Annotated in this window: 55 protein-coding genes (2 of these 55 only partly in view); 30 read left to right on the top strand and 25 right to left on the bottom strand. The window is 60.4% G+C overall.

Going from position 1 to position 57,084, the window contains the following annotated elements:
• From EV281_RS24330 to EV281_RS24305, 6 genes are all read left to right on the top strand, one after another.
• Positions 1-894, top strand: the 3' portion of a protein-coding gene (locus EV281_RS24330) for an extracellular solute-binding protein (protein WP_132656814.1). 540 nt of this gene lie to the left of the window's left edge; 894 of the gene's 1,434 nt are visible here — the last part of the coding sequence; its start codon lies beyond the left edge, outside the window; its stop codon occupies positions 892-894.
• A 96-nt stretch (positions 895-990) separates the two neighbouring features.
• The gene (locus tag EV281_RS24325) at positions 991-1,866 is read left to right on the top strand and encodes a sugar ABC transporter permease (RefSeq protein ID WP_132656813.1); all 876 of its coding nucleotides are present in this window, start codon (positions 991-993) and stop codon (positions 1,864-1,866) included.
• Between the two features lie 4 nt (positions 1,867-1,870).
• Entirely contained in the window at positions 1,871-2,707 is an 837-nt protein-coding gene (locus EV281_RS24320) for a carbohydrate ABC transporter permease (RefSeq protein WP_132656812.1), read from the top strand.
• Positions 2,708-2,711: 4 nt separating this feature from the next.
• Positions 2,712-2,918 carry a DUF2160 family membrane protein gene (locus EV281_RS24315; RefSeq protein WP_132656811.1) on the top strand — a complete coding sequence of 69 codons (207 nt, stop codon included), beginning with the start codon at positions 2,712-2,714 and terminating at the stop codon, positions 2,916-2,918.
• A 61-nt stretch (positions 2,919-2,979) separates the two neighbouring features.
• Positions 2,980-4,041: a sn-glycerol-3-phosphate ABC transporter ATP-binding protein UgpC gene (gene ugpC / locus EV281_RS24310; RefSeq protein WP_132656810.1), complete on the top strand. Its 1,062-nt coding sequence runs from the start codon at positions 2,980-2,982 to the stop codon at positions 4,039-4,041.
• Positions 4,042-4,053: 12 nt separating this feature from the next.
• Complete coding sequence (locus EV281_RS24305; protein WP_132656809.1) at positions 4,054-4,779, top strand: SDR family oxidoreductase; 726 nt, start codon at positions 4,054-4,056, stop codon at positions 4,777-4,779.
• 34 nt (positions 4,780-4,813) lie between these two features.
• Here EV281_RS24305 and EV281_RS24300 read toward each other — a convergent pair whose 3' ends face one another.
• From EV281_RS24300 to EV281_RS24290, 3 genes are read right to left on the bottom strand one after another with little or no spacing between them, the layout of a single operon-like run.
• Positions 4,814-5,608 (bottom strand): aldolase/citrate lyase family protein, encoded by a 795-nt coding sequence (locus EV281_RS24300; protein WP_132656808.1) that lies wholly within the window; start codon positions 5,606-5,608, stop codon positions 4,814-4,816.
• 9 nt (positions 5,609-5,617) lie between these two features.
• Positions 5,618-7,096: an NAD-dependent succinate-semialdehyde dehydrogenase gene (locus tag EV281_RS24295; RefSeq protein ID WP_132656807.1), complete on the bottom strand. Its 1,479-nt coding sequence runs from the start codon at positions 7,094-7,096 to the stop codon at positions 5,618-5,620.
• 34 nt (positions 7,097-7,130) lie between these two features.
• A complete protein-coding gene (locus EV281_RS24290) occupies positions 7,131-8,255 on the bottom strand; it encodes a tartrate dehydrogenase (protein WP_132656806.1) in 1,125 nt (374 codons plus the stop codon).
• 267 nt (positions 8,256-8,522) lie between these two features.
• On the opposite strand from EV281_RS24290, the gene EV281_RS24285 reads away from it, so the two are divergent.
• On the top strand, positions 8,523-8,750 hold the full coding sequence (locus EV281_RS24285; protein ID WP_132656805.1) for a hypothetical protein: 228 nt from the start codon (positions 8,523-8,525) through the stop codon (positions 8,748-8,750).
• Positions 8,751-8,820: 70 nt separating this feature from the next.
• On the opposite strand, the gene EV281_RS24280 is transcribed toward EV281_RS24285, so the two are convergent.
• The 6 genes from EV281_RS24280 to pobA all read right to left on the bottom strand — a co-directional run bounded on the left by EV281_RS24280 (position 8,821) and on the right by pobA (position 14,647).
• Complete coding sequence (locus tag EV281_RS24280; RefSeq protein WP_132656804.1) at positions 8,821-9,537, bottom strand: ABC transporter ATP-binding protein; 717 nt, start codon at positions 9,535-9,537, stop codon at positions 8,821-8,823.
• Entirely contained in the window at positions 9,518-10,282 is a 765-nt protein-coding gene (locus tag EV281_RS24275; protein ID WP_132656803.1) for an ABC transporter ATP-binding protein, read from the bottom strand. Before EV281_RS24275 ends, EV281_RS24280 begins: the two co-directional genes overlap by 20 nt.
• Complete coding sequence (locus EV281_RS24270) at positions 10,279-11,283, bottom strand: branched-chain amino acid ABC transporter permease (RefSeq protein WP_132656802.1); 1,005 nt, start codon at positions 11,281-11,283, stop codon at positions 10,279-10,281. The genes EV281_RS24275 and EV281_RS24270 overlap by 4 nt, the downstream gene beginning before the upstream one ends.
• On the bottom strand, positions 11,280-12,143 hold the full coding sequence (locus EV281_RS24265) for a branched-chain amino acid ABC transporter permease (protein ID WP_132656801.1): 864 nt from the start codon (positions 12,141-12,143) through the stop codon (positions 11,280-11,282). The genes EV281_RS24270 and EV281_RS24265 overlap by 4 nt, the downstream gene beginning before the upstream one ends.
• A gap of 93 nt (positions 12,144-12,236) precedes the next feature.
• Positions 12,237-13,409, bottom strand: a complete 1,173-nt coding sequence (locus EV281_RS24260) for an ABC transporter substrate-binding protein (RefSeq protein ID WP_165911947.1) — start codon at positions 13,407-13,409, stop codon at positions 12,237-12,239.
• 68 nt (positions 13,410-13,477) lie between these two features.
• Positions 13,478-14,647 carry a 4-hydroxybenzoate 3-monooxygenase gene (pobA, locus tag EV281_RS24255; RefSeq protein ID WP_132656800.1) on the bottom strand — a complete coding sequence of 390 codons (1,170 nt, stop codon included), beginning with the start codon at positions 14,645-14,647 and terminating at the stop codon, positions 13,478-13,480.
• Positions 14,648-14,763: 116 nt separating this feature from the next.
• Here pobA and EV281_RS24250 point away from each other — a divergent pair, with 116 nt between their 5' ends.
• Positions 14,764-15,654 (top strand): helix-turn-helix domain-containing protein, encoded by an 891-nt coding sequence (locus tag EV281_RS24250; protein ID WP_132656799.1) that lies wholly within the window; start codon positions 14,764-14,766, stop codon positions 15,652-15,654.
• Here EV281_RS24250 and EV281_RS24245 read toward each other — a convergent pair.
• Together EV281_RS24245 and EV281_RS24240 are read right to left on the bottom strand one after the other, a co-directional pair.
• Complete coding sequence (locus EV281_RS24245; RefSeq protein ID WP_132656798.1) at positions 15,651-16,511, bottom strand: TIM barrel protein; 861 nt, start codon at positions 16,509-16,511, stop codon at positions 15,651-15,653. The two genes, EV281_RS24250 and EV281_RS24245, sit on opposite strands and share 4 nt — an antisense overlap.
• Positions 16,512-16,580: 69 nt before the next feature.
• Positions 16,581-17,951: an amidase gene (locus tag EV281_RS24240; protein ID WP_132656797.1), complete on the bottom strand. Its 1,371-nt coding sequence runs from the start codon at positions 17,949-17,951 to the stop codon at positions 16,581-16,583.
• Between the two features lie 271 nt (positions 17,952-18,222).
• Between EV281_RS24240 and EV281_RS24235 the strand changes: the two genes are divergently transcribed.
• Both EV281_RS24235 and EV281_RS24230 read left to right on the top strand, forming a co-directional pair.
• Complete coding sequence (locus EV281_RS24235) at positions 18,223-18,516, top strand: hypothetical protein (protein WP_132656856.1); 294 nt, start codon at positions 18,223-18,225, stop codon at positions 18,514-18,516.
• A gap of 73 nt (positions 18,517-18,589) precedes the next feature.
• Positions 18,590-19,030: a DUF1810 domain-containing protein gene (locus EV281_RS24230; protein WP_132656796.1), complete on the top strand. Its 441-nt coding sequence runs from the start codon at positions 18,590-18,592 to the stop codon at positions 19,028-19,030.
• On the opposite strand, the gene EV281_RS24225 is transcribed toward EV281_RS24230, so the two are convergent.
• The gene (locus EV281_RS24225; RefSeq protein WP_132656795.1) at positions 19,027-19,212 is read right to left on the bottom strand and encodes a hypothetical protein; all 186 of its coding nucleotides are present in this window, start codon (positions 19,210-19,212) and stop codon (positions 19,027-19,029) included. The genes EV281_RS24230 and EV281_RS24225 overlap by 4 nt on opposite strands.
• A 69-nt stretch (positions 19,213-19,281) precedes the next feature.
• Positions 19,282-19,905 carry a TetR/AcrR family transcriptional regulator gene (locus tag EV281_RS24220; RefSeq protein WP_132656794.1) on the bottom strand — a complete coding sequence of 208 codons (624 nt, stop codon included), beginning with the start codon at positions 19,903-19,905 and terminating at the stop codon, positions 19,282-19,284.
• Between the two features lie 130 nt (positions 19,906-20,035).
• On the opposite strand from EV281_RS24220, the gene EV281_RS24215 reads away from it, so the two are divergent.
• The 3 genes from EV281_RS24215 (at position 20,036) to EV281_RS24205 (ending at position 21,844) form a co-directional block, all read left to right on the top strand.
• Entirely contained in the window at positions 20,036-20,251 is a 216-nt protein-coding gene (locus tag EV281_RS24215; protein WP_132656793.1) for a hypothetical protein, read from the top strand.
• A 495-nt stretch (positions 20,252-20,746) separates the two neighbouring features.
• Positions 20,747-21,580 carry an IclR family transcriptional regulator gene (locus EV281_RS24210; protein WP_132656792.1) on the top strand — a complete coding sequence of 278 codons (834 nt, stop codon included), beginning with the start codon at positions 20,747-20,749 and terminating at the stop codon, positions 21,578-21,580.
• A gap of 51 nt (positions 21,581-21,631) precedes the next feature.
• Complete coding sequence (locus EV281_RS24205; protein WP_132656791.1) at positions 21,632-21,844, top strand: hypothetical protein; 213 nt, start codon at positions 21,632-21,634, stop codon at positions 21,842-21,844.
• Here EV281_RS24205 and EV281_RS24200 read toward each other — a convergent pair.
• The 3 genes from EV281_RS24200 to EV281_RS24190 all read right to left on the bottom strand — a co-directional run bounded on the left by EV281_RS24200 (position 21,834) and on the right by EV281_RS24190 (position 28,369).
• Entirely contained in the window at positions 21,834-22,373 is a 540-nt protein-coding gene (locus tag EV281_RS24200) for an invasion associated locus B family protein (protein WP_132656790.1), read from the bottom strand. The genes EV281_RS24205 and EV281_RS24200 overlap by 11 nt on opposite strands.
• Before the next feature lie 117 nt (positions 22,374-22,490).
• Positions 22,491-27,284, bottom strand: coding sequence for an autotransporter outer membrane beta-barrel domain-containing protein (locus EV281_RS24195; RefSeq protein ID WP_132656789.1), 4,794 nt, complete (start codon positions 27,282-27,284; stop codon positions 22,491-22,493).
• Positions 27,285-27,499: 215 nt separating this feature from the next.
• Positions 27,500-28,369, bottom strand: coding sequence for a sigma-70 family RNA polymerase sigma factor (locus EV281_RS24190; RefSeq protein ID WP_132656788.1), 870 nt, complete (start codon positions 28,367-28,369; stop codon positions 27,500-27,502).
• Positions 28,370-28,534: 165 nt separating this feature from the next.
• Here EV281_RS24190 and EV281_RS24185 point away from each other — a divergent pair, with 165 nt between their 5' ends.
• The 3 genes from EV281_RS24185 to EV281_RS24175 all read left to right on the top strand — a co-directional run bounded on the left by EV281_RS24185 (position 28,535) and on the right by EV281_RS24175 (position 30,666).
• Entirely contained in the window at positions 28,535-29,197 is a 663-nt protein-coding gene (locus EV281_RS24185) for an HAD-IA family hydrolase (RefSeq protein WP_132656787.1), read from the top strand.
• Positions 29,198-29,230: 33 nt separating this feature from the next.
• The gene (locus EV281_RS24180; protein ID WP_132656786.1) at positions 29,231-29,920 is read left to right on the top strand and encodes a RibD family protein; all 690 of its coding nucleotides are present in this window, start codon (positions 29,231-29,233) and stop codon (positions 29,918-29,920) included.
• Between the two features lie 287 nt (positions 29,921-30,207).
• Positions 30,208-30,666: a carboxymuconolactone decarboxylase family protein gene (locus EV281_RS24175; RefSeq protein WP_132656785.1), complete on the top strand. Its 459-nt coding sequence runs from the start codon at positions 30,208-30,210 to the stop codon at positions 30,664-30,666.
• 18 nt (positions 30,667-30,684) lie between these two features.
• On the opposite strand, the gene rhaI is transcribed toward EV281_RS24175, so the two are convergent.
• Both rhaI and EV281_RS24165 read right to left on the bottom strand, forming a co-directional pair.
• Positions 30,685-31,977: an L-rhamnose catabolism isomerase gene (rhaI, locus tag EV281_RS24170; RefSeq protein ID WP_132656784.1), complete on the bottom strand. Its 1,293-nt coding sequence runs from the start codon at positions 31,975-31,977 to the stop codon at positions 30,685-30,687.
• Between the two features lie 50 nt (positions 31,978-32,027).
• Positions 32,028-34,124 carry a bifunctional rhamnulose-1-phosphate aldolase/short-chain dehydrogenase gene (locus EV281_RS24165; RefSeq protein WP_132656783.1) on the bottom strand — a complete coding sequence of 699 codons (2,097 nt, stop codon included), beginning with the start codon at positions 34,122-34,124 and terminating at the stop codon, positions 32,028-32,030.
• A gap of 209 nt (positions 34,125-34,333) precedes the next feature.
• Here EV281_RS24165 and EV281_RS24160 point away from each other — a divergent pair, with 209 nt between their 5' ends.
• The 14 genes from EV281_RS24160 (at position 34,334) to EV281_RS24095 (ending at position 50,426) form a co-directional block, all read left to right on the top strand.
• On the top strand, positions 34,334-35,146 hold the full coding sequence (locus EV281_RS24160; RefSeq protein ID WP_132656782.1) for a DeoR/GlpR family DNA-binding transcription regulator: 813 nt from the start codon (positions 34,334-34,336) through the stop codon (positions 35,144-35,146).
• A gap of 46 nt (positions 35,147-35,192) precedes the next feature.
• Positions 35,193-36,188, top strand: coding sequence for a rhamnose ABC transporter substrate-binding protein (gene rhaS, locus EV281_RS24155; protein ID WP_132656781.1), 996 nt, complete (start codon positions 35,193-35,195; stop codon positions 36,186-36,188).
• A gap of 72 nt (positions 36,189-36,260) precedes the next feature.
• On the top strand, positions 36,261-37,796 hold the full coding sequence (locus EV281_RS24150) for a sugar ABC transporter ATP-binding protein (RefSeq protein WP_184327645.1): 1,536 nt from the start codon (positions 36,261-36,263) through the stop codon (positions 37,794-37,796).
• Positions 37,797-37,806: 10 nt separating this feature from the next.
• Positions 37,807-38,796, top strand: a complete 990-nt coding sequence (locus EV281_RS24145; RefSeq protein ID WP_132656779.1) for an ABC transporter permease — start codon at positions 37,807-37,809, stop codon at positions 38,794-38,796.
• Positions 38,793-39,803: an ABC transporter permease gene (locus EV281_RS24140; protein WP_132656778.1), complete on the top strand. Its 1,011-nt coding sequence runs from the start codon at positions 38,793-38,795 to the stop codon at positions 39,801-39,803. The genes EV281_RS24145 and EV281_RS24140 overlap by 4 nt, the downstream gene beginning before the upstream one ends.
• Complete coding sequence (gene rhaM / locus EV281_RS24135; protein WP_132656777.1) at positions 39,800-40,120, top strand: L-rhamnose mutarotase; 321 nt, start codon at positions 39,800-39,802, stop codon at positions 40,118-40,120. The genes EV281_RS24140 and rhaM overlap by 4 nt, the downstream gene beginning before the upstream one ends.
• On the top strand, positions 40,117-41,484 hold the full coding sequence (locus EV281_RS24130) for an FGGY-family carbohydrate kinase (RefSeq protein ID WP_132656776.1): 1,368 nt from the start codon (positions 40,117-40,119) through the stop codon (positions 41,482-41,484). Before rhaM ends, EV281_RS24130 begins: the two co-directional genes overlap by 4 nt.
• 80 nt (positions 41,485-41,564) lie before the next feature.
• A complete protein-coding gene (locus EV281_RS24125; RefSeq protein WP_132656775.1) occupies positions 41,565-42,320 on the top strand; it encodes a fumarylacetoacetate hydrolase family protein in 756 nt (251 codons plus the stop codon).
• A 116-nt stretch (positions 42,321-42,436) separates the two neighbouring features.
• Positions 42,437-43,321, top strand: a complete 885-nt coding sequence (locus tag EV281_RS24120) for an AraC family transcriptional regulator (protein WP_132656774.1) — start codon at positions 42,437-42,439, stop codon at positions 43,319-43,321.
• A gap of 160 nt (positions 43,322-43,481) precedes the next feature.
• Positions 43,482-45,644 carry a TonB-dependent siderophore receptor gene (locus EV281_RS24115; protein ID WP_132656773.1) on the top strand — a complete coding sequence of 721 codons (2,163 nt, stop codon included), beginning with the start codon at positions 43,482-43,484 and terminating at the stop codon, positions 45,642-45,644.
• 90 nt (positions 45,645-45,734) lie between these two features.
• The gene (locus EV281_RS24110; protein ID WP_132656772.1) at positions 45,735-46,514 is read left to right on the top strand and encodes an ATP-binding cassette domain-containing protein; all 780 of its coding nucleotides are present in this window, start codon (positions 45,735-45,737) and stop codon (positions 46,512-46,514) included.
• 3 nt (positions 46,515-46,517) lie between these two features.
• The gene (locus tag EV281_RS24105; protein ID WP_132656771.1) at positions 46,518-47,393 is read left to right on the top strand and encodes an ABC transporter substrate-binding protein; all 876 of its coding nucleotides are present in this window, start codon (positions 46,518-46,520) and stop codon (positions 47,391-47,393) included.
• Complete coding sequence (gene fhuB, locus EV281_RS24100; RefSeq protein ID WP_132656770.1) at positions 47,377-49,374, top strand: Fe(3+)-hydroxamate ABC transporter permease FhuB; 1,998 nt, start codon at positions 47,377-47,379, stop codon at positions 49,372-49,374. The genes EV281_RS24105 and fhuB overlap by 17 nt, the downstream gene beginning before the upstream one ends.
• Complete coding sequence (locus EV281_RS24095; protein WP_132656769.1) at positions 49,371-50,426, top strand: DUF2218 domain-containing protein; 1,056 nt, start codon at positions 49,371-49,373, stop codon at positions 50,424-50,426. The genes fhuB and EV281_RS24095 overlap by 4 nt, the downstream gene beginning before the upstream one ends.
• 3 nt (positions 50,427-50,429) lie before the next feature.
• Here the strand turns inward: EV281_RS24095 and mmsB are convergent, their stop codons facing one another.
• The 7 genes from mmsB to EV281_RS24060 all read right to left on the bottom strand — a co-directional run.
• Positions 50,430-51,311 (bottom strand): 3-hydroxyisobutyrate dehydrogenase, encoded by an 882-nt coding sequence (mmsB, locus tag EV281_RS24090; RefSeq protein WP_132656768.1) that lies wholly within the window; start codon positions 51,309-51,311, stop codon positions 50,430-50,432.
• Between the two features lie 9 nt (positions 51,312-51,320).
• Positions 51,321-52,916, bottom strand: a complete 1,596-nt coding sequence (locus EV281_RS24085; RefSeq protein WP_132656767.1) for a GMC family oxidoreductase — start codon at positions 52,914-52,916, stop codon at positions 51,321-51,323.
• Between the two features lie 112 nt (positions 52,917-53,028).
• Positions 53,029-54,018: a branched-chain amino acid ABC transporter permease gene (locus EV281_RS24080; RefSeq protein ID WP_132656766.1), complete on the bottom strand. Its 990-nt coding sequence runs from the start codon at positions 54,016-54,018 to the stop codon at positions 53,029-53,031.
• A 1-nt stretch (position 54,019) separates the two neighbouring features.
• Positions 54,020-54,907, bottom strand: coding sequence for a branched-chain amino acid ABC transporter permease (locus EV281_RS24075; RefSeq protein ID WP_132656765.1), 888 nt, complete (start codon positions 54,905-54,907; stop codon positions 54,020-54,022).
• 4 nt (positions 54,908-54,911) lie between these two features.
• Positions 54,912-55,613: an ABC transporter ATP-binding protein gene (locus EV281_RS24070; RefSeq protein ID WP_132656764.1), complete on the bottom strand. Its 702-nt coding sequence runs from the start codon at positions 55,611-55,613 to the stop codon at positions 54,912-54,914.
• Positions 55,613-56,398: an ABC transporter ATP-binding protein gene (locus EV281_RS24065; RefSeq protein WP_132656763.1), complete on the bottom strand. Its 786-nt coding sequence runs from the start codon at positions 56,396-56,398 to the stop codon at positions 55,613-55,615. Before EV281_RS24065 ends, EV281_RS24070 begins: the two co-directional genes overlap by 1 nt.
• A 3-nt stretch (positions 56,399-56,401) precedes the next feature.
• Positions 56,402-57,084 carry the 3' portion of an ABC transporter substrate-binding protein gene (locus EV281_RS24060; RefSeq protein ID WP_132656762.1) on the bottom strand. It continues 529 nt past the right edge of the window, so 683 of the gene's 1,212 nt are visible here — the last part of the coding sequence; its start codon lies beyond the right edge, outside the window; it ends in the stop codon at positions 56,402-56,404.

The raw sequence follows: 57,084 nt of genomic DNA, 5'->3' as shown, positions 1-57,084 counted from the left end.
GAAACCGGCAAAGACCTGAAGCCGGCGACCACGCATGAGGATTACACGCAGATCGCCGAATTCTTCACCAAATACGGCAAGGATAATGGTCTTCAGCTTTGGGGCACCACCGCCCAGGCCCATACAGGCCATGCCGCATCCTGGTACGAATATTTCGAATCCATCGCGCCGACCTTCGGCGTCTACAACTGGGGCATCGACGCCAGCAACAACTACGCAGCAACCGTCGAGCACGGTGGCTCGATGAACAGCGACAAGGCAAAAGCCGCATTGAAATACTGGCTGCACCTGCGCGACATCGCTCCACCGGAATCGACCCAATCGACCTGGACGGAAACCGCAACGACCTTCGCTGCCGGCCGCGTCGCCCAAGGCTTGATCTACGGCGAGAACGCGGCATGGATCGCCAGCGACCCCGCTCAGTCGAAAGTGGTCGACAAGGTCGGTTTTGCATTGCCGCCGCTTGAACCGGGCGTGCTGGAAGATGCAAAATCCGGAAAGGGCTATATCGGCTATTATGACGGCGGCGCCTTCGGCCTGCCGGTGACGTCCAAGAACCAGGAAGCAGCCCTGCTCTTTCTTCAGTTCATGGGCCAGAACGACGTCCAGCCGGACTGGGCGATTGCCGCTCCGCGCATCACCAACAAGGCGACCTTCGACGATCCGAAAGTCAAGGCTATGGACGTCAAACTCGGCGGTTTCTACACAATGTTGAAGGATGAAGGCAAACTCTTCGCCGGCGCTCCTCCGTATCCGTTCCACGCCCAGTTGCGTGAGGCAACCCTGCCGATCTTCTTCGACATTCTCACCGGCAAGATCGCGCCAGACGCGGGTCTCGACCAGATGGCTGCCAAGACGGAAGAGGAACTCACGTCGCTCGGCTATCGCAAATAAGTCATCCTCCCCACCTTGGCGGGTCGTCTTAGCTGGCGGCCCGCTCCTTTCCCTGCCCGATAGGCGGCCCTAACAGGTGCCAAAGAGGATGAGGCAATGCATTCACAAAAGTTCGGATGGCTACTGCTGTCACCGACGATCCTGATCCTCGGGCTCTTCGGCATCTTTCCTTTCATCTACGTCGTCTGGGTTTCGTTCCATCAATGGAATCCATTCGCCGCAAATCCGCTGATGGTCTTCAATTGGGCGTCGAACTACCGCAGCCTCGTCTTTGACCAGCAATTCCTGGCCTCGCTCGGCGTCACCATCGCCTTCGTCTTCTTCGCCGTCGTTTCCGAACTTGTTCTCGGGTATATGCTCGCGCAGGCGCTGATGAAGGATTTTCCCGGAAAGGCCTTCTTCCGCACTATCCACACCCTTCCTCTGATCATGGCGCCCATCATCGTCGGATCAGTGTGGAAGCTGATGACGACGCCGTCGATCGGCATCATCCCATATCTGCTGCGAACTTGGTTCGGCTACGACCTGAACATCGGCCAAAGCGCTGTCGCGGCGTTTGTCATCACCATCATTATGGACGTCTGGCACTGGACACCGCTGGTCACCCTATCGCTGATCGCCGCGTTGGTTTCGCTTCCGCCGGATCCTTTCGAGCAGGCGCAGATCGATGGCGCCGGCAAGAGCCAGATCTTCTGGCACATCACGCTTCCGCTGATCCGCCCTGCCCTGCTTGCCACAGTGTTCATCCGGCTCATGGATGCGCTGCGCACGGTCGACGAAGTCCTGATGCTGACGGGAGGGGGGCCCGGATCAGCGACACGTTACATCGGCGTCCACATCTTCAGGGAAGTCTTCCCAAAAACGAACTATGGTTACGGTTCGGCAATCTCCGTCATCGTGCTCTACCTCACCATCGTCGTCTGCTGGCTGCTCTATGTCGGCCTGATTGCGCCACGCACAAAGAGGGGCTGATGCGATGAAGAGACAAAATCCCTGGCTTCCCGTTCTTCTGTGGACGTTGATCAGCTTTGCAACCCTGTTCCCGATCTACTGGCTCTTCGTCATCTCTGTGAAGCAGCCCTTCGATCTGTTCTCGACGCCTGACGTCGTACTGCGGAGCTTCTTCTGGAAGAATTATCAGGACGTGCTGACGAACGAGACCTTGCGGCGATATATGATCAATTCGCTGGTCATCTCGTCTGGAAACGCGGTCCTGGTGACGACCCTTGGTTTTCTCGCTTGTTACGCGCTCACGCGCTTCGATCTCGCGGGCAAGGAAAGCATCTTCTTCTGGACGATTACCAACCGTATGGCGCCGCCGGCCGTCTTCCTGCTGCCCCTCTTCCTGCTTTTGACGCAGGTCTACAGGATCGGCGACTTTTCGCTGGCGGATTCGAGGCTCGGCATGATCCTGGTCTATTGCTCCTTCAATCTTCCCTTCGCCATCTGGACACTCCGGCCGACTGTCGAAGGGATTCCGAAGGAACTTGACGAGGCCGCCTATGTGGATGGCGCAAGCCCCTGGATGGTCCTCTATGACATCGTTTTCCCACTGGCACGGCCGGGGCTTGCGGTGACGCTGATCCTCACGTGGGTCTTTGCGTGGAACGAATATCTGCTTGCCGCCACCCTCACCAATTTCAACGCCCGCACGCTCACGACCGGCCTTTCGGAATACGTCACGACAACAGGTACCGCCTGGGGCATCATGGCGGCGATCTCCATGCTGACATTGATCCCGGCGCTCATCGTCTTCTCGGTGGTGCAGCGTCACATCGTTGCCGGCCTGACCTTCGGCGCAGTGAAAGGATAGCGAGATGGCTGCGGATTCTGGAAATAATGAAGAACAACCAGGCTTCCTGCCGATCGAAATGAACTGGTTCGACCGACTGTTCATCTCGGTGGTGATCTGGGTTGCCCTCTCCCTGTTCTGGATGCGGTTCGTCGAACCGTTCGGGCTTTCGGTCTGGTTTGCAGCGGCGATCTCCGCCGTGCTCGGCGCCTATATCATCTGGAAGGGGTGAGCCGGTGAGATTCATCGACATTATCAAGACGCAAGCCGTGCTGCATTAGGGAGAAACGACATTGGCAAACGTACAGGTCAGCGACGTCACCAAGAGATATGGCGCTCTTCAGGTCATGCACGGCGTCAGCGTCGATATCGAGGATGGCGAATTCGTCGTGCTGGTCGGCCCCTCCGGCTGCGGAAAGTCTACGCTGCTGCGCATGATCGCCGGTCTCGAGACCGTCAGCAGCGGCGATATCAGGATCGGCGGGCGCGTGGTCACCAACGCTCCGCCCAAGGAACGTGACATCGCCATGGTCTTCCAAAGCTACGCGCTTTACCCCCACAAGACGGTCGCCGAAAACATGGGCTTTCCGCTGAAGATGGCAAAACGGCCAAAGTCGGAAATTGACGAGAAGGTCGGCAGGGCGGCCGAAATCCTCGACCTGACGCGCTATCTCGACCGCTATCCGAAACAGCTGTCGGGCGGCCAACGGCAACGCGTCGCCATGGGCCGAGCGATCGTGCGCGACCCGCAGGTCTTCCTGTTCGACGAGCCGCTATCGAATCTCGATGCCAAGCTTCGCGTCACTATGCGCGTCGAGATCAAGGAACTGCACCAGCGACTGAAGACCACCACCGTCTATGTCACGCATGACCAGATCGAGGCCATGACGATGGCAAACAAAATCGTCGTCATGCGTGACGGACGGGTGGAGCAGGTGGGAAAACCGCTCGAGCTCTACGACTTCCCCGCCAATCTCTTCGTCGCCGGCTTCATCGGCAGCCCGTCGATGAACTTCCTCCAGGGCCGGATCGCAACACGGGACGGAAAACAGGTCGTTGTCACGGATCAAGGCATTGTCCTGCCCGTAGATCGCGTGAATGCCGAAGACGGCAAGGCCGTCACTTATGGCATTCGTCCGGAGCACATCACCATCGGTGACGACGGCATTCCTGTCGACGTGTCGGTCTATGAGCCAACAGGTTCCGAAACGCTGATCTTTGGCCGTGTAGGCGGCGCGCCGATCGACGCCCTCATTCGCGAGCGCATCGAAGTCACACCCGGCAAGGTGCTGCGTTTTCATATTGATCCACGCCGCGTTCACATCTTTGATCAGACAACGGGACAGCGATTGTAAGGCGAGGAGCATATGAATTTCGAAGGCAAAAAAGTAATCGTCACCGGCGCCGGCAAAGGCATCGGTCGCGTTGTTGCAGAGATATTGGTCAAGCGCGGCGCTAAGGTCGCGGCACTGACTAGAAGTTCTGACGACGTCGTCTCGCTCCGCGAGGACCTAGGCTGTCAGGCCATTCAGGTCGATCTTGCCGATGCGAAGGCGACGCGGGAGGCCGCGTGTGCCGCACTTCCAGCGGACTTCCTCATCAACTGCGCGGGAACGACTGAGTTGCAGTCCTTCCTCGAAACCACGATCGAAGCCTTCGATCATCTGATCGCAGTCAATACACGCGCTCCGATGATCGTGGCACAGGAGTATGCTCGCTCCTTGATAAAGGAAGGTCGCCACGGCGCCATCGTCAATGTCTCCTCCGTCGCCGCCTTCGTCGGCATTCCGGATCATGCAGCCTATTGCGCTTCGAAAGGCGGCCTCGATGGCCTGACGCGCGTCATGGCCAAGGAGCTGGCGCCGCAGGGCATCCGCGTGAATGGCGTGCATCCGACCGTGACGCTGACGCCGATGGCGATCAAAGCCTGGAGCGACCCCGAAAAGGCCGCCGGCATGCTGAACCGCATCCCGGTCGGACGGTTCGCAGAGTCTGAGGACGTGGCGGAGGTGATCCTCTTCCTGCTCTCGGACGAAGCGGCGATGGTCAACGGCATCTCCATGCCGGTTGATGGCGGCTATATGATCGCGTGACGTTTGGCGCTGCTCTGTAAAGGGCTGGGACAGATCAGCCGCCGGAAGCAATCTTCCGGGCTGCGTTGATCGCCCTGCGGGCACCGGAGCGCAACTGCGCGGTCTCGGCACCGGCGATGACAAAGGCGAAACCGAATTTCAAAAGCTCGCCGGCGCGCTCGCCGTCACCAGCAAAAGCGCAGGCGAATTTTCTATGTGCGCGGCAACGGGCAACGGCATGCTGCATGGCGCTGTCGATCTCGGCGGCGTTCGGGGCCACCTGATCGCCGTTTGACAGCGCAATGGAGAGGTCAGAAGGGCCGATGAAGATGCCATCGATGCCGGGCACGCCAAGGATGTCGTCAATCGCTTCGAGTGCCGCGCGCGTCTCAACCATGGCCATGGCAACCGTCACATCATTGGCCTTCTTCAGATAGTCGTCGGCCGAGAGGCCGGTATGGTTGAGCGCCAGCGAAGGACCCCAGCTGCGCTCTCCAACAGGCGGATACTTGGTGGTTTTGATGAAGGCTTTCGCATCCTCGGCCGAATTGATCATCGGGGCGATGATGCCCGAGGCGCCAGCGTCCAGCAGGCGAGAGGCGGAGGCGAAATCGCCAACCGGAATGCGGGCAACCGCGGGCTTCCCTGCCACGCGCACATGGCTCACAGCGGCTGCAGCCGACGGGAGGTCCCACATCCCATGCTGCATGTCGAGCACGACGGCATCGAAGGCTTCTTGGGCCAGATGATTGACCAGCAGTGGATCGGGAATACCCACCCAGGCGGAAATCATCTGGCTTTCAGCGGTTCTGATCCGGGCTGCGAAGCCGTCGATGTCAGCTGCACTCATGGATTCTCCTCAGTTCGAAAGGCCACCAATGGCCATGTATTTGACCTCGAGGAACTCTTTAATGCCGTATTTCGAACCTTCCCGGCCGATGCCGGACTGCTTCATGCCGCCGAAAGGAGCGACCGCCGTCGAGATGAGTCCCTCGTTGATACCGACAATGCCGAATTCCAGGGCCTCGGCAACCCGGAAGATGCGGCCGACGTCGCGAGCGTAGAAATAGGCGGCGAGACCGAAGGGCGTATCATTCGCCATATCGATCGCCTCTTCTTCCGTCTTGAAGCGAAAAAGCGGGGCGACCGGACCGAAAGTTTCGTCGTAGAAGATTTCCGCGTCGCGGGAGACATCGGAGAGGATGGTGGGCAGATAGAAATTGCCGCCGCGCCGATCGCGCTTACCACCGGACACGATTTTCGCGCCGTGTTTGACGGCATCCTCGACATGCGTTTCGACCTTCTTGACCGCAGCTTCATCGATCAGCGGACCGAGGGTGACACCCTCCTCCATGCCATCGCCGAGCTTCAGTTCGGCAACAGCTGCTGCGAGCTTGTGGGCGAAGGCGTCATACACTTTGTCCTGTACAAGAATGCGGTTGGCGCAGACGCAGGTCTGCCCGGTATTGCGGAACTTGGAGCCTATGGCGCCCTTGACCGCCTCGTCGAGATCAGCGTCGTCGAAGACGATGAAGGGTGCGTTGCCACCGAGCTCCATGCTGGTCTTCTTGATGGTGGGTGCGCATTCGGCGAGCAGCTTTGCGCCGACGGCCGTGCTGCCGGTGAAGGTCAGTTTGCGCACCTTGGGGCTGCCGGTGATTGCAGGCCCCGTTTCTGACGAAGGGCCGGTGATAACATTGCATACACCGGCCGGAAAGCCTGCTTCTTCCGCCATCACAGCGAGCGCCAGCGCCGAATAGGGCGTCTGGCTCGCCGGACGGAGGATGCCAGTGCAGCCTGCCGCCCAGCCGGGACCGGCCTTGCGTGTGATCATCGCCGAGGGGAAATTCCAAGGCGTGATCGCCGCGAAAACGCCGATCGGCTGTTTCTGAACAATGAGACGGCGGCCCGGAACGGGCGAGGGAATCGTATCGCCGTAGACGCGCCTTGCCTCTTCGGCAAACCACTCGATGAAGCTTGCGGAATAGACGATTTCGCCGCGGCTTTCCGAGAGCGGCTTGCCCTGCTCGATCGTCATGATTGCCGCAAGGTCCTCAAGGTTCTCGTGCATTAACTCGGCGAGCTTCCAGAGGTGGTTGGCGCGCTGTTCGGCCGTCAGCGCTGCCCACGCCTTCTGCGCCTTGTAGGCGGCATCGATCGCACGGTTCGTCTCGACCGCGCTCATGGCCGGCACGGTGCCGATCACCTCGCCGGTGGCGGGATTGGTGACGTTGTAGGTGCGACCGCTATCGGCCTGCACCCACTGGCCGCCGATATAATTTGCTTCGCGGAAAAGCGCCGGGCGGCGGAGCTTGTAGCCCGAAAGTCTGTTGATCATGACTGGATACCTTCCATGAAACGAGCCGCCGGAATCAGACGGCCGGAATATTCTCGTCATTGGGGGCGAAGTTCGATCCTCGCAGCGCTTCGCATACGGCGCGGGTGACATCCGCTGTGGTTGCCTTGCCACCAAGATCTGGAGTGAGAATGCCGGCGGCACAGACCTGTTCCACCGCCGATATCAATATCTTTGCCGCGGCCGCCTCGCCGAGATGTTCCAGCATCAACGATGCCGTCCAGAAGCTTGCGACAGGGTTGGCGATACCCTTGCCGGTAATATCGAAGGCCGAACCATGGATCGGCTCGAACATCGAAGGGAAGCGCCGCTCGGGATCAATATTGCCCGTCGGTGCGATACCGAGCGAGCCGGCAAGTGCGGCAGCGAGATCGGAGAGAATGTCGGCATGGAGATTGGTCGCGACGATCGTATCGATGCTTTTCGGCTTTGCTACCATGCGGAAGGTCATGGCATCGACCAGTTCCTTGTCCCAGGTGACGTCAGGGAAATCCTTTGCGACCTCGGCTGCGATCTCGTCCCATAGGACAAGGCCGTGGCGTTGGGCGTTGGACTTGGTCACGACGGTCAGCAGTTTGCGCGGTCGCTTCTGCGCCTCGCGGAAGGCAAAGCGCATGATGCGCTCGATGCCACGGCGCGTGAAGATTGAGGTCTCGGTCGCCACTTCCTCCGGCAAGCCGATATGGGCGCGGCCGCCGTGACCGGAATATTCGCCTTCGGAATTTTCGCGCACGATCAGCCAGTCGAGATCGCCTTCCTCGACATCCCTCAGCGGGCTTTTGACGCCGGGGAAGATGCGGGTCGGGCGAATATTGGCGTATTGATCGAGGCGCTGGCAGATCGGCAGGCGCAGGCCCCAGAGCGTTACATGATCGGGCACGTCAGGCGCGCCGACCGCGCCGAAATAAATGGCATCGGCCTCCTTCAGCAGAGACAAGGCGTTGTCCGGCATGAAGGCTCCGGTCTTGCGATAGCGCTCGCTGCCCCAGTCATAGCGATCGATATAGAGCGCGAAGGCGCCACTGCGGGCAGCCAACACCTCAAGCACTTCGAGGCCGGAGGCGATGACTTCGGGGCCAATGCCATCGCCCGGAACGGAGGCGATGCGGTAGCGGCGAAGCGGATTGGCATTGGCGTTCATGGAGACCTCAAGTAATCGTCAGATGAGGCCGCCATCGATCAGCATCATCTACCTGGTAATCATCCGGCTCGTCGGGGGCGACGAACTAACACGCACTAGCCGCATCTCCGATCTTGATTTCCTCGTGATACATTGCGACTTCTGCCTGTCGGCGATCTTGCTTTCATCCTGGTACCAGAGCTGTTTTCCCGCAACTACTATTCCAGCCTCCGGTCGAATTCTTCACGGCGACGCGCATCGATGGCGCGGGCTTCTGCGGATCCTCCAGTGGCTGATGATCCCGATATCGACGCCAATCATCATCGTCGCCGTCGTCCTGCTCATCTGGCCGAGCAGATCGACGCGCTTGCCCCACGCGCCCATGCGATCCGCTTCCACGCGATCGCCGATGAAAGGCTCGTCAACCGCGCCCGCGAGGAGCACGGGCTGATGATCGAATATATGGAAAAGGGCGATCGTGAAAAACTCGTCGAGATTGTCGGTCGCCATACCTAGCCGTCGAAGGAAGCCTATCTGCGGCTGGCCGGCACGCTGGGCGCGCCCGTTCCGCCAAAGCCCCTGGTGATCAGTGCAATCCGCCAACCCCGAGCAGGCGTTCTACGGTGTCGTGATCGGCTGACAGTTCCGCCGGCGTGCCGCTCCAGGCAAGCCGCCCGCGCTCGAGGATGATGACGCGATCGGCAAAATCGAGAGCACTCTGGATGCGCTGCTCGACGAGCAGAATCGACATGTCGCCGGCCTTGGCGAGCTCCGCAAAGGCGGCCATCAGTTCCTCGCAGATGACAGGCGCCAGCCCTTCGAGCGGTTCGTCAAGCAACAGCACGGATGGTTGACCGAGAATGGTGCGCGCTGTCGAAAGCATCTGTTGTTCGCCACCGGAGAGCTGGTTGCCCAGGTTCTTGCGCCGCTCCTTCAGCCGCGGAAACATCGCATAGGCCTCCTCCAGCGCCGACTTCGGGCGCCTCTTGAGGCCGACGAACAGATTTTCCTCAACCGTCAGCGTTGGAAAGATGCAGCGCGCCTGCGGCACATAACCGAGGCCGTGATGCGCACGCGTAGCGCTCGGTGCATCGGTAAGATCCGCCTCGCCAAGCCGTATGCGCCCCCCATAGCGTTTCGTCTGGCCAGCCAGTGTTGCGAGCAGCGTCGTCTTGCCCATGCCGTTTCGTCCGAGCACGGCGAGACGACAGCCCGAAGGCGCCGAGAAGGACACATCTTCCAGCACCTTTGTCGGGCCATAGCCCGACGTGAGATTTTCGACCTCAAGCGACATGGCTGGCATCGGCATAGCTCCCCAGATAGGCCTCCCGGACACGCGCGTCCTTCGTCACTTCGGCAGGCGCACCGTCAAAAATGATCGCGCCGGCGGCCAGCACGATGACGCGCTTGGCGAAACGGAAGACGAGATCCATGTCATGCTCGATCATCAATACGGCGAGATCGGCCGGAAGACCGTCCAGCGCCTGTTCGATCCGACCCGTATCGCTTTGCGGTACGCCGGCCGCCGGTTCGTCGAGCAGCAGCACCTTGGGCTTGAGCGCAAGCGCCAGCGCAATTTCCAGAAGCCGCTGTTGACCATAGGCGATTTCCGCGACTTTGCGATGCATGAGCGGTCCAAGACCAAGCGTGTCGAGCAATTCGTCAACCTCGGCCATGACGTCAGGCATGGCCAGAAAATTACCGATAAGGCGGCCAATGCGCCCTTTCCGGCGCAAGACAGCAAGCGCGACATGCTCGGCAGGCGTCATGTCCTGGAACAGGCGTGTAACCTGGAACGAACGTACGAGCCCTCGCCTCACCCGACCGATCGCATCCACTTTCGTCACCGTTTCGCCCGCGAGGCGCACCTCGCCGGAATCAGGCGCCAGATTGCCGGTAACGAGATTGACGAAAGTCGTCTTGCCGGCACCGTTCGGGCCGATCAACGCGATGCGATCGCCTGGCGACATGGAAAGCGAGACATCATTGGTGACGGTCAGGCCGCCGAACGCCTTCTTCAGATGGGCGACTTCGAAAACGGCGCTCACGGAAGGGCCTCCTTGCGGCGGCCGATGAAGTCTACGGCGGTACCGTAGAGCCCCCTGGGTGCAAAGAGTACGACCGCGATCAGCAAGGCACCGATCATCGTCAGCCAGTGGAACGGATTGGCGGCCGAGACATAATCCTCGAAGAGCATGAAGATGACAGTGCCCGACAGCGCACCGAAGAGCGAACCCGTTCCGCCGAGCACCAACATGACCAGCGCCTCGGCCGACTGGGTGAACGACAGGCTATCGAGGCCGACGACCTGTGTGGAGATCGCGTTCAGAGCGCCGCCGACACCCGCCACTGCGCCCGAAATCACATACATCTTCGCAAGCGCCGCCTTCGGCGAAGCACCCATGGCGCGAATACGCAAAGGATCTTCCTTGATGCCTCGGCAGAGCATGCCGAAGGGCGAGCGCACGAGCAAGCGCAACAGCACGAAGACGATCAAGAGCAACGCGACGCCGAACACATAGGCCGTGTGGCCGTATAGATCGAACTCGAATATACCGAAGATCGGATCGGGCGAAATCCCCGAGAGACCGTCGCTGCCGCCGGTCCAGGAAGAGGCCTTGTTGGCGAATTCATGGAACAGGTTGATGAGTGCGATGGACAGCACGAGTTGCGGCAGACCATGGGCGCGAAGAATAACGGCGCCACAGAGAAGGCCGGCGAGCGCCCCGCCGATCAATCCTGCCACCGTCATCAGCAACGGATCATTGATCCCGTAATGGGCCGACAGAATACCGGCAACATAGGCGCCAGAGCCGAACAGTGCCGCATGGCCGAGCGTGGCGATGCCGGCATAACCGGTGACGAGATCAAGCGACAGAACCAGAAGCGCAATGGCGATAATGCGGGTCAGCAGGGCCAGATTGTCGGGAAAGACAAAATAGCCGATGAGGGCGGCAACGATGATGACGGCAATGCCCGAGAGATCGCGGCTCAACGCACTGCGGCGGCGCTGGACAAGAATTTCCTTGTCATGCATGGCGAGTGTCATTTCGCCCTCCCGGCAAGGCCACGCGGAAAGATGCAGATGATGGCAATAACCGCGAGATAGAAGAAGAATTCGCCGAATTCCGGCATGAGATAACGTCCTGTTGTATCGATCGCGCCGAGCAGCAGGCAGGCGATCAGAGCGCCGGGGATCGAGCCTGCACCGCCGACCGAGACGACGACGAGGAAAGTCACCATGTAGCGCAGCGCATAATAGGGCTCGACCGGCAGCAGTTCTGCGCCGACGACGCCGCCGAACGCGGCAAGGCCGACTGCAACGCTAAAGCTCACGGCGTAGATGATCTCGGTGCGCACCCCGAGTGCGGCGGCCATGGCCGCATTATCGACCGAGGCGCGCAGCTTCACGCCAAAACCCGTCCTGTCGATCACGAACCAGAGCCCGAGCGCGACGGCAAGGCCGCAGACGATAGCAAAGAGCCGGTGGATAGGAATGGTGCGGAAACCCAGATCGGCCGATCCCTGCAACGCGGCAGCAAGCGGAATGGTCTTCAGCGTCGGCCCCATGAGATAGTTGGCAATACCGATGACGCAGAAGGTGATACCGATCGTCATCAGGACCTGCGTCAGTTCCGGGGCGCCATAGATCCGCCGATAGAGGAAACGCTCGATCGGAATGGCGATGATGATGGTCGCTGCAACCGCCGCAACGATCGCGACCGCGTAACCGAGCCCCAGGTCGCGGGCGACGTAGGAGGCCACATAACCGCCGATCATCGCGAAGGCGCCATGTGCCAGGTTGACGACGCGCATCAACCCCATCGTCACCGACAGACCAATCGAAATGACGAAGAGCACCATGCCATAGGCAAGCGCATCCACGGCTATGCTGAAAACTGTCTGCATGGAATTACCCTGCTTTGATGCGGTGGACCCCGTCGGAAGCCGGCGGCAGATGCCGCCGGGTCCGTCGTATGTCCCTTTCGAAGTCGATGGTCCTTACTTTGCAGCGGCAAGGCCCGGGTCGCCCTGCTTTTCAAAGGTCTGGACCTCCTTGTTGATGTAGGTCCCGTCATCGGCTTTGGCGACTTCGCGCAGGTAGATGTTCTGCGTGATATGACGGCTCTCCGGATCGATGGAAACCGGGCCGCGCGGGCTCGTCCAGGAGAGACCCTTCACCGCATCGACGGCCTTCTGCGCATCCTGTTTGCCACCGGTCGCCTCAATCATCTTGTAGATGACGTACATGCCGTCGTAGGCGCTCACGGCCGGGAACGACAGTTCTGCCTTGTTGCCGATCGCCTTGGTGGCCGCATCGACGAATGCCTTGTTTTCCGGAGAGTCATGCGAAACGGCATAGTGGAAGGTCGTCTGAATACCCAGCGCTGCATCGCCGAGCGCCGGCAGGTCGGATTCCTGCGTCAGGTCGCCAGGCGCAAAGAACTTGATGCCGGCAGCCTTCAGGCCGTTTTCATTGTACGCCTTGACGAAGCCGAGTGTCGTCGGACCCGAGGGCAGGAAGGCGAATACGCCCTGTGCGCCAGAATCCTTGATGCGCTGCATGATCGGGCTGAAGTCGTTGGTCGCAAGCGGCATACGGATCGCCTCGACCACCTGGCCCCCGGCCTTTTCGAAGCCGGCCTTGAAGGCGTTTTCGGCATCGATACCCGGGCCGTAATCGCTGACGACGGAGATTACCTTCCTGACGCCGGAATCGAATGCGACCTTGGCGATCGGCGTCGAGGTCTGCCAGGTGGTGAAGGAGGTGCGCACGACGAGCGGGCTCTTGGTGACGATCGCCGAGGTCGCGGCGTTCATGATCACCATCGGCACATTGCCCTGCTTGAGGATCGGCGTCACTGCCATGGCGTCGGGCGTGAAATAGAAGCCGGCGAGATACTGAACCTTTTCCTTGACGATCAGTTCCTGCGCCAGCGCCTTGGATTGGGCTGGATCGGCTTGCGGCACGTCGCGATAAACGATTTCGACCGTGTCATTGCCGACCTTGTTGCCGTTCAGCGCCATATAGGCATCGATACCGGCCTTGAAGTTCTTGCCCTGCAAAGCAAACGGACCGGAGAACGGCCCGATTACGCCGACCTTGATCGTATCGGCATAGGCAGTTCCGCCGAGGAATAGCGCCGCGACTGCGGCCATAACGAGTTTTTTCACGATTTAAGTTCCTCCCTGTATCAAAGGTGCCGCCCTCCATGGCGTTGCACCGGTCTTAAATCATTCCGTCAGAACGGCAATCCGACGTAGTTTTCCGCAAGCGCCGTCGAGGCGGCGCGGGAATGGGTGAGATAGTCGAGTTCCGCCTCCTGGATCTTCTGATCGAAATCACCGGTATCCGGAAAACGATGCATCATCGTCGTCATCCACCAGGAGAAGCGCACGGCCTTCCAGACGCGGGCAAGCGCCTTCTGCGAATAGGCATCGATGCTGGCGCTCGAACGATCGCAGTAGAACTCGCTCAAGCCTTCGAAAAGATAATGAACGTCGCTTGCGGCAAGGTTCAGACCCTTGGCGCCGGTTGGCGGCACGATATGGGCGGCATCGCCGACAAGGAAAAGCCGGCCGAAACGCATTGGCTCGGCCACGAAGGAGCGGAGCGGCGCGATCGACTTTTCGAAAGAGGGCGCAGTCTTCAGCGCTTCAGCGTGATGGGCCGGCAAGCGGCGGCGCAATTCGTCCCAGAAACGATCGTCGCTCCAGTCCTCAACCTTTTCATCGAGCGAACACTGGATGTAGTAGCGGCTGCGGGTCGCGGAGCGCATGGAACAGAGTGCAAACCCACGCGGATGGTTGGCATAGATGAGCTCGTGATTGACAGGCGCGACATCGGCAAGCAGGCCAAGCCAGCCGAAAGGATAGACCTTTTCAAAGGTTCTGATTGCCTTTTCCGGAACCGCCCTGCGGCTTGCGCCGTGGAAGCCGTCGCAACCGGCGATGAAATCGCAGTCGATGCGGTGGGCGACGCCGTCCCTCTCATAGGTCACATAGGGCGCACCATTGAAGTCGTGTGGCGTCACATTGGCGGCGTCATAGATCGTGAGCCGGCCGCTTGCCTCCCGCGCGACCATAAGATCACGCGTCACCTCAGTCTGGCCATAGACGGTCACGCGTTTGCCGCCGGTCAGGCCGTGGAGATCGATGCGATGATCGCGCCCGTCGAAAGCCAGCGAAAAGCCATCATGCGGCAAGCCTTCGGCGTGCAGGCGCCCAGCCGACTTCGCCTCTTCCAGCAGGCGGACCGTACCTTCTTCCAGAACGCCGGCGCGAACGCGTCCGAGGATATAATCCTTGCCGACACGATCGAGGATGACATTGTCGATGCCCGCACCCGTCAGCAGCTGACCGAGCAGCAGACCTGATGGCCCCGAGCCGATGATGGCGATTTGGGTGCGCAATTGCTTCCTCCCCGCAATTTGTCTTTTGCTAAACTCTGACCTGCCACCTCCTATGCGGCAATGGACTTTCCCACCGAAAAATTGCACAAAGCGAACATGGGAACGGGAGGAAACCCATGACGAGACATGTGCCGACTTATGAGCTCTACGGCGAGACATCGGGCAAAGGACCCGATTTCTGGCTGCACTGCGAAACCATCCCCTCACGGAGCAGCCTGCACCATTGGGAAATAAAGCTGCATCGGCACACGAGTTTCTTTCAGATATTATACATCGATGCCGGCACGGGCGATGCAATTTTCGGAGATCGAACCTACGCCATCCAGCCGCCGGCGGTTGTGACTGTCCCTCCCGGGCTCGACCACGGCTTCCGCTTTTCGAAAGATATCGATGGCTTGGTCATCACGATGCTGAGTGCAAATCTCAGCCATCTTCCCGGAGACCGCAGCAGACTCGGCGAATGGCTTGCCATGCCGCATCTCACAGCGCTCGATCCCGAAGATCCCGACGCGGCCTATCTCGTGCAGAGCCTGAAGCGGCTTGGAGAGGAATACTGCAACAGCAGGAGTGGTCGCAGCGAGCTTCTCGCCTCCTATGTCGCTCTAGCACTGCGGCTGACAGCGAGAATCTCCTACCAGGAAGATGTCAGCCAGTTCCCTGCCGATGAAAACGAACGACGAATGGAGCGATTGACCGGTCTTATCCAGCAGCATTTCCGCTCGCACAGGCCGGCTTCATTCTACGCCAAGGAAATCGGCATTTCACCGACCCATCTCAACCGTATAGTCCGCTCGATGACCGGAAAGACCGCGCACGACCTGATTGCTGGCAAACTGGTTGACGAAGCCAGGCGCGAACTCGTCTTCACGCTAGCAAGCGTCCAGGAGATCAGCTATCGGCTGGGCTTTGCCGACCCGGCCTATTTCTCCCGTTTTTTTCTCAAGCATGCGGGCGAGACGCCGAAGGACTGGCGCAAGCGGGAGAAGAGCAGGCTGGAGCGGGCTTAGGCAGTCCGGCGCGCCGGTGCACCCTCAAGGAATTCCTCGATGAAGCGTTTCTGCAACAGGATCCCATCCCACTCATCCGTAAAGAACGGTGAGTCGTAGATCAGTGTGTAGGGTCCGGCGTAGCCTGCCTTTTCGCACATTTCCAGGCAATGGCGGTAGTCTGCGGCATCAAGCCCGGAGGCGTTGTATTCGGCCTTGGCATGGCAGATTTCGGCGCGGCGCATGATATTCGCCAGCCCCTCATATTTCGCAGGTGCCGCCCAATTTCCGAGGTCGCCATTGAGGCCGATCTTGCCGTCGAGTTCGTCGAGCAACCAGTTCATTTCCTTTGGCGAAGGCAGAAGAGCGAACCAGTTTTCGGTCACAACGCGCACGCCGCTTCCCTCTGCCTGCCCGGCAAGCCATTTCAGATGCCGTGCGGAACGCGCAAGGTTCTCCTCATTCGGCTGCTGCTTGCCAGCAATAACGCGAATGCGCTCGGCGCCGAGTGCCTTTGCGATATCGATCCAGCCGGCAATCCAGCCGATGTCACGCTCCGCCGTCTCCGGATTGCTGGGATCGCCATCTTCGACGAGCAGGGTCTGGAAGAGGATATTGGAGGCCTTCAGCGCATCGCGAAATTCGGCGAGATAGGAAGCGTCGAGGCTCGGCAGATGGAACGAGCAGACCTCAAGCCGGCCAAGCCCGCGCTCGGCAAGCATGCGCGGCACTTCGAGCAGGCTTACTGTGCCCCGCCCATAAGGCTCCTGTCGTGCAGCGCTTTTTTGCGGATCGGGACTGTGGGGATAGGTCGCACCCAGCATCCGGTGAAGCGACCATGTGGAAACCGCAAACGGCCCGTTCTGCAAAGCCTGCACCTTTCATCTCCTCCCGTTTCCTCGGGAGGAGTTTGGCAAGAATAGCGCCCTGCATCAAGCCGCAATCGCCTAGATCCGGTCTCCACGAATGACGGCTTCCGCTGCGAGGCAAACGGCAAGCAGTTCGTCGTCGTGATTTGCCGATGCCGACAGAAGGAATCCGACCGGCATATCCGCTTCGCCCCTGCCGCAGGGAATGGAAACGCCGCACCAGTCCAGGAAATTACCGAACATGGTATTGCGCAACGTCTTGACGTTCGTGGCGAAGAAAAGCTCGTCGTCGCGCTCGAGTGCTGCAATCGGCGGCGCCACATGGGCAACAGAAGGAAAGGCGATGAAGCGGTTGCCGACAAGCTGCTCGACTTCGGCAATCAGTCGCGTGCGCCCGGCAAGGAGGGCTATATAGTCCGACATACTGGTTTTCTCGCCGAGTCGCGTGCGCAAGACCACCCGATGATCCATCCGCATCGCCTCTGGCCCTGCCAGCCGTTCGCGATGGAGAGCAAAGGCCTCGGCAGTGACGAGAGCGCCGTGTTTTGCCAGCAGCGCCAGGATTTCTTCAAAGGCTGGAATATGGATCGGACTGATATGCGCGCCGGCAGCGCGCAGCCGTTCCACGCCGCCTTCAAAGGCTTCGGCTACGCCCGAACCTAGGCCATCAAACACGATATTCCCGGGAATGACGATCTCAACGCCCTTCAGCGACTGCCGGGTGACTGTCGGCGCCGTCAGCCCGCGCATGGCGGCATCGATCCAGACAGCGTCCTGCACGGAACGGCAGAGAGGGCCGAGCGAGTCGAGGCTGGTCGCCAGCGGGTAGACGCCCTCCATGGCATAACGCCCGCGCGTCGCCTTGTAGCCGACAATGCCATTGAGGGCTGCTGGAATGCGTACCGAGCCTCCCGTATCCGTACCCATGGCGACCGGCACCAGGCCGGCGGCGACGGCCACACCGGCGCCGGACGAAGATCCGCCGGGAATACGCGGCTCATCCTTGCTGTGGGGATTTTCCGGCGTGCCATAATGCGGGTTGATGCCGAGGCCGGAGAAAGCGAACTCGCTCATATTGGTGCGGCCGACGCCCACCAAGCCGGCATTCTTCAGCGTGGCGACGATCGCTGCATCCTGACTTGCCGGTGTGTTGTCGGCCAGAACTATCGAGCCGGCGGTGGTTGCCAAGCCCTCGATATCGAAAAGATCTTTCCATGCGATCGGAATACCGTCGAGGGCACCGAGCGAGCGGCCATCACGGATACGTTTCGAGGACGCACGAGCCTCCTGCATCGCCCGCTCGCGCAACAATACCGTGAAAACCGCCTTGTCCGCATATTGCCCGATCCCATCGAAGATCGCTTCTGCAACATCAACCGGATCGGCCTTGCCGCCCTGGATGAGGAGGGAAAGCTGAGCGATCGACATCGCACCGAAAGAAGGGGCCATGGGGAGAGTCCTGTGGAAATCACAGAGGATTTACCGCCTATCATTTCGCCGGACCAGCCCTTGCGCGGCTTTTCACGACGATTAGTACGATTTTGTGAACACTGAGTTTGATTTAGCCCTCTTCAATTTACCGCAATTAAGACACACATGCGGTGCTGCACGCAGGAAGCGAACAGGCGATCCATTAGCTTGCCTTCCCAAGTCGCATCCCGTGCACTGCAGGAGACTCGAAATGACACAATCTGAAACTTGGACCTCTGGCCACCAGGATATGGTGCACCAGCATGTGAAGGAGGACGTGAGCTACGGCGAAGCTGAACGCGACTACGCCGACCACGTCAGCGCACAGAAGCTGTCGGTCCTGGAGCGGATCGTGGTCGTGGGTGCCCTCGTATTGCTGAGCTTTGTAGGCTTCACAGCACCGTCGGCCCAGACATCAGCGACCGATCCGATGACAACCTCGGCCATAGAAGAGCCAGCATCTCCGGGTGATAGCCTGGTGCCGCATCATCAGCGGTACGGCCATTGCCGTGAAACGAGCCCCTACGCAGACAAGGTCTGCTAAGAGCCAGCGATTTTCGCCGGGCATGGAATCTTTCGTCTGACGTGCATTCGAAGCATAAAAAAGGGAAAGAGCCATGGCCGGTGACGTAGATTACGACCTCCATCGCTTCATCGAAGCGCAGAACGGCATATACGAACAGGCTCTTTCAGAGCTGAAAGCCGGCCGCAAGCGGTCACACTGGATGTGGTTCGTCTTCCCCCAAATTGCCGGCCTCGGGACGTCCTCTATGGCAGAGAAGTACGCGATCCGCTCCGCAGAGGAAGCTTCGGCCTATCTCTCCGACCCGATCCTCGGCAGCCGCCTCTTGCGCTGCGTCGAGGCAATCCTCTCGGTCATTGACCGCAGCGCTCACGATATCATGGGCTCCCCTGATGATCTGAAGCTGCGTTCATCGATGACGCTGTTTGCCGCGGTCAGCGACCACGGCTCGCCTTTTCACAAGGTGATCGATCATTTCTACCATGGAAAATTCGACGAACGGACAATTTCGATTTTAAGCGCCGGCAACAACTAGCCGGGTGAACGCTCCAGCGCCGCAATCTCTTTGGAGATTTCCTCGATGCGCTGATTCAAGTCTGTTTTCGTGCCGTCGTCCACTTCCTCTTCGCCAAAGCAGTAACGTGCGTCATGAAGTTCGAGCTTCGCTTCAAGCTCTGCACGTCTGGCATATAGGCGCCGGAGATAAGCGTAATTCATCTCTGCCTCCAGATCGCTCCAGATCAGCAGAAACGGCCACGCAACGCGAAGGTTCCCTACTAGGCGAAGTTAGCCAAAGGCCGAAATCGCCACGCTGCAGGCTTTCTCGAAATGGCAGGAACAGCCCCCATCCGCCATGGCCTGGCGGGTGACACGTGCGCCTTCGAGCAGCAGCGTCAGCGTGTCGGCAAGAAGTTCGGGCTCACGCGCACCGGCGGCCACGCAAAGAGCCGCGAGCCGGTTGCGCTGCATGGTCTTATGGCGCTCGATCAGTTCGTGCGCCGGATGGCCTTCGCCTTTCAGTTCGATGGCGGCATTGGCGAGATCGCAACCTGCGGGCTCGCCGGCCAGACAGTGCGCCCGGTTTTCCACCCAGGCAAGAAGCTGGCCGCGCGCATCGCCAGGATGGGCGAGTTCGAGGTCGCGCCAGATTTTCTCAGCCTTTTCGGAGGCTCGGCGCAAAGTTTCGCACACGAGCTCATCCTTGGAGCCAAAATGACGGTAGAGCGTCATCTTGTTGGTAGCAGCTGCATCCGCGATGGCATCGACGCCGATGCCGCGAATGCCGCGCTCGCGGAAGAGCTCCGAAGCCGTCGAGACAATACGCTCCCGCGGGGGGATTCGATCATCTGAAGCGGCTGCGGAGATTTCAGTCAATGTTTCTGATTTTTTCGCGGACCAAGTCCTTGACATCGATGTGACCGATCGGTAACAAATGTATTGTTACTTACCGGTAACACCACTCTTCGCCGAAGTCAATGCTAGGAGCACTTGGCACGAGGAGTGGAACACGGGCGACCGCCCACGAAAGGAGGACAGTACCATGAGAAAAACCAGAGAAGATTTGACCATTTCCGAAGCCCTTCGCGATCCGCTGATTGCCATGGTGCTGCGCGCCGATGGCGTGAAACTTGACGATTTCAAGCAACTCCTTGAGACGGCCGCCCATAAACGCGAGCCGCGTCCCTCCACGGCGAGCGAGATGATCGGGTCCTTTGCCAGCCGCGCCAATCTGCCGGCGATGCCCTGCTTCGGCTGACTTGACCGCTGGCCTCACAAGGTCCGATCGGCACTGGGGTTAAGCCCTGCCCCAGACGGGCTGCCGCTATCAACAGGCGGCAGCCCTTGCGATATACCTTCCCGAAAAGGCAAGTTCTTAAGACGTCCCTGTCAGCCCCGTGATCATCGAGGCTCGCCGCCAGCGAGGGCCGCCGGCTTGCCACAGCAGATCGTAACGCTGGCCGAAGACATAGCCTGCACCAATCAGCCGGTATCTGCCCCGATGGAACAAAACGCGTGCTGCGGCTTGTTGGTCCGGAGCTGATCTGGTGCCTGTGCCACCTTCGACAATCGGCATCAACTTCTCGAATTTTCCTCAGTCCAGCCCTGGTTATGCTATGAATTTTTCGCGTCGATAAGTGGCCCTGCGGTGACCGGCCAGCGATTTTGGCATCCGAAGATTTTGCGATTTGCTTCTCAAGCATCTATGCCATAGTAATGTAACAGGTTCGCATGATAGCAGAGGTACGTTGATTTGGACGGAAAGACATCACCCGCAATCTACTCCGAAGATGAAGGCGCGGCTGAAGAAACCAGCACCAAAAGCACGCGTCGTGCCCGCGTCAGCGGGATCGACCGCGCGCTGCAGGTGATCGACCATCTTTACGAGACGGGTTCGCCGGCTGGCGTCTATGCCATCGCCAAGGCTGTGAAGGCACCGCTTTCGACCGTCTACGTCATTGTCGACGACCTCGTCGAAAAGAACATGCTCACGCGCCAGTCCGACGGCTCGATCTGGCTCGGATCACGACTCTATCACTACGGCCTTGCCTATGCCCGCTCGCTCGACTTCATGAGCGTCGCCACGCATGAAATGCACGACCTTTGCCGGCAGGCTGGTGAAACCGTTCAGGTCTGCGGTCGCGACGGTGATTATATGCTGGTGCTCGCGATGGCCGATGGGCCCAGCCATTTCCAGGTCGCGTCGCGTGTCGGCACCCGCGTCCCCCTCAACTGGACGGCGTCCGGCCGCCTGCTGGTCGGCCACCTGCAGGAAGACGAACGCGTCGAACTTTTCAAGCGTTGCGCCCGCTCCTCACCGACGGGTCGCGCCGAAATCGATCCCGTCACACTATCTGAATCCGCCGGCAAGGCCTTCGAATCGCGCCTGTCGATCCAGGCCGGCGAATCCGATTATGCCGTCGCCTGCATCGCCTCGCCGATCTGCGATCGTGAGGGCCAGTGCGTCGCCACCATTTCCATCGTTCTGCCGGAGCAGAAGGCCTTCTCGGACGAGAGCCACTACACTGCCCAGGTGCGCAGCTCGGCGGAGCGCATCGAAAAGCTGATGGGCTGGCGCAACCACTAAGCACCTGCCTCGATCTCCGATTGCGACGACCACCTCGATTCCGACGCTGATATGCATGGCAGCGATCAGAAGCCGGCGGCGAAGGGAATGCTTGTCTGCCTATTCGCCAAAGACATCGATGAAGAGAACCGAGCAACCGTCGATGGCGGCGGGATGATCGAAGAATTCGGCACGGCATTGACTGTGCCGGATAGCGCGACGCGTAACGAGCCGGCAATCCGTGGCGCATTTCCTGCGAGCAGCAATGCTACCCCTATGTCTTAAGAAGCTCCACGACACGCTCATAGGAACTGGCGAAGCCAGAAAGAGCTATCGAAAAGGTAATTTCGCGCGCACCGAGCGGAGTTGCTCTTACCTTGAGCGTGGTGCCAGACTTGAGTGACGTTATCATTTTCGCGTCAAACATGACATCGACTAGGCATCCTGCCGGAAGACAGGTTCGAAATTGCAGAGTTGCCCCCGTTGCTCCGTCATCAATCTGCAGGGAAACGCCTTTCTGGAGGTCGAGACCAAACGGAAGGACAAGATTTCCTTTAGCGATTCCGTTATCGGCGGTTAGTTCAATCGCAAGCGCCCTCTGCCCGGTCTTCTGCTCAATCTGTTGCTGCGAGAGGGCACATTGCTTCGCTTTGGAACCGTCCGTTGCTGACGCAATCACGCATTGGACCGTCCAACTGGCGTGGGTTTCGCTTAACGATGACGCATTGCCAGGGAGGCTGACCTCTTGGGCAACAGCGTATGAGCAGACAAAGGTCGATAGGGCGAAAGTGAGGAGTTGGCGAACGGAACCCATTTGAGAGCTTTCAGTTGCAGATGGAAGAAACGTACAGACAAATCGTTCACAAGCCTTGAGGAAGCAATGGACCTGACAAGAGTCGAAAACACAGCCTCGCGCGGATGCCGTTGGTCTTCACCACCGCACCCTAAAACCGACGGTACCGCTCACATTGTTGCTGTTGCCGAAGTTCTGCAGGCTCGTGCTCGCCAGCGCCTCGCCATAAAGCGAGTATTTGTCATCAGACCAGTTGATTGATCCACCGAGGCCGACGCCGCCGCGCCATGGATCGTTTTCGCTTGTGAACGGCGTTCCGGCCACCTCGGCTCGGGAGCCGTCGGCAAAGTCGTGATAGAGATTGGCAATACCATATAGATGCGAGCGGGCCGTCTTGCCGTCCGCTTCCTGCCATTCGACCTCACGCTCAACAGCCAACCCGAGGCGGCCCACAAGGCTCCGGCTCCTGTCGAGCGCGACATCGGCGGCGAAAGGATCGGTGAAGTCGTCGAACCGTACCGAGGAATAGGTGAGCTGGGCCTGTGGCGTCAGCGCCCAGGTGCTGTCGAGCGCGATGCGCTGACCGGCTTCGATGCCAAGGGCATAACCCATGCCGTCATTGTCGTTGACGAGGCTGCGTGTCGCGGTGGTGGAATAAAGATCGCTGCCATACCATGTCACCTGCGCCTGAGCGTCGACATAGAAGCCGGCATTGCCGTACCAGGTCAGCGTTCCGTCAAGTCCGATGCCGGTAGTATCGATATTGCCATTGCCATAGACCGATGTGACGTCAGAGGAAATCCTGCCGTAATGGAAGGACGCACCCGCGATCAAACGTCCAAAGTCGTTCTCGTGCAGTAGGCCATCGGCGCCGGTCTGCAGCCTCCACGTGGTGGCATCATAATCGCTGCCACTGGTCGAGGTTCCAGGTTCGAAGTCGGCATGACCTGCTTCGAAACGCGCCCAGATGCCGCTGGAGTCGTCGTTGCCATCCTCTCGGGCGCGTTCCTCGCCGCCAGCAATCCAAGTTCTGTTGCCGACACGCTGCTGCAGCGTACCGAGTCTGTTGAAGGTCTGCAGCGAACCGGCATAGGCCTCATAGAGCGGCACGCCCGGTTGATAGAGCGGAGTGCTCGGATCCTGAGTGAGGGCGGAACGCAGATACCAGTCACCATCGGCCGGTGTGCTGACGCCGCCCTTGTAGAGCCGGTAGGCGTAGGCGCCGCCGACGACGGCCTGATCGCCCTTATAAACGTAATCGCCCTGAAGGGAGAACGTGCCGTTGGATGCGCCGCCGACGTCGACGACCTTGATGCCGTTCACGGTCTGCGCGCCACCGCCGCCGACATTGGCGACACGCAGGGTGGTGTTGCCCGCGGTGTTGCCGCCGACAACCAGTCGGTCGGTCGCAGAGCCATCTGCGCCCAGGACCGTGTTCAGGATAAGCGTGCCGCCGGCGCCCTCGTAATTGCCGGTGACCGTCAGGGTCGTGCCCGGCCTGCCGGACATCATCGCCGTCCCGGCGTTGGTCAGCGACGCAACCGTCTGATCGAAACCGGCAAGGTTGAGCGTGCCATCGGCCCCGACGGAGAAGGCTGAAGACGGACTGAATGCTCCTGCCGATCCGGCTTGCAGCGTGCCCTCCGTGACGGTGGTGGCGCCGCCATAAGATGAGGTTCCGTTGAGCAGCAGCGTACCGGTGCCGGTCTTGGCGAAGCCGCCTGCGCCATTGAGGTTGCCATTGAGGGTGAGGACCGTGCCGGCGTCGGTGAGGAAGGTGCCCGTGCTCGCCAAGGTTACGCCGCGGTTGCTCTCGAAGGAGCTGGTGCTGTGCAACGTGCCGCCGTCGAGGGTTATGCCACCAGCGGCATCACCGAAGTTCGCATCGGCCGAGACTTGCAGCGTGCCGCCCTGGACACTCGTCCCGCCGGTATAGGTGTTGAGGCCCGACAGCACCAGCGTGCCGAGATCGGCTTTGACCAGCGTGGAGGAGCCGGCAAGCGCCGACACGATGGTCGCCGTCATGTTCGCCCCATCGAGCGTGCCGTCGCCGACACGGACGATGGATGAACCACCGACCAGCGTCAGGGGCTGACCGTCGATGACATAGCCATCGGTCGCAAACTGCATGCCGGAGGCTTGGATCTGACCGTTGCCGTTGTCGACGGACACGGTTCCGGACTGGCCCTCGAACACGGCGAAGGCACCGTTCGAATAAGGCGCATTGATCAGGCCGGTGTCGTTGGTCCAGTGATCGTTGTCGGTCAACCGCCAGACGCCGTCGCCGCCATGAATGCTGCCATCGTTGGAAGTGCCGCCCGGTCCATCCCAGAAATTGAGCGTGATGCCTGTGGCGTTGACCAGGTTGACCTGTTTGTCGACCGAGGTCTGAACAAGGAAGTTGCCGGTCGGCATGGTGCCGAGGGCAAGGCCGTTGTTGGCGAGCGTGCCGTCGTAGCTGATGACGCGGTAAATGCCTGGCATGAAACTGCCGCCGGCGGATTGGGTCACGTTGAGCGTGCCGTCGAGCGTCAGATCGCCACCGACCTTGGTGAGATCGTTGAAGGCACCGCCGACCACGTTCGCCTGCCCGAAATTGTAGTTCAGGTTGGAGCTGTTGCTGAGGGCGAGATTGCCGTTGATCGTGAGCGTTCCGGGAACGGAACCGGGATTGCCAGGATCGATGATGCCGCCGTTCGCCACGCTGACGTCGCCACCGATCGTGCCCGTCCCGCCGAGCGTGGCGCCGTTTGCCACCGTCGTAAGCCCGATCGCGCCGGATTGGTCGCCATTGACGATCAGGCTTCCGGCGGCGACCGACGTCGGTCCCGTATAGGTGTTGCTCCCTGTGAGGATCATTGTGCCTGCGCCGATCTGGTCGACCGAACCGTTGCCCGAGATCAGGCCGCTGAATGTGTAGCTGTCGGCGCGGTCGAAGATCAGTGCACCGCTGTTGATGACATCACCAATGATGGAGCCGGAGGTGCCGCCGTTTCCGAGTTGCAGCGCGCCGTCGGAAATCGTCGTGCCGCCACTATAAGTGCTGGTACCGGTGAGTATCTGCGTACCCGATCCGACCTTGACAAACGCGCCGGCGCCGCTGATGACACCGCCGAAAGCGGTGCTCGTGCCATTGCCGCCCGTGGTCAGGGTGCCCGATCCGAGCGTCACGTTGCCGCCGGTCGTGCCGCCGCCGCTGAGCGAGCCGATAGTCTGATCGAAGCCATCGAGGTTCAGAGTGGTGCCCGCCACGTCGGCAAGCGTCACCGCCGAAAGTGTGCCAAAGGCCCTTCCGCCCGCAGCCGCCCCCGCCTGCAAGGTGCCGCCGTTGATGATCGTTGCGCCGGTGTAGGTGTTCGTCGCCGACAGGATCGCGGTGCCGCTCCCATCCTTGGTCAGCGTGCCGCTGGTAATGCCCAGGACGCCTGTAACACTGACGTTTCCAGCACCACCGAGCGTGAGGTTCTGACCCGGGCCCATGATAGTGCCCAGGGTCAGCACGCCCGCATCGGAATTGATGCGCACGGCGCTGCCCAGGGTGATCGGGCCGCCATAGGAATTGACGCCGGATATGTTGCGCAGCGCACCGTCATTTGCAATCCCGGTGCCATTGAGGGTCAGTGCTTCAGCACCGACGGTTATGCCGCCCTCAATCTGCAATGCGGCTCCTGACGCCACATTGGTCCCGGCGACGGTCGAGCCCAGTGCGGAGCTGTTCCTGATGTTGAGAACCCCGGCATTGACGTTCGTCACACCGGTATAGCTGTTCGCGCCGCTGAAGATCTGGGTGCCGGTGCCCACCTTGGTGACACCGACCACATTGGTCCTGCCGCTGCCGCGGACAATGCTGCCACTGAACAGGCCGCTGTCGTTGGTGTTTCCCAGCACAATGGTCGCACCGAAGTTGCCGATCGGATTGCGATTGGCGACCATGATACCGCTGCCTGACAGCGATCCCATATTGAAGATGGCTGTGCCAAACCCGGAACCCATGCCTTGGTCGGCCAATTCGATGGTGCCGTTGAGCACGACATTGGTATTGATCAGCGCATTGCTCGTGGCTAGTCCCGCGAGGGCCAGACCGCTACCCGCGCCGGCGGTGGCACTGGCGATGCCGTTGACAACCAGCGTGCCGCTGAAAGTGCTGTTGTTGTTGCGCAGGATTACAGCGTTGCCCGCACTGGCGGCGTTGATGGTGACCGTCCCGCTGCCCTTCAAACCACCGTCCAGGTAGAATCCCCGCCCGGTGCCGATGGTGTTGACATTTATCGACGTGTTGCCGGTGCTGGTCACGGCCCCAGTCAACTGTACGTAGCCCGATGGATTGACGTGTTCCAGTGTCGCGCCGTCGTTGAGCGTGATGGGGGCGGCGGTCGTCACGCTCGTGGTGCCGGTGAACGTCAGCGTGGCGCCGGAATTGACCGTGGTTGGGGAAACAAAGCCGGATGGATTCCTCAGAACCAGCTGTCCGGCATCAACGATAGTCGCCCCCGTGTAAGTCTTGGCCCCCGAAAAAGTGAGCGCTCCCGCTCCTGATTTCACCAATGTGGCGGAGCCGGAGATCGCGGAACTGATCGTCGCCGAAACGCCGGCATTCGTCGTGATCGTCGGCGTGGCTCCGGTCAGGGCTAGCGTGCCGCCGGTGATCGTGTAGCCACTGGAATCGAAAGTTACGCCTCCCACTGAAACCGTACCGTTTACGGCCACAGTGCCGGGGGTCCCGCCAAATATGGCGGTCCCTCCGCTAGCCCACGGCACGGCCACAGAGCCGTTGAACCAATTGACGGTGGCACTATCCCAGGTACCAGAACCACCGCCGCCCGTCGGACCGAAACTCAGGCTCTGGGCGCCTGCGGATGTAAAGGTGGTCACCGACAACAGCATCGCCGCAACGACCGCCCATGAGCGACCACCAACTTCTGCGCGAATCATACGCCTCCACTCAATGAATAGCTTGTGCTGCTATCTCGCGAAGTGCTTTAGCCCGGAAGGTAATTTACTGTAGCAAACATGCAGAGACGTGCCTGCGGGAGGCGCTGGAACATCACCCCATCAGCCCCGCGAACTCATATCTGTACGTCTTGTGAAATGCCTGAAAGGCGCCTGATCAGGGTCGCCTTTCAGCGGAAATTTGCTTTTGCAATCGTTCAGCCTTCAAAAATCGAATAGCCGATATCACGCAGTTGATCCGGATCGGCAATCGCGTCGACCGTCGAGATCCTGTCGCCATCGAAACCCAGTGCCAGCACAATACGCAGCTGGCCCTCGATGAAGACCACCACGCCGATTTCACCGTCGACAAGCGCGACCTTTGCTGACCTCGCCTTCCCTTTGAAGCTTTTGGCGACAGCCTCTGCGCCATGAAGCGGGACAACATTGCCAAGCCGGGCGGCGGCGGCATCCGGCCGGAAGACGGCCTCTGGTGCGAGCACAGCGATCAGGCCCTCCAAATCACTGTTGCGAGAGGCACTCAGGAAGGCCTCGGCTATGCTTCGCCTGCGTGCGAGATCGACTTCGGGCGTTTCCGCCTGCCCGCTCACCCGGCGTCTTGCGCGGCTTGCAAGCTGCCGCGCGGCGGCCGCACTGCGGCCGATAACGGCGGCAATGTCTTCGAATGGCAGATCGAACATGTCGTGCAGCACGAAGGCGACGCGCTCAGCGGGCGAAAGAGTTTGCAGCACGACGAGCAGGGCGATTCCCACCGAATCGGCAAAAGCTGCTTCACGCTCCGGATTGCTGCCGATATCGGCGATCGCGCCATGCACCGGCAGCTCCAGCGGCTCTTCGCGCCGCGTCTTGCGCGAGCGCAGCATGTCCAGGCATATGCGCGCCACCACTGTCGTCAGCCAGCCGGACAGGTTATCGACGCCCGTTCTGTCCGACCGCGTGAGACGCAGCCAGGCCTCCTGCACCGCATCATCCGCTTCCGCGCGTGAGCCGAGCATGCGGTAGGCGGCGGCGCGCAGATGCGCCCGGTTCGCTTCGAATTCATCGGCCAGCCAGTTCTTCTCGTTCATTGCCCTATTCCTTGTCGCGTTATGCCCAAGACCATGACGAACAGGAGCCGGACGATGTGACAGGAACGGTGTTGCATCAAGCCTTCCTGAAATTTTGCAGGCGACTTGACCTGCCGCATTTTTCATTGGCTGATGGCGTGCAGATCCCTCCTACGGTGTTTCCGGATGTCCTCCCGATTTGATAGTTCCAAACAATATGCCGCCTTCCTGTTCGATATGGATGGCACGATCTTGAGCTCAACTGCATCAGCAGAGCGCGTCTGGGGACGCTGGGCCGAGCGTCATGGGCTGGATGTCGAACAATTCCTGCCCACGATGCATGGATCACGCGGTATCGACACGATCAGGCGGCTGAACCTCCCGGGTGTCGATGCGGAAGCGGAAGCAGCCGAAATCACCGAAGAGGAAATCCGCGATGTCGAAGGCGTCGTGGCACTTCCGGGTGCTGCCGATTTTCTGGCGTCGCTGCCGCCGAACCGGTGGACGATCGTCACCTCCTCACCGCGTCGCCTCGCCGAGCGCCGGCTCGAGGCGGCCGGACTGCCGATGCCGCCGGCTATCGTCACGGCGGAAGATGTGACGATCGGCAAGCCCGACCCGCAATGCTATATCCTCGGCGCCGAAAAGCTTGGCTTCTCTACGCATGAATGCCTGGTCTTCGAAGACGTCGAAGCCGGCGTGAAGGCCGGAATCGCGGCCGGATCCGATGTCCTGGTCATCACGGCCGCCGGCCACAAACATTCATTGCAGGGCCATCCCGAGCTCGAACATTATGCCGATGCAACCGTTGTCATTGCTGACAATGGCCATCTCTCGATCAAGTTCTGACTTGCCTGCCTCACCAGCCGGAAAGGAATTGCCATGAAACCGGAAATCGTCTGTCTGATGATGTCATCCCTCGACGGCGGCCTGCACCCAAGCAAATGGACGGACAGCCCCGATGGCGGCCGCAAGGAATGGACGGCTCTTTACCAGAAGGCGCACGAAGACCTCCGGGGCGATGCCTGGATCGTCGGTCGCGTGACCATGGCCGAAATGGCAAAGGGAGAAGCGCATCCGCCGAAATCGGTAGGCCCGGTGGATCGGCCAAACCATTTTGCCGATCGAAGGGCAAACAACTACGCGATCGCGCTTGATACCTCGGGCAAGCTGCATTTCACGCGGCCGGATATCGATGGCGACCATATAGTCGTCATCCTCGGCAGCGCAGTGCCGGACTCGCACCTGGCGGAACTCGCAGCCGACGGAATCTCCTACATCGTCTCGCCTTCCGCCGAGATTGATCTGCCCGCAGCACTGGATGTGCTGGAAAGTGAACTCGGCATCCGCAAGCTGCTTCTGGAAGGCGGAGCCGCGATCAACGGTGCCTTCTTTGCCGCTGGGCTGATCGACGAGTTCTATCTTCTCGTCGCTCCGACCCTGGATGGAAGTGGTGGTCAGCCGGTCGTCACATTTGACGGGGGGCTGGCAGGCAAGACACAACTCTCATTGATATCAGCGGAGGCGATAGGCAATGGCGCCGTCGCACTGCGCTATAAGGTCCACGCCTGACGGACAGCGCAGGTTTGCGGGTCAACCGCTTCCCGGCCTCTTCCGGCTCTAAGACACGACAATATCCAAAGCCGCTTGCGGCCTCGAACTGGGCCGCAGCTCCTTCCATTGACGGCGGCTGTCATGTCTGCCATTCCTAACGGAGCAGTTAAGGTCGTTCTGCTTCTCATCTTTTTCTCCCATCTCCGTCACATTGCCTCGTCTTGACCCGTCAAACCTATGACGAGCGAGAGCCGGTGACCCCGCCGGCCCTGCGTCAAACGGAACAGGTTATCAGGAGATCGAACATGCAAGAAAGAATGGGAAATCCAGCCCTCGTCATCCCGGAAGCCATGCAGCTGCTGACCGCCCTCGGCAAATTGCCGGCCACGGTCGGGCTTGCACCGGGTTTTCTGGAAATCATCTATCTGCGCGCCAGCCAGATCAACGGCTGCAGCGTCTGCATCGATGGCCACTGGCGCATCGCCCGCAAGTACGGCGAGACGGATGAGCGGCTATTTGCTGTGGCAGGCTGGCGCGAAGCCCCTTATTACAGCGATGCCGAACGCGCCGCACTAGCCCTCACCGAGGCCGTCACCCGCCTCAGCGATCGCGCCGATCCGGTACCGGATGAGATCTGGGAGGAATGCACGCGCCACTACGATGGCAAAAGCCTCGCCGCCCTCGTCATCGCAATCGCCAATATCAACGTCTGGAACCGGCTGAACGTCGCCACCCGGCAGATTGCTGGTCAGTGGAAGCCGTGATCAACGGCTTCCCTATCCTTAGATGATGCCACCGCCGCCAGAGATGGAAGCGGGACGCTCAGCGGCTACCTTTTTGCGGTAGCCGCTGGCGCGGTAGGTCGCGACCGGATCGATTGCGCCGCCGGCACGCCGACGGGCTTCGGCCAGGATCGGCTCGACATCGGCGCGGTAAGCGCGCTTCAGCGTTTCGGTTGCCATCAGTGCATCATTATCCTGTTGGTAGCCTTCGAGCGCCTTGCGGTCGACGATCAGGGCCTGCGCATAGGCGCGGCGGATTTCATTGGCGCTGTTAATAAGGCTTTCGATCGGATCCGTCACATTATGCGACTGATCGATCATATGGGCAGGATGGAAATCGTTGACGCCGCGCGCTTCGGCATCGACGAGTTCGTTGAAGACCAGGAACAGGCGATAGGGGTCGATCGCGCCGGCGTCGAGGTCATCATCGCCATATTTCGAGTCATTGAAGTGGAAGCCGCCGAGCTTGCCGAACTGAATGAGGCGAGCAACGATCATCTCGATATTTGTATTCGGTGCATGATGGCCGAGGTCGACGAGGCAATAGGCCTTGGGACCGAGCGTCTGGGCGATCAGATAGTTGGTGCCCCAATCCTGCACGACCGTTGAATAGAAGGCTGGCTCATACATCTTGTGCTCGGAGAAGAGTCGCCAGTCATCCGGCAACGCCTTGTAGATATCAGCCATCGAGGCAAGATAACGTTCGAAGGCTTTGGTAAAATTGCTCTGGCCGGGGAAGTTCGAGCCGTCGCCGATCCAGACGGTGAGTGCCTTGGAGCCGAGCGCCTTGCCAATCTCGATACATTCCAGATTGTGCTCGACCGCCTGCTGGCGGGTCGCCGCGTCCGTGTGGCTGAGCGAACCATATTTATAGGTCAGCTTCTGGCCCGGAGCATCCGAGAACGTGTTGGAATTCATCGCATCAAAACCGAGACCCAGCGCATCGCCCTTTGCCTTCAGCTCCTTCACATCCGTCTTGTCCCAAGGAATATGCAATGACACGGTTGGTGTGGCTTGTGTCAGCTGGTTTATGACGGCGCAATCGTCGAGCTTGTCGAAAATGCCGCGCGGCTCGCCGGTACCGGGGAAGCGGGCAAAGCGCGTACCGCCGGTGCCGACGCCCCAGGAGGGCACTGCAACGGTGAACTCCGCCACTTTGCGGGTGATCGCCTCGATATCGACGTCGCGGCGGGCAAGCGTTGCACCCAGTGCCTCATAGTCGGCCTTCAGCGCTGTAGCACGCTTGTCGTTTTCCGCTGCGACCAGATCCGGCGCAATCCTAGATTCTGTCATCTGTTCCTCCCAGAAATTCTATTGCGGCGGGCGCGGCCCGCCGCTCGCCATCAGCGTGTGAAGCTCTGAACGTTGCCGGCGTCGACGTTGATGATGTTGCCGGTCGACTTGGCCGACAGATCAGAGGCCAGGAAGTAGACGGCCTCGGCAATGTCTTCCGGAAAGACGTTGAGCTTCAGCATGGAACGCTTGCGGTAATGTTCCTCGAGTTCGTCGACCTCGATCTTGGAAGAAGCCGCACGCTGTTCGCGCCATTCGCCGCTCCATATCTTCGAGCCGCGCAGCACGGCGTCCGGGTTGACAGTATTGACGCGGATGCCGGCTTCTGCGCCTTCCAGCGCCAGGCAACGGGCAAGATGGATTTCCGCAGCCTTCGCCGTGCAATAGGCGGCCGCATTTGGCGACGCCGCAAGACCGTTCTTCGACGCAATAAAGACGACGTTGCCGCCGAGCGCCTGACGGCGGAACAGCCGGAAGGCTTCGCGCGACACAAGGAAGTAGCCGGTCGCGAGGATGTCGATGTTGCGGTTCCAGGTCGACAGCTCCGTCGTTTCTATCGGTGCCGAGGACGCGATGCCGGCATTCGAGATGAGGATATCGATACCACCGAATTCGACGCAGGATTCGGCGAAGGAGGCGATAACGCCATCTTCCTTGGTAACGTCGAGCTTCAAAGTACGCACCGCATCGGCACCGTACTTTTTCACGAATTCAGCTTCGGTCGTTTCAAGTGCTGCCTGATCGATATCGGCAAGCACGACGCAAGCGCCTTCGGCGACGAGGCGTGCTGCCGTCGCGCGGCCGATGCCGCCGGCGCCGCCGGTGACGAAGGCGACCTTGCCGGCAAGGCTCTTCGGCTTCGGCATACGCTGCAGCTTGGCTTCTTCGAGCAGCCAGTATTCGATATCGAAAGCTTCCTGCTCCGGCAGGCCCTGATATTCCGATACGGTGGACGAGCCACGCATTACGTTGATGGCGTTGACGTAGAATTCGCTGGCAATGCGGGCCGTTGCCTTGTCGCGGGCAAAAGACAGCATACCCACACCCGGCACCAGGAAAATGACCGGATTGGCGTCACGCATGGCCGGTGAGTTGTCGTGTTTGCAGGCGTTGTAATAGCGGGCGTAGTCGACACGGTAATCTTCGAGCGCCTTGTCGAGGCCGGCGATGATCGCATCGACATCGGGCTTGGCCGGATCGAAATCGACGATCAGCGGGCGGATCTTGGTGCGCAGGAAATGGTCGGGGCAGCTGGTCCCGAGTGCGCCGAGCGGGCGCAGGCTCTTCGAATTGACGAATTCCAGAACGGCATCCTGATCATCGAAATGACCAAGCTTGCGCTCCTGCTTGCCGATGCGGCCGCGGATTTCCGGCATCAGGCGCGCCGCAATGGCACGGCGTTCGGCAACCGGTAGGCTTTCCACGGCGGCGCCGCCGAAGATTGTCTTACCCTCGGTTTGGCCGGCGAACCATTCGATCGCCTTGTTGATGATATCGAGCGTCAGCTCGTAGCAGGCCTTGGCATCGTTTGCCCAGGTGAAGAGGCCGTGGCTTTCGAGCACGACGCCCTTTGCGTCAGGGTTCGCCTTGACGAAGGCTTCGAGATCGAGGCCGAGCTGGAAGCCCGGACGGCGCCAGGGCAGCCAGCCGATCGCGTCACCGAAGACCTGCTTCGTCAATTCCCTGGAATTCTTGGAAGCCGCGATTGCGATGATCGCATCCGGATGCATGTGGTCGACATGCGTAAAAGGAACGAAGCCGTGCAGCGGCGTATCGATCGACGCGGCGCGGGCGTTCAGGTTGAAGGTGCAATGCGGCAGGAAGCCGACCATCCGGTCCTCGTCCTCGACGCCTTTGTAGATGCCTTTCAGCGATTCCAGCTTGTCCTGATAAAGCGTCGCGAAACCATCGAGCTTGATCGTTCCAACGTCGCCGCCTGAACCCTTGACCCAAAGCACCTTGACGGTGCTGCCATCGAGCGGATCGGTTTCCATGACCTTGGCCGACGTGTTGCCGCCACCATAATTGGTGATGCGCTTGTCGGCGCCGAGCAGATTCGAGCGGTAAAGAAGCTTGCCGGGCTCATCGAGGCCCGCCGCATAGGCATCATCCCACCGGTTCTCGAGAAGTCGAACCTTTGCCGCCATGTCATCCTCCCATATAGGCCTGTGTATAGGCATGCGGGGCGTCGCGATAATCACGCCCTTTCGCTCACGATATCGCGCATCGAAATGGCGCTTGTCAATCGAAAACGATCAAAATCGATTATGCTGCATCGCAATATGAAAATTTATGATCGTTTCTGATTGACAGCCTTTAATGGATACGAAATAAATATGACAAGAGGAGGAGCCCAATGCACGAACGCGAACGCCATCGCATTATCTTAAGCGCGGTTCAGGAAAAGTCCGTCGTTACGATTCAGGACATTTCAGAGCTGACGGACGCTTCTGAAGCGACGATCAGGCGCGACATTGCGGCTCTTCACGTGCAGGGCAAGATCCGCCGCGTTCGTGGTGGTGCGGAAGCGGTTCACCCGCCGCAGCTTGGCAATCTTGCAGGACGCCCCTTCAGGGTTTCAGAATCAGTCAATATCGATAAAAAACGCTCAATTGCGCGGGCAGCGGTCGATCTCTGTGAAGCCGGCGACGCCATCATCATCAATGGCGGCACCACGACCTTTCAGATGGTCCATTACATGGCCGGCCATCGCATGCAGGTCATGACCAATTCCTTCGCGATCGCCGAACATCTCGTGAAGCATTCCAAGAACACGGTGACGGTGCCGGGCGGTGCGATCTACCGCGAACAGAGCCTGATCCTGTCGCCCTTCGACAATGATGCGATCCGCAATTTCTATGCGCGGCGCATGTTCATCGGCGCGCAGGGCGTTGGCCCCCTCGGCATCATGGAGGCAGACGCTCTGATCATCCAGAGCGAGCAGAAGCTCATGCATCAGGCCGACGAATTGGTCGTCATGGTCGATTCAAGCAAATTCAATCGTCGGTCGAGCCTCATTCTATGCGCGCTCGACCGTGTTTCTGTGGTCATCACCGATGACGGCATCCCGGAAGAGGCAGCTCGCATGATCGAGAATGCCGGCGTCCGGCTCGTCGTCGCAAGCCCGGTGGCCCAGGCAATGAAGGAGGATTCCTCGTCGGTCGCATGAGGCACCGCCGAGGTGTGGAAGTCTAATCTTAGTGGGAGGACATGACATGAAACTTGCAAAGACACTTGCGCTCGGCGTAGCGCTTGCCGTCGCCATGATGGCCGGCAACGCCAGCGCCAAAGACATCAAGATCGGCCTCGTCGTGAAGTCACTCGGCAACGGCTTCTTCGACGCCGCCAACAAGGGCGCTCAGGAAGCGGCCAAGGAACTTGGCGGCGTAGAAGTCATTTACACAGGCCCGACGACCACGACGGCCGAAGGCCAGATCGAAGTCGTCAACTCGCTGATCGCTCAGGGTGTCGATGCCATCGCGATTTCGGCAAACGACCCGGATGCCGTCGTTCCGGCTCTGAAGAAGGCAACCCAGCGCGGCATCAAGGTTATCTCCTGGGATTCCGGCGTTGCTCCGGAAGGCCGCATTCTGCAGCTCAACCCGTCTTCCAACGAGCTGATCGGCAAGATGTGCCTGACGCTCGTCAAGAATCACCTTGATGGCGGCAAGGGTGACTTTGCCATCCTGTCGGCCACGACGACCTCGACGAACCAGAACATCTGGATCGACCAGATGAAGAAACAGCTCAAGGATTTCCCTGGCCTCAACCTCGTCACGACAGTCTATGGCGACGACCTTTCGGACAAGTCTTACCGTGAAGCTGAAGGCCTTCTGAAGTCCAACCCGAACGTCAAGGTCATCGTCGCTCCGACGACGGTCGGCGTTCTGGCTGCTTCCAAGGTCGTGGAAGACAAGGGCCTGGTTGGCAAGGTCTACGTCACCGGTCTCGGCCTGCCGTCCGAAATGGCTGGCGCAATCAAGTCCGGTGCCACGAAGGAATTCGCCATCTGGAACCCGATCGACCTCGGCTATTCCGCAACCCAGATTGCCTATCACCTCGTAAAGGGTGACACTGACGGCAAGCCAGGCAGCGAAATCGAAGCCGGTCGCATGGGCAAGATCAAGGTTGGCGACAACGGCGAAGCCGCTATGGCCGATCCCTTCGTCTACAATGCCTCGAACATCGACCAGTTCTCCAAGGTCTTCTGATTTCAGAGATCATGAATGGACACCCGGCGGCCTTGCCGCCGGGCTTCTCTTTCGATGGTGGTAAGCTTGCTGATGACCCCTGCCCTTCAACATCCCGTCGCGGACACAAAAGCCGATGACGCAACCGCCATTCTGGAAATGCGCGGCATCTCGCAGATCTTTCCGGGCGTGAAAGCGCTCGATAATGTCAGCATCGCGCTCTATCCCGGCAAGGTGACGGCCCTGATCGGCGAAAACGGCGCCGGCAAGTCCACGCTCGTCAAGATCCTCACCGGCATTTATCGCCCGAACGAGGGCGAGATCATCGTCGACGGCAAACCGGTGCATTTTGCGACGGCGCAGGCAGCGATCGACGCAGGCGTGACCGCCATCCATCAGGAAACCGTGCTCTTCGACGAGCTCTCGGTCGCCGAAAACATCTTCCTCGGTCACGCGCCGCGCACCCGCTGGCGCACGATCGACTGGAGCGAGATGAACAATCGCTCCAGAGCGCTGCTGACCTCGCTTGAAAGCAATATCGATCCAACCATCCGCCTGAAGGATCTCTCGATTGCGCAGCGCCATCTCGTGGCGATTGCCCGAGCGCTGTCGATCGAGGCCCGCATCGTCATCATGGACGAACCGACGGCGGCCTTGTCGCGCAAGGAGATCGAGGATCTCTTCCGCATCGTCGAGGGTCTCAAGGCGAGCGGCAAGGCTATCCTCTTCATCAGCCATAAATTCGACGAGCTCTACGAGATCGCCGACAATTACGTCGTCTTCCGCGACGGTCGCGACGTCGGTCACGGGAAGCTCAAGGAAACGCCGCAGGACGAAATCGTCCGCATGATGGTCGGCCGCGACGTCGAAAACGCCTTCCCGAAAATCGACGTGGCGATCGGCGGACCGGTCCTCGAGGTCGACAGATATAGCCACCGCACCGAATTCCGTGATATCTCGCTGACACTGCGCAAGGGCGAGATCCTCGGCATCTACGGCCTGATCGGCGCCGGACGTTCGGAGCTCGCGCAATCGCTCTTCGGCATCACGAAGCCGCTTTCCGGCAAGCTTGTCCTCGAAGGCCGGGAAATCTCGATCAACTCTCCGCATGATGCTATCCGCGCCGGCATCGTCTACGTGCCGGAAGAGCGAGGCCGCCACGGTCTGGCGCTGCCGATGCCGATCTACCAGAACATGACGCTGCCATCGCTGGCGCGCACGTCGCGCAAGGGTTTCCTGCAGGCGGCAGAGGAATTCGCGCTCGCCCGCAAATACGCCGAGCGGCTCGATCTGCGTGCCGCTGCCCTGTCCGTGCCGGTCGGCACACTATCCGGCGGCAATCAGCAGAAGGTCGTCATCGGCAAGTGGCTTGCCACCAAGCCGAAGGTGATCATCCTCGATGAACCGACCAAGGGCATCGACATCGGCTCGAAGGCTGCCGTTCACGGCTTCATCAGCGAGCTCGCGGCTGAAGGCCTTTCCATCATCATGATCTCCTCCGAACTGCCTGAAATCATCGGCATGTCGGACCGGGTACTGGTCATGAAGGAAGGACTGGCGGCCGGGCTCTTCGAACGCGATCAGCTTTCGCCGGAAGCGCTGGTGCGCGCGGCGACCGGAAATGCATGAGGTGACGGGCATGATGAGACTGATCAGAAAACGCGAAACCCTGCTCTTTGCCATCATCGTGGTGATGGTCGCCGTCTTCTCGACGCGTGCTGCCGATTTCGCCACGCCGGACAATCTTGCCGGCATCTTCAATGATACCGCGATTCTTATCATCCTGGCGCTTGCCCAGATGACGGTCATCCTGACGAAATCGATCGACCTCTCCGTTGCCGCCAATCTTGCCTTCACCGGCATGGCAATCGCGATGATGAACGCTGCTTATCCCGGCCTGCCGCTGATCGTGCTCATTCTTGCGGCGATCGTGATCGGCGCGAAACTTGGCACGATCAACGGCTTTCTCGTCTGGCGCCTCGAAATCCCGCCAATCGTCGTTACCCTCGGCACGCTCACCATCTATCGCGGCATGGCCTTCGTGCTTTCGGGCGGCGCCTGGGTGAACGCGCATCAGATGACACCGATCTTCCTCTCCGTTCCGCGCACGCCGATCCTCGGCCTGCCGGTGCTGAGCTGGGTTGCGATCATCATCGTCGCGCTGATGTATATGCTGCTGCGCTACAGCCAGTTCGGCCGCTCCGCCTATGCGACGGGCGGCAACCCGACGGCCGCCGTCTATGCCGGCATCGATACGGGCCGGACGAAATTCCTGGCCTTCGTGCTCTCCGGCGCGCTTGCTGGCCTTTCGAGCTATCTCTGGGTCTCCCGCTATGCAGTCGCCTATGTCGATATTGCCAACGGCTTCGAGCTGGATAGCGTTGCGGCCTGCGTGATCGGCGGCATCTCGATTGCCGGCGGCGTGGGCTCAGTCGCTGGCACAGTGCTCGGCGCACTCTTCCTCGGCGTCATCAAGAACGCCCTGCCCGTCATCGGCATTTCGCCCTTCACCCAGATGGCGATTTCGGGAACCGTCATCATCCTCGCCGTCGTCTTCAATGCGAGGCGCGAGCGCAATCGCGGCCGCATCATCCTGCGTGATCGCGCAGCAGCGGAGGTCGCAGCATGAGCATCGTTTCCTCCAGCCCCGATAAGCGCGTCATTCCCGATCGCCTCGGTACGCCCTTCAAGCGCATCATGTCGAGCTGGGAAGTGCTGCTCTTCGGCGTAGCCGTCCTGATCTTCATCTTCAATTCCGTGGCCTCGCCCTACTTCCTCGACGCCTGGAACCTCTCGGACGCGACCTTCAACTTCACCGAAAAGGCGATGATCGCCTTCGCCATGGCGCTGCTCGTCATCGCCGGTGAGATAGATCTGTCGGTCGCTGCCATCATCGCTCTTGCCTCGACGGCGATGGGGGCTGCCGCACAAGTGGGGATCGGCACGCCGGGTCTCGTACTGATCGGCATCGGCACCGGCCTGCTCTGCGGCATCTTCAACGGCTTCCTCGTCTCGGCGCTCAAACTCCCCTCGATCGTTGTCACCATCGGTACGATGAGCCTCTTCCGCGGCATTTCCTATATCGTGCTCGGTGACCAGGCCTATGGCAAATATCCGGCCGACTTTGCCTATTTTGGCCAGGGATATGTTGTCTGGGTCTTCTCTTTCGAATTCGTGCTGTTCATTGTGCTGGCGATCCTCTTTGCGATCCTGCTGCATGCGACGAATTTCGGCCGGCAGGTCTACACGATCGGCAACAATGATTTCGCCGCCCGCTTCTCCGGTATTCCGGTCGAGCGCGTGAAATTCATCCTCTTCCTGCTGACCGGTGTGATGAGCGGTATTGCCGCTGTCTGCCTGACTTCGCGCCTCGGCTCCACCCGCCCGTCGATCGCGCAAGGCTGGGAACTCGAAGTCGTCACCATGGTCGTGCTCGGCGGCATCTCGATCCTCGGCGGCTCCGGCACCATCGGCGGCGTCGTCATCGCGGCCTTCGTCATGGGTCTGGTCACCTTCGGTCTCGGCCTTTTGAACGTGCCTGGCATCGTCATGTCGATTTTCATCGGTCTATTGCTGATCATCACCATCGCCATCCCGATCATCGCCCGCCGCGTCAAAGCCATGAGCGCCAAATGACCCTGGAAAAACACGCCTTCAAGATGAAGCTCAATCTCGGCATGGAGGCCGAATATCGCAAGCGCCATGACGAGATTTGGCCGGAACTGGTGGATCTCCTGCACAAATCAGGTGCCAGCGATTATTCCATTCATCTCGACCGTGAGACCAACACGCTTTTTGGCGTGTTGACCCGGCCGACGGACCACACGATGGCCAGCCTGCCCGAGCATCCCGTCATGAAGAAGTGGTGGGCGCATATGGCCGATATCATGGAAACCAATCCGGATAACTCGCCTATCCAGAGCGACCTCGTAACCGTCTTTCACATGCCATGAGCGAATACCATCGCATCGCCGTTCTCGATATCGGCAAGACAAACGCCAAGGTCGTCGTGCTTGACAGCGCAACGGGTGCCGAAATCGTCGTTCGCAAGCAGCCGAACACCGTCGTTCGGGACGGCCTCTATCCGCACTATGATATCGAAGCGCTCTGGAGCTTCGCGCTTGCCTCGTTGAAAGCCTTTGCCGGCGCGCCAGGCTTCGACGCGATCTCGATCACGACGCATGGCGCAGCTGCCGCCCTGCTCGATGCTGACGGCGGGCTGGCAATGCCTGTCATCGACTATGAGCACGAATATCCGCAGGATATCCGTGACGCCTATGATGCGCTCCGGCCGCCCTTTGCCGAGACTTTCTCGCCGCGCCTGACGATGGGGCTGAATGTCGGAGCACAACTTCATTATCAGAAGACTGCGTTCCCCGAGGAATTCGCCAAGGCCACGACTATCCTCACCTATGCGCAATATTGGTCGGCTCGGCTGACAGGCGTTGCTGCAAACGAGGCGACCTCGCTCGGCTGTCACACCGATCTCTGGAACCCGAAAACCGGTGCCTATTCCTCACTGGTCGACGCGCTCGCCATTCGTGACCGGATGGCGCCGCTCCGGTCGGCATTCGATGCGCTTGGTCCGCTCCTGCCTGACATTGCCGCAGAAATCGGCCTTTCGGTGCCGGTCTATTGCGGCATTCATGATTCCAATGCCTCGCTCTTGCCGCATCTCGTTGGCCGCGACGCCCCCTTTGCCGTTGTCTCGACCGGCACATGGGTCATCAATTTCGGTGTCGGTGGCGATCTCGACCATCTCGACGCGAAACGCGATGCGCTTGCCAATATCGATGCCTATGGCCGCGCCGTGCCGTCCTCCCGTTTCATGGGCGGCCGCGAGTTCGAAATTCTTTCGGCTGAAATCGGTCAGGTCAGCGATGCCGCAGCAGGTGCCGCCATCGGCGATGTCGTGGGCAAAAACATCATGCTTCTGCCGAACGTGGCGTCGGGTTCTGGACCCTTTCCAGGCAAGGCCAGCCGCTGGGTCGGCGCGGAAGGTGGCAGCCGCGAGGAACGATATGCTGTCGCCTGTCTCTATCTGGCGTTGATGACTGAGGCTTGTCTCGGGCTCATCGGGGCGAAAGGCCCTGTAATCGTCGAGGGTCCGTTCGCATTGAACGAGACCTATCTCTCCCTGCTCGCTGCGCTGACCGGCCGCGACACGATGGCGCTGCCAGGCTCCACCGGCACAAGTCAGGGTGCAGCTCTTCTCACCGGCGTCAAACCCGTTTCCGGCGCGGAAAAGCACTTTGCTCCCTCGGCAATCCCGGGCCTTTCCGATTACCGGGAGCGCTGGTACACCGCTATGGAATAACAGTCTTTCCAAGTCTGCCCTTGTTCGTGCCGGTTGCGCCGTTACTGTGACGCCATCTCGATTTTGATGGAGGAGACTGCATGACCGAATCATTCGACCCGCGGGCGCTGGCCGCCAAGCTTCACAACCTGCGCCTGGCCGGCAAGCAGGAGCCGACGAGCGCCTTTCCGCTGCCGAACGATTTTCATCAGGCTATGGAAGCGCAGAACTTCCTCAAGGCCGAGGAAGGTGTGGCGAGCAATGCCTGGAAGGTGACGGCTTCACCCGAAGGCCAGCCGGTCACGGGACCCCTCCATCCCTATGCCGAAGCCGTCTCCGGCGCGACCATCTCCTGGTATCCCGGTCTGAAGTTCGAAACCGAGATTGCGGTTCGCTTGGGCAAGGATCTGCCCTATCGTAAGGGCGCGCCTTACAGCCGCGGTGACGTTTTCGATGCGATCTCCACTGTCTATCTCGGCGCCGAGCTGCTCGTCAGCGCCATCAAGGAAAGTGGCGCCGTCTCCTTCCTCCTCTTCCTAGCAGACCGCCTCGGCAATAGCGGTTATGTACTCGGGCCGTCCATTGCCAAGAGCTTCATCGATACCGCCGCGAGCACGCCGCTGAAGGTCACCCATGCCGGCAAAACGATCTATGATGGGCTTGCCAAGCATCCGAAGGGCGACGTGCTGCTCTGGCTGGTCGACTATGCCAACGACCCGCTGCGGCCGGAGAGCTCGCTGAAATCGGGTGCCCTGATCACCACGGGTACCCTTAGCGGCGCCGTCGAACTCACCGGACCCGGCGAGATCGATATCCGTTTCGGTGACAGCGCAGGGCTTACCTTCTCCGTCATCTGATATCGGCATTTTCCTATACCGAATCTGGTGGTTGTCATACCGCTCCGCCTCCTATACTAAACTTGAGTTTATTACGAAGGTTTGTTCCGGTTATCCGGCCGGAGGCGGAAGTGGGAATGACGTTTCAACCGCGCATGCAGAACAAGATTCACGGCTTTTCCGTCACCAAGGGCGTCAATCGCCGGGTGTGGGACGGCATCGTGGCCGATGTCTGGGATGTGGATTGCGCTACCCATTGCGGTGGCTACTACGTATCGCGCGACCCGCGGCTTTTCATCCTCCTCGAAAAGCGCGGGCCGGGCGATTCGCGGGTGAAGCTCTCGCCGCGCGCCGATAGCACAGTACAGGATACCGAAAAGCGGCCGATCTCTTACATTCCAGCAGATATGGAAATGTGGGCGGAGCTGGTGGACGTGCATTCCGTGCGCCATCTCGACATCCACTTTGATGTCGAAACCATCAGCCGCCGGCTCGGAGACGATCTCGATCCGCGGCGCGTCGCCAATGCGCAGCTTTTGTTCTCCGACGAGCGGTTGCTATCGTTGGCGCAATTGATCGCGGCCGAATGCTCCAATCCGCAGCCGCTCCATGATCTCTATGGCGACGGTCTGTCGCTCGCCCTCATCATCGATGTGCTGAAGCTCACCAAGGTGCAGCCGCGCAAGCGCAGCAAGCTCGCCGCCTGGCAATTGCGCCGTTCCACGGAATTCATCGAGGAGAATTGCCTGCGCAATATCCGCCTTGAGGAATTAGCGGCGGTCACCGGCCTGTCGCAATCGCATTTCAGCCACGCGTTCAAGGCCTCGACCGGGGTAGCGCCGCATCAATATCAGACCAATGTCCGCCTTGAGCGCGCAAAACAGATGCTGGTCGAGAGCGAATATCCCCTGACGACCATCGCCGTGGAAACCGGCTTTGCCGATCAGGCCCACTTCACCCGCGTCTTCCGCAAGAATCTGGGAACGACGCCGGCGAACTGGAAAAGGGCACAGATTGCATAACTGCGACGTCCTGGGCATCTGCGTGCCGCGCGGAAAATTGCCCAAGAACGTTCAATTTCTACCCGATCGCGACAATCCGCCCGATTAAATCTGAGTTAAATACTCGACTTATTCAGGCCATACCGTGGCAGAAGAAGCCGCGGCACGAGTGGGGTAATCTATGCGAGCGCAGAGCAAAGGGCTAATCTTAAGGGCATATCTACTGACAGGAACGGCTGTCGCCGGCATCATGGCCGCGTCCTCCACCCTCGCACAGGATGCCGATCCGACGCAGTTGGCGCCGATCGTCATCAAGGGCGGCGATGATAGCGCCACCGGCCCGGTCAACGGTTATGTCGCGAGGAACTCCTCCGCCGGCTCCAAAAGCGATACACCGCTGAATGAGATCCCGCAGTCGGTTTCCGTTATCGGCAGGAAGGAAATGGACGATCGCGGCATCACCAACAAGACTGACGAGGCGCTGCTTTATACGCCCGGCGTCACGACCCAACCCTTCGGCAACGATCCCGATACCGACTGGTTCTACATCCGCGGCTTCAACGCCACACAGACAGGTGTCTTCTTCGATAACCTGAACCTCTTCAGCTACGGCTTCGGTGGCTTCCAGATCGATCCGTTCATGCTGGAGCGCGTCGAGGTTCTGAAGGGCCCCGCCTCCGTGCTCTATGGCGGCGCCAATCCGGGCGGCATCATCAATCTCGTGCGCAAGCGCCCGCTCGACGAACCGCTTTATTACACCGATATCGGTATCAACAGTAACGGCAACGCCTTTACCGGTTTCGACATATCCGACAAGGTTGGCTCCAGCGATACAATGACCTACCGCATCACCGGCAAGGTCTCCGGCGGCGACAACTACTCGGATTTCTCTCATGATTTCCGCGGCTTCATCATGCCGCAGCTGAAAATCGCCCCAGATGATGCGACGAGTTTCACTGTCTGGGGTTATCTCGCAGGCCTCGATCAGGTCCATACCGGCAACGGCTTTTTCCCCTATGTGGGCACGGTCGTGGACGCGCCCTTCGGCAAGATCGCGCGCGACGCCTTCTACGGCGAACCTGATATCGACGACGGAAGCTATGTCCAGAAAATGGTGGGCTACGAATTCGAGCACGAATTCGACAACGGAGTCAAATTCACCTCTAACTTCCGTTATGGCCGCCTCGACAAGCATGAACAGGGTCCGTACCTCAACGGCTATGTCGGCGGTGTTCCGACAGCGCCGGATTACGACCTTGCGCGCATCGGCTTCGAAGGCCGCTCCGGCGTCGATTCCGTCGGTATCGACAACCGCATAGAGGGCGAGGCCGAATTGGGTGGCACGACGCATAATCTGCTCGCCGGCATCGATTATAAGTACTACCGTCTGGACAATTGGCAGGCCTGCTGCGGTTCCAATCCGATCAGCGCGACAGACCCGGTCTACGGCACGCCGCAGGGCGCCAACTTCATTTACGCCGATGGCATCGTGACCATGAAGCAGATTGGCGTCTATGCTCAGGACCAGATTCATTTCGGCGACGGCTGGCTGCTGACATTGAATGGCCGCTATGACCATGTCGACATCGACTCCGATGCCGTGATCGGCACGAGCTACAGTTTCGATGACGGCGCAGCCAGCGGCCGCGCCGGTCTTGCTTACGAATTCGACAATGGCCTGACCCCCTATGTCAGTGTCGCAAGCTTCTTCAACCCGTTGATCGGCACTGGCATTTCCGGCCCGCTTAAGCCTGAGGAAGGCTATCAGATCGAAGGCGGTGTCAAGTATGAGCCGACTTTCTTCGATGGCGTGATCACGGCCTCGGTGTTCCAGATCGACAAGCGCAACAACGCCGTGACCAATCCGATCACCTTCGAACAGAGCCAGCTCGGCAAGGTACGTTCACGCGGCTTCGAGCTCGAAAGCAAAGTCAACGTCAACGACAACTGGAAGGTCACTGCCGGCCTCGACTATACCGACATGGAAGTGTTGGAAAATGCCGCCAACCCGCTTCTCGTCGGCAAATCCCCTTACATCACGCCGAAAGTCAAGGCTTCGCTCTGGGTTGACTATTTGGTCACGACGGGCACGCTGGAAGGTCTGAGCCTTGGCGCCGGCGTTCGGCATCAGGGCTGGTCATGGGCGGACGAAGCCAATACTGCGAAGGTGCCGGCAGCGACCGTTTTCGATGCGGCCATCCGCTACGAAAAGGAAAATTGGGCAGCATCGCTCAACGTCGCCAATCTCTTCGACAAGGAATATGTATCGAGCTGCCAGGGCCTGACGGTCTGCGGCTATGGCGATGCCCGTACGGTCACGTTCAAGCTCAGCAAAAAATGGTAAGTTGACAAAACAGTTTAGTTTTTCAGGAAGCTGCATCAAAGGAAGGGCTCTGCCCTCCCGAACCCTTTGCAGCCAAACCGGAGTTTCCTCGTGTCCACGCCCTTCTTGAACCTTGCCGGGATCGATTACGCGGTCGGCAACAGGTCGATCCTTGATGGTATCGATCTGACGCTTGAGGCCGGCCGTATCTATGGTCTCGTCGGCCCTAACGGCTCCGGCAAAAGCACCCTTCTGAAGATCGTTGCCCGACAGATCGCCCCGAAGAGCGGTTCGGTCTCCTTCGACGGTAAACCGGCTGCCGACTGGGGCAGCCGCGCTTTCGCCCGCCATGTCGCCTACATGCCGCAGTTCACGCCGGCGACCGATGGCATGACCGTGCGCGAACTCGTGGCGCTCGGCCGCTTCCCCTGGCACGGCACGCTCGGCCGTTTCAGCACTATTGACCGTGAGATGGTCGAGGAAGCGATCGTCCGTACCGAGCTTGAGGACTTCGCTGACCGTCTCGTCGCCAGCATGTCCGGCGGCGAACGTCAGCGGGCCTGGATCGCCATGATGCTTGCCCAGAACGCTCGCTGCCTGCTGCTCGATGAGCCGACCTCCGCGCTCGACCTTGCCCATCAGGCAAGTGTGCTGTCGCTGGTGCAGGAGCTCAGCCACGAACGTGGCCTGACCGTCGTGATCGTGTTGCATGACATAAACCTGGCCGCCCGCTATTGCGACTCCATCATCGCCCTTAATCATGGTCAGATCACAGCCGAAGGCGCGCCTGCCGATATCATGCAGGCCGACAAACTGCAGTCGATCTTCGGCGTCGGCATGGGCGTCTTCCCGCATCCGGTTCGCAACGAGCCGGTCAGCTATCTCTTGTAGGCCATGGCATTTTTCTCCCGCAGGCAATTTTTGGCCGGTGCGGCAGCCACGCTGTCGACCCCTGCGCTCTTGCGGGCGGCCGATAGCCTGCGCGTCGCGACCCTCGATTGGGCATTGCTCGAAACTCTGCTGGCAATCGGCGCCAACGTCGTCGCCGGAACGGAATTGAGACAGTTCCGCGAAGTAGCGGTCACGCCCGTCATTCCCGGCAGTGTTGCCGATCTCGGCCTGCGGGGCACGCCGAATTTCGAGGTCTTGCGTTTCGCCCGGCCCGATTTGATTTTCAACTCGAATTTCTATGGCTGGGCGGACGCGCGCATGCAGCCGATCGCACCCGTCGAAAGCCATGCGATCTACAAGCCCGGCGAAAGCCCCTACGCACTTGCCGAACAGGCGACGCTTGCGATCGGCGACCGGCTGCAGCTCGTTGCCGCGAGGCGACTCGCCGAGGAGCTTGCCAGCAAACTCGATCATTGCCGAACCTTCTTTGCCGCCGGCGACGGACGGCCGGTCATCCCTGTCAATCTTGGCGATGCCAGACATTTCCGCGTCTTCGGCTCCGACAGCATGTTCGGCGAGGTACTGCGGCGTGTCGGCCTTGCCAATGCATGGCAAGGCGCGACCAGCTATTCCGCCGCCGCCCCTATCGGTATCGAGATATTGGCTTCGATGCCGGATGCCTGGATCGTCATGGTGCCACCCCATCCTGCCGAGGCGATCGTGACGCTTTCAAACAGCGCCTTCTGGAATGCACTGCCAGCCGTGCGCGACAGGCGCGTGCTGATGCTTGGCCCGATCAACCCCTATGGGGCGCTGCCGGCCGCCATGCGCTTTGCCGATCTTCTTCGGGAGGGCCTTGGTCATGCATGGAACGGTTAGCCTCGCCAGACCCGCCCGGGGCGCCAGCATCCTCGTTGCCGCTCTCGCGTTGCCGGTGATGTGTATCGCAGCCTTTGCGCTCTTGATCGCGACACGGCCGCTGGTACCAGGCGACACCGCTCAAGCTGCCATCCTCAATCACGTTCTGCTCTGGAACAGCATCATGCCCCGCGGCGTATTGGCTCTGGTCGCCGGCGCCGCCCTAGGCCTTTCCGGTGCACTGCTGCAGCGGGTGCTGCGCAATCCGATTGCCGATGCCTCGACGCTCGGCATTGCCTCGGGCGCGGAGCTGGCAATGACGGCGGCTCTCAGCTTTTCGCCGCTGCTGATCGGCTTCTCGCGAGAGATGGTTGCCTTTGGCGGCGGGCTTGCCGCCGTCGCGATCGTCCTCGCCTTGAGTTGGCGACGCGGGCTCGATCCGGTCACCGTCACGCTCTCGGGCATGATCATCAGCATGATCGCCGCTGCGCTCAGCGTTACTCTTATCCTGGCGCGCGGCGAATACGCCATGTCGATCTATATCTGGGGTGCCGGTTCGCTGAGCCAGCAGGACTGGAACGGCGTATTTGCGCTTGGTCCCCGCCTTATCCTCGGCTTCGCTGCGGCCCTGTTCCTAGTGCGGCCGTTGCGCATTCTCGCGCTGGATGACAGCAGCGCCAAAAGCCTCGGCCTCGCACTGCACTCTGCGCGCTTCGCCATCCTTGCGCTTGCCGTGTGGCTTGCAGCGTCGGTCACGGCCGAAGTCGGCGTGATCGGATTCCTCGGCCTCGCCGCCCCCGCAATCGCAAGGGCCTTGGGCTCGCGCAGCACCAAAGGCCTGCTCGTCGCAGCACCGCTCACCGGCGCCGGTCTGCTCTTCCTCACCGATTGCCTGACCCAAATCCTCGGCCCCGGATTTACCGATCTTGCGCCAACCGGTGCTGCGACCGCCCTGCTCGGCGGGCCGTTGCTGCTTTTTCTGCTGCCGCGCGTGCACTCGGTCACAGCCGTCGCAGCGCAATCTACACAGGCGCTCACGAGACTGGCGAAACCGCTTTCGGCTCTAGCTGCGCTCTCCGGCGCAATCGTCCTGCTCTTCGCTGTCTTCCTCACCCTCGGGCCGGCGAATAGCGGCTGGACTATCGCAACCGGCGCGCTCTTCACTGATCTCCTGCCGTTCCGCCTTCCCCGCATCATCGTCGCGGCCGGTGCCGGCGGCATGCTCGCAGCAGCCGGCTTCATCATGCAGCGGATGACCGGCAATCCGATCGCAAGTCCCGAGGTGCTCGGCATCAGCGGCGGCGCCGGAGCGGGGCTGACGGCGGCGCTCTTCCTCTTCGGCTTCCCCTCGCCTCTCATCATGCTTCTCGCCATGGCGCTTGGCGCGCTTACCGCATTCCTGGCGATGATCGCCATTTCCGCCCGGGCACAATTCTCGCCGGAGCGTATGCTGCTTGCCGGTGTCGGCATCGGCGCCTTCGCTATGGCGATCGTCACCATGGTGCTCGCGCAGGGCGATATGCGCGGATATATCCTGCTCACCTGGTTATCCGGCTCGACCAATCGTGCCGGCGCGTTCGAGGCCTGGACCGCAATTGTCTCGCTGCTGGTGCTCGTTGCGCCATTGCCCTTCCTTGGCCGCTGGTTGGTGATCCTGCCGCTCGGCGGTAATTCCAGCCGTTCCCTCGGCCTTCATGTCGGCGCAAGCCGCCTGACATTGGCGATCATCGCCGCGCTGATGACGGCAATCGCCTCATTCCTTATCGGGCCGCTCAGCCTTACCGGGCTCATTGCCCCACATCTCGCGCGGCTGGTCGGTTTCTATCGGCCGGGCCAGCAGCTTGCTGCAAGCGTGCTCCTCGGCGCCGGCGTGCTGATGACAGCTGACTGGCTCTCGCGCGTCGTCATCTACCCTTATCAGGTGCCGGTCAGCCTCTTCGCTGCCCTGATCGGCGGCCCCTATCTCGTCTGGCTGCTCTCGCGAAAGGACATCAAACAATGATGGCTGAAGGTTTCACCGCATCCGGCGTCGCGATCGCCGTCGATCCCATCAGAATACTTGATGAGCTTTGCACCCATTTCGTCGAACACAGCACCGTCAAACGCGACGGCGACCAGGTGTCACTGGAGATGACGATCGGCAAGGCAGAGATCCGCCAAGAAGGCCGCAAGCTCGCGATCGAGCTCTCCTGCAAAAGTGCGCGAGCACTCCAAAATGTTCGCTCAGTGCTCGCCGAGCATCTCTTCCAGTTCGCCGGTGAGGATGCGCTTGAACTCGCCTGGTCGGACGCACCGAAGGCAGACCGCTTGCCGGACCTGCGCGAAATCCGCGTGGTCGGCGCCCGCAATATCAGTCCGCATATGCGCCGCGTGACCATTGCTTGCGAGGACACGCGACATTTCGCTCACGGCGGCCTGCATTTTCGGCTGCTCATCCCTCCGAAGGGCCGAACGCCCATCTGGCCGAAACTGCGTTCGGATGGGCGCATCGAATGGGCCAAAGACGAGGATGCGCTGACTGTACGCATCTATACGTTCCGCAGCGTCGATCTGGAGCGCGGTGAAATCGATATCGATTTCGTATTGCATGAGGGCGAAAACATGCCCGGCACCGAATGGGCGGTGAACGCCACGCCCGGCGATATCGCCGGCGCACTCGGTCCCGGTGGCGGCGGCGTCCCCGATGCGGCAGCGATGATCCTTGCCGGAGACGAGGCGGCTCTGCCCGCCATCTCCCGCATCGCCGCCGAAGTTCCAGCGGAGACGCATCTGCGCATCTTCCTGGAAGTCGATGGCCCCGCGGAAGAACTTCCCGTGCCATCGGCCGCTACGGTCGATCTCACCTGGATGCATCGTAACGGCGCACCCGCGGGTACCATGGGTCTCATCGAAAGCGCCATCAAGACGGCGCTTTCGAATGCTGACGCGGACACCTTCGTCTGGGCCGGTTGCGAGAGGTCCGAGGCCAAGCGCATTCGCGATTTCCTCAAGACCGAGCGCGGCCACGACCGTCACAAGATGAGCATCGGCGCCTATTGGGAGCGCTCGATCTGAACCTCACATCTTTTCACGAAACATCTCGATTATTGCTGAGAAATCCTTGCCGCCATTGCCGAGCTTCTCGAAGAGCGCGTAGAGCTGGGCCGCTTCCGCGCCAAGCGGCGTGGACGCGCCGCTTGCGAGCGCAGCCTCCTGCGAGAGCCTGAGATCCTTCAGCATCAGCGCTGCGGCAAAGCCCGGCTTATAGTCATTATTGGCAGGCGAGGTCGGCACAGGTCCCGGCACCGGGCAATAGGTGTTGATCGACCAGCACTGGCCCGACGAGGTGGAGGCGACATCGAAGAGCGCCTGATGTGAAAGGCCAAGTTTTTCGGCAAGCACGAAGGCCTCACAAACGCCAACCATCGAAATGCCGAGGATCATATTGTTGCAGATTTTCGCCGCCTGTCCGGCACCTGCCTCACCGCAATGGACGATCTTCTTGCCCATAGCCTCGAGGATCGGCTTCGCCTTGGCGAAAGCCTCTTCGGAACCGCCGGCCATGAAGGTCAGCGTGCCGGCGCTTGCCCCGCCCGTGCCGCCAGAGACCGGCGCATCAAGCGACAGGCAGCTTGCAGCCTTCGCCATCTCGTGTGCCCTGCGGCTGCTTTCGACATCGATCGTCGAGCAGTCGATGACGAGCGTGCCCTGCGCGGTCGACTGCAAGATATCGGTCCAGGCCGTCAGCACGTGCCTGCCCTGCGGCAGCATGGTAATGACGATATCCGCGTCCTTGACCGCCTGGCTGGCATGGCTAGCCGGCTTTATGCCGCTTTCCTCGGCTGCCTTCAGGACAGGAGCAGCGAGGTCGAAACCGAGCACCTCATGGCCGACCTTGACGAGATTGGCGGCCATCGGTCCGCCCATATTGCCGAGGCCGATAAATGCGATCCTTGCCATGGTCATCTCCTATCTGTTGTCCTCGAGGATCATGGCCGCCGCCTTTTCGGCGATCATGATCGTCGGCGAGTTGGTATTGCCCGACGTGATGGCCGGCATCACCGAGGCGTCTGCTATCCTGAGTTTGGCGAGCGCCCGCAGCCGCAGCCGCGGATCGACCACGCTGTCCCTGTCCACCCCCATGCGGCAGGTGCCGACCGGATGGAAGATCGTCGTGCCGATATCGCCTGCCGCCTTTTCCAGTTCCGCTTCGCTTCGGTAGCTCGGCCCCGGCTTGAACTCCTCCGGGTGAAAGCGAGCGAAGGAGGGTTGTGCCACGATCCGGCGCGTCAGCCTTATCGAACGAACAGCTATGTCGCGATCGCGCTGCGTCGAGAGGTATTTTGGCGCAATGACGGGCTGGGCAGCAAAATCGGGGCTGGAAACGTGCACGGAACCGCGGCTTTCCGGCCGCAGATTGCAGACGCTCGCCGTGATCGCCGGAAAGGGATGGACGGGATCGCCGAATTTTTCCAGCGACACCGGCTGGACATGATATTGCAGATCGGGGGTTTCCTTATCGGGGCCGGAACGGGTGAAAATGCCAAGCTGGCTTGGCGCCATCGCCATCGGCCCGGAACGGCGCACGAGATATTCGAGCCCGATCGCCGCCTTTCCGATCAGCTTCGAAGCCTTTTCGTTGAGCGTCGGCACACCGGTAACCTTGTAGGCGAGGCGAAGCTGCAGATGATCCTGCAGGTTTTCGCCAATGCCCTTCACGTCGGTCAGCGTATCGATGCCTGCCTGCTGAAGAACCTCGCCACGGCCAATGCCGGAAAGCTCCAGAATATGCGGCGAGCCGATGGAGCCGGCAGACAGCACGGTTTCCCTCGCTGCGTAAGCCCGCTTTGCGGTGCCGCCATATTGATATTCGACACCGACTACGGCGCCTTCCTCGACCAGCAGCCGCCGCACCTGCGCCTTGGTCATCACGGTTAGGTTGCCGCGTTTCATCGCCGGACGCAAAAAGGCCTTCGTCGCATTCCAGCGGATGCCGGAACGCTGGTTGACGTCGAAATAGCCGGAACCTTCGTTTGTGCCGCGGTTGAAATCGGCCGTTTCAGGAATTCCGGCCTCCTTGGCGGCCTGCTGGAAAGCGTCCAGCACATCCCAGCGCACCCGCGCCTTTTCCACGCGCCATTCGCCGCCGGCGCCATGCATCTCGTCCTCGCCTTTGTAGTGATCCTCCGACTTGCGAAAGAAGGGCAGGACGTCATCCCAGCCCCAGCCGGTGCACCCCATTTGACGCCAGAGGTCGTAGTCGCGACCCTGGCCGCGCATATAGATCATGCCGTTGATCGAGGAGCAGCCGCCGAGCACCTTTCCGCGCGGATAGTTGAGTGCCCGCCCGTTCAGCCCGTCCTCGGGTGCGGTTGTAAAACACCAGTCCGTGCGCGGATTGTTGATGCAGTAGAGATAACCGACTGGAATATGGATCCAGTGGTAATTGTCATTCCCGCCCGCCTCCAGCAGCAAGACCCTCACATTGCGGTCGGCAGAGAGCCGGTTCGCGAGCACGCAGCCGGCACTGCCTGCCCCGACGATAATGTAGTCATAGCGATCCATGGATCGTGCACTCCGAAATGGCTGCGTCCCATCTCCCCGGGGGACCGGCGAGATGGGATTTCGCGGCGCCGCTGCACATCTTCACCCGTTGCAGGAGAAGAGGTCCGCCCGTTCAGCGACGATAGACAAAGCCCAGCTTACGCCCGAGCCGAGAGGCGTAGAATTCACCGATGATGCCGCGGCGGAAGATCAGCACGCAGATCATGAAGACGATGCCGGTGATGATGGTGACCGGAAATTCCGAGGTCGCCAGATAGTTTTCCAGCGTCACGACAAGGCCCGCGCCGAAGGTCGGACCGATCAAGGTGCCAATACCACCAAGCAGCGTCATCAGGATCACCTCGCCCGACATCTGCCAGGCGACATCCGTCAGCGTCGCGAACTGGAAGACCAGCGCCTTGACCGATCCCGCAAGCCCGGCAAGCGCTGCCGACATCACGAAAGCGCCGAGCTTGTAACGTGCCACGGAATAGCCGAGCGAGATTGCCCGCTGCTCATTCTCGCGGATGGATTTCAGGATCATGCCGAAAGGCGAGTTGATGAAGCGCCAGATGATCAGCAGCCCGATCACGAACACCGCCAGCACGAAATAATACATGTTGGTCGAGCTGTTCAGATCGATGAAGCCGAAGAGATGTCCGCGCGGCACCGACTGGATGCCGTCCTCGCCTTCGGTGAATTTTGCCTGCAGACAGAAGAAGAAGAACATCTGCGACAGCGCCAGCGTGATCATGGCGAAATAGATGCCCTGCCGGCGGATCGCAAAGAAACCCATGACGAGGCCGAGCACCGTGGCCCCGAGCACGCCGACGAAGATGCCGAGCTCCGGCGGAAAGCCCCAGCTCTTCACCGTATAGGCGGTAAAATAGGCGGCGCCGCCGAAGAAGGTCGCATGGCCGAAGGAAAGCAGGCCGGTATAGCCGAGCAGAAGGTTGAAGGCGCAGGCAAAGAGGGCGAAGCAAAGCAGCTTCATCAGGAAGATCGGATAGAAGAAGAAGGGCGCGAGCAACAGAAGCAGGAGCCCGATGATCAGGAATCCGGTCTGCACCGAAAGGGCAGTGCGGCTCTTTTCCGTTCGGATCGTTTCGGTGATGTCAGCCATGTCACGCATCCCGGCCGAAGAGGCCCGCGGGCCTGATGAGAAGCACGATCGCCATGATCACAAAGATGACAATATTCGAAGCTTCCGGATAGAAAACCTTGGTCAGGCCCTCCGCGATGCCGAGCACATAGCCGGTGATGATGGCGCCCATGATCGAACCCATGCCGCCGACGACGACCACCGCGAAGACGATGATGATCATATTGGATCCCATCAGCGGCGAAACCTGGTAGATGGGCGCTGCCAGCACGCCGGCAAAGGCGGCAAGGCCGGCCCCGAGCGCATAAGTGAAGGTCAAGAGAACCGGCACATTGACGCCGAAGGCCTGCACGATAGTGGCATTTTCCGTCGCCGATCGCAGATAGGCACCAAGCTTGGTCTTTTCGATCAGCAGCCAGGTGCCGATGCAGACGACAAGCGAAACGATCACCACCCAACCGCGATAGATCGGCAGGAACATGAAGCCGAGATTGATTCCGCCGGCAAGGGCCGGCGGCGTCGCGTAAGGCTGGCCTGACGAGCCGTAGAGGTAACGGAAGGTGCCCTCAACGGCGAGCGCCAGCCCGAAGGTGAAAAGCAGGCCATAAAGGGGGTCAAGATCGTAGAGCCGGCGCAGGAAGAGCCGCTCGATGATCGCTCCGGCGAAACCGACAATGACGGGCGCCAGGATCAGTGATGGCCAATAACCGATGCCGAGATAATTCAGGAGTAGATAAGCTACGAAGGCGCCCAGCATATACTGGGCGCCATGCGCGAAATTGATGACGCGCAGTAGCCCGAAAATGATCGCAAGGCCGAGACTCAGGAGAGCGTAGAAAGATCCGTTAATCAGACCGATCAGCAGCTGGCCGAACAGCGCCTGCAAGGGAATGCCGAAGATCATCGTCATCGCGTCACACTCCCAGAACCTTGTGCAGCATATCCATGCGCTGCGGCAGTTCGCCGACCGGGAATTCCGAGACCATCTGGCCATGATCCATCAGATAGAAGCGATCGGCAATACGGCTTGCGAAACGGAAGTTCTGTTCGACGAGCACGATGGTCATGCCGCGCTCCTTCAGCGTCTTCAGAACCTCACCGATACGTTGCACGATGACGGGCGCCAGCCCCTCCGTCGGCTCGTCGAGCAACAGCAGACGCACGCCGGTCCGCAAAATGCGGGCGATCGCCAGCATCTGCTGTTCGCCGCCGGAGAGCTTCGTGCCGGAGCTCGTGCGCCTCTCGTAAAGGTTCGGAAAAAGTTCGTAGATTTCGTCGAGGCTCATGCCGCCGGGGGCCACGACAGGCGGCAACATCAGATTCTCTGAAACGGTCAGTGTCGAGAATATGCCCCGCTCTTCGGGAACGAAACCGATGCCTTTATGCGCCGTCTTGTGAAGCGGCACCGGCATCATATCGGTCCCGGCAAAGCTGATCTTTCCCTTTCGGGCGCGCACGATGCCGGTGATGGTGCGCAGGGTCGTCGTCTTGCCGACGCCGTTGCGGCCGAGGATCGTCACCGTCTCGCCCTCGCCGACCGTCATATCGATCCCATGCAGGATGTGGCTTTCGCCATACCAGGCGTTCAGCCCCTGGACTTCCAGAAGTGCCGCCATCAGTGATGCTCCTCCGTGCCCATATAGGCCTGGCGAACGCGCTCGTCCTGGCTGACGGTCGCATAGTCGCCCTCTGCGAGGATCTCGCCACGCTGCAATACGGTCACATGCTGGCAGATATTGGCGACGACGGACAGATTGTGCTCGACCATCAGCACGGCCCGGTCACGGGCGACGTCGCGGATGATGGCAGAGACGACGCTGACGTCCTCCTGCCCCATGCCGGCCATCGGCTCATCGAGAAGCAGAACTTTCGGATCGAGCGCCAGCGTGGTGGCGATTTCGAGCACCCGTTTGCGGCCATAGGAGAGATCGGCGGCGATGTGATCGCGCTCTTTGGCAAGCCCGACGCTCGCAAGCAGCTGCTCGGCCCGCTCGTTCAGGCTGTCGAGCGCCGAAAGCGGTCGCCAGAATTGCGTAGAAAGATTGTTCGGCCGCTGCAGGGCGACCCGCACATTGTCGAGCACGGTCAAATGCGGAAAAACCGCCGAGATCTGGAAGGAGCGGACGAGGCCCATGCGGGCTACTCTGTCCGGCGGCGTCCTGGTGATATCGGTGCCCATCAGCGTGATCGTGCCCGACGTCGGCTGCAGGAACTTGGTGAGCAGGTTGAATACCGTCGTCTTGCCGGCGCCATTCGGCCCGATCAGCGCATGGACGCTCGCATCATGCACATCGAGATCGACGTTCTTGACGGCTGTGAAGCCGCCGAAATCGCGGCGCAGGCCGCGGGCGCAAAGCACCACCCGCGGCTTGGCCTGAGTTTCAAGTGCGGAGACCGCCATATCCTATTTCACCAGATCGCAGCCGCTCTTGGCGGGGTCGATATAGGCTTCTTTGCCTGGAATGGTGGCGAGGACGTTGAAATAGTCCCACGGCTCCTTGCTTTCCGCCGGCTTCTTGACCTGCAGCAAGTACATGTCGTGGATCATGCGGCCGTTCGGGCCAACCGTGCCGCCACGGCCGAAGACGTCGTCGACGGGCATCGCGTGAAGCTGCTTCGAGACGGCTTCCGTTTCGTCGGTGCCCGCCTTCTGGATCGCCTTCAGATATTGCAGGACAGCCGAATAGGTGCCGGCGTGGATCATGTTCGGCATCTTTCCGGTACGGGCGAAGAACTTCTTACCGAATTCGCGGCTCTGATCATCGCGGTTCCAATAATAACCTTCCGTCAACGTCAGGCCTTGAGCGGCCTCCATGCCGAGGCCATGAACCTCGGCAAGTGTGAAGAGCAGCGCCGCCAGATGCTGGCCGCCCTGGGTAATGCCGAATTCAGCGGCCTGTTTGATCGCGTTCGACGTATCGAGACCGGCATTGGCAAGGCCGATGACCTTGGCGCCTGACGATTGCGCCTGCAGCAGGAAGGAGGAAAAGTCCTGGGTCGACAGGGGATGGCGCACCGAGCCGACGACCGTGCCACCGTTCGCCTTCACATAATCGGTGGTCTGCTGTTCCAACGAATAGCCGAAGG

Source organism: Rhizobium sp. BK418, from assembly GCF_004341105.1.
Taxonomy (GTDB): Bacteria; Pseudomonadota; Alphaproteobacteria; order Rhizobiales; family Rhizobiaceae; genus Rhizobium.
The sequence above is the reverse complement of the archived record's forward strand: the minus strand, read 5'-3'. Positions and strand labels throughout refer to the sequence as shown.

Bases quoted from the DNA above. Each gene is read 5' to 3' on its own strand.
- EV281_RS24265 (WP_132656801.1), bottom strand. From the start codon at position 12,143: ATGCAGACAGTTTTCAGCATAGCCGTGGATGCGCTTGCCTATGGCATG.
- EV281_RS24085 (WP_132656767.1), bottom strand. From the start codon at position 52,916: ATGGATCGCTATGACTACATTATCGTCGGGGCAGGCAGTGCCGGCTGC.
- EV281_RS24095 (WP_132656769.1), top strand. From the start codon at position 49,371: ATGATGGCTGAAGGTTTCACCGCATCCGGCGTCGCGATCGCCGTCGAT.
- EV281_RS24325 (WP_132656813.1), top strand. From the start codon at position 991: ATGCATTCACAAAAGTTCGGATGGCTACTGCTGTCACCGACGATCCTG.
- EV281_RS24220 (WP_132656794.1), bottom strand. From the start codon at position 19,905: ATGTCAAGGACTTGGTCCGCGAAAAAATCAGAAACATTGACTGAAATC.
- EV281_RS24225 (WP_132656795.1), bottom strand. From the start codon at position 19,212: ATGAATTACGCTTATCTCCGGCGCCTATATGCCAGACGTGCAGAGCTT.
- EV281_RS24145 (WP_132656779.1), top strand. From the start codon at position 37,807: ATGATGAGACTGATCAGAAAACGCGAAACCCTGCTCTTTGCCATCATC.
- rhaI (WP_132656784.1), bottom strand. From the start codon at position 31,977: ATGACAGAATCTAGGATTGCGCCGGATCTGGTCGCAGCGGAAAACGAC.
- EV281_RS24215 (WP_132656793.1), top strand. From the start codon at position 20,036: ATGAGAAAAACCAGAGAAGATTTGACCATTTCCGAAGCCCTTCGCGAT.
- EV281_RS24185 (WP_132656787.1), top strand. From the start codon at position 28,535: ATGTCCTCCCGATTTGATAGTTCCAAACAATATGCCGCCTTCCTGTTC.
- EV281_RS24125 (WP_132656775.1), top strand. From the start codon at position 41,565: ATGACCGAATCATTCGACCCGCGGGCGCTGGCCGCCAAGCTTCACAAC.
- EV281_RS24300 (WP_132656808.1), bottom strand. From the start codon at position 5,608: ATGAGTGCAGCTGACATCGACGGCTTCGCAGCCCGGATCAGAACCGCT.
- EV281_RS24290 (WP_132656806.1), bottom strand. From the start codon at position 8,255: ATGAACGCCAATGCCAATCCGCTTCGCCGCTACCGCATCGCCTCCGTT.
- EV281_RS24240 (WP_132656797.1), bottom strand. From the start codon at position 17,951: ATGGCCCCTTCTTTCGGTGCGATGTCGATCGCTCAGCTTTCCCTCCTC.
- rhaM (WP_132656777.1), top strand. From the start codon at position 39,800: ATGACCCTGGAAAAACACGCCTTCAAGATGAAGCTCAATCTCGGCATG.
- EV281_RS24075 (WP_132656765.1), bottom strand. From the start codon at position 54,907: ATGACGATGATCTTCGGCATTCCCTTGCAGGCGCTGTTCGGCCAGCTG.
- EV281_RS24165 (WP_132656783.1), bottom strand. From the start codon at position 34,124: ATGGCGGCAAAGGTTCGACTTCTCGAGAACCGGTGGGATGATGCCTAT.
- EV281_RS24250 (WP_132656799.1), top strand. From the start codon at position 14,764: ATGACGAGACATGTGCCGACTTATGAGCTCTACGGCGAGACATCGGGC.
- EV281_RS24305 (WP_132656809.1), top strand. From the start codon at position 4,054: ATGAATTTCGAAGGCAAAAAAGTAATCGTCACCGGCGCCGGCAAAGGC.
- EV281_RS24115 (WP_132656773.1), top strand. From the start codon at position 43,482: ATGCGAGCGCAGAGCAAAGGGCTAATCTTAAGGGCATATCTACTGACA.
- EV281_RS24140 (WP_132656778.1), top strand. From the start codon at position 38,793: ATGAGCATCGTTTCCTCCAGCCCCGATAAGCGCGTCATTCCCGATCGC.
- EV281_RS24320 (WP_132656812.1), top strand. From the start codon at position 1,871: ATGAAGAGACAAAATCCCTGGCTTCCCGTTCTTCTGTGGACGTTGATC.
- rhaS (WP_132656781.1), top strand. From the start codon at position 35,193: ATGAAACTTGCAAAGACACTTGCGCTCGGCGTAGCGCTTGCCGTCGCC.
- fhuB (WP_132656770.1), top strand. From the start codon at position 47,377: ATGCATGGAACGGTTAGCCTCGCCAGACCCGCCCGGGGCGCCAGCATC.
- EV281_RS24195 (WP_132656789.1), bottom strand. From the start codon at position 27,284: ATGATTCGCGCAGAAGTTGGTGGTCGCTCATGGGCGGTCGTTGCGGCG.
- EV281_RS24150 (WP_184327645.1), top strand. From the start codon at position 36,261: ATGACCCCTGCCCTTCAACATCCCGTCGCGGACACAAAAGCCGATGAC.
- EV281_RS24070 (WP_132656764.1), bottom strand. From the start codon at position 55,613: ATGGCGGCACTTCTGGAAGTCCAGGGGCTGAACGCCTGGTATGGCGAA.
- EV281_RS24160 (WP_132656782.1), top strand. From the start codon at position 34,334: ATGCACGAACGCGAACGCCATCGCATTATCTTAAGCGCGGTTCAGGAA.
- EV281_RS24130 (WP_132656776.1), top strand. From the start codon at position 40,117: ATGAGCGAATACCATCGCATCGCCGTTCTCGATATCGGCAAGACAAAC.
- EV281_RS24230 (WP_132656796.1), top strand. From the start codon at position 18,590: ATGGCCGGTGACGTAGATTACGACCTCCATCGCTTCATCGAAGCGCAG.
- EV281_RS24295 (WP_132656807.1), bottom strand. From the start codon at position 7,096: ATGATCAACAGACTTTCGGGCTACAAGCTCCGCCGCCCGGCGCTTTTC.
- EV281_RS24105 (WP_132656771.1), top strand. From the start codon at position 46,518: ATGGCATTTTTCTCCCGCAGGCAATTTTTGGCCGGTGCGGCAGCCACG.
- EV281_RS24080 (WP_132656766.1), bottom strand. From the start codon at position 54,018: ATGGCTGACATCACCGAAACGATCCGAACGGAAAAGAGCCGCACTGCC.
- mmsB (WP_132656768.1), bottom strand. From the start codon at position 51,311: ATGGCAAGGATCGCATTTATCGGCCTCGGCAATATGGGCGGACCGATG.
- EV281_RS24235 (WP_132656856.1), top strand. From the start codon at position 18,223: ATGGTGCACCAGCATGTGAAGGAGGACGTGAGCTACGGCGAAGCTGAA.
- EV281_RS24190 (WP_132656788.1), bottom strand. From the start codon at position 28,369: ATGAACGAGAAGAACTGGCTGGCCGATGAATTCGAAGCGAACCGGGCG.
- EV281_RS24280 (WP_132656804.1), bottom strand. From the start codon at position 9,537: ATGCCAGCCATGTCGCTTGAGGTCGAAAATCTCACGTCGGGCTATGGC.
- EV281_RS24200 (WP_132656790.1), bottom strand. From the start codon at position 22,373: ATGGGTTCCGTTCGCCAACTCCTCACTTTCGCCCTATCGACCTTTGTC.
- EV281_RS24120 (WP_132656774.1), top strand. From the start codon at position 42,437: ATGACGTTTCAACCGCGCATGCAGAACAAGATTCACGGCTTTTCCGTC.
- EV281_RS24180 (WP_132656786.1), top strand. From the start codon at position 29,231: ATGAAACCGGAAATCGTCTGTCTGATGATGTCATCCCTCGACGGCGGC.
- EV281_RS24065 (WP_132656763.1), bottom strand. From the start codon at position 56,398: ATGGCGGTCTCCGCACTTGAAACTCAGGCCAAGCCGCGGGTGGTGCTT.
- EV281_RS24270 (WP_132656802.1), bottom strand. From the start codon at position 11,283: ATGACACTCGCCATGCATGACAAGGAAATTCTTGTCCAGCGCCGCCGC.
- EV281_RS24175 (WP_132656785.1), top strand. From the start codon at position 30,208: ATGCAAGAAAGAATGGGAAATCCAGCCCTCGTCATCCCGGAAGCCATG.
- EV281_RS24205 (WP_132656791.1), top strand. From the start codon at position 21,632: ATGCATGGCAGCGATCAGAAGCCGGCGGCGAAGGGAATGCTTGTCTGC.
- EV281_RS24315 (WP_132656811.1), top strand. From the start codon at position 2,712: ATGGCTGCGGATTCTGGAAATAATGAAGAACAACCAGGCTTCCTGCCG.